Source organism: Rhodococcus yunnanensis NBRC 103083, assembly GCF_001895005.1.
Lineage (GTDB): Bacteria > Actinomycetota > Actinomycetes > Mycobacteriales > Mycobacteriaceae > Rhodococcoides > Rhodococcoides yunnanense.
Window position 1 is genome coordinate 287,030 of record NZ_BCXH01000003.1, and the last position, 57,248, is coordinate 344,277.

A 57,248-nucleotide genomic window follows, 5' to 3' on the forward strand; every position below is an offset into this window, starting at 1 on the left:
CAACCGTCTTGCGGCTACCCGCCCGCCACAGCAACCACAACACGATTGCCACAAGAATGAACGGCGACAGAGACACCAGGATGATGCCGATTGCCGCAGCTTCACCCGCCGACAGATTGAACATCACGAACAAGGCGATGAATACGGCACCTGCGATCGTCCATGCGCGGCGATGGGGTAGTTCTTTCTGCTGGATCGGCCTCGGGGTGCCTTCCCAATTCCACCCGTTCCAGTACCTCTCGAATCCCGTGGGCTGCCCGTCTTGGAACCAGCCGGGTCGCGTTTTGTTACTCGAAGCCATGGCCGCATCGTTGTGTGAATGTCGCGGGATGTCCAGCGAATCCGTGTGGTGCGGCTGGCATTCATTCACATGAATGATGTTGGGCATCAACTTCTTCGACCCGACGAGCAACGCTTCCGAAACCCTCGGGGGTATGTCCGCGTTCAGCGCCCCAGTCGGCAGGTGACTCCGATGACTGCTTCGGACAAGACGACAACGGGTGTAGCGCTCCTCGCCTCATTTCGAGTCGATGGTCATTTTCGGCCAGGGTGGCTGCCGGAGTACGGCGGCCGAACCGAGGGTCGCCGCGATCAGCCCGGTGAGCACGCCGATCAACGCGACCCGGCCGCCGTCTATGGCAGGCGTCCAGGTGGTGGAGCCCTCGGTGACGGTGAATATGCCGACAGGAACTGCTCCACCCCATCGGGTGCGGCGAGATACGGGTAAGACGGTCGTGTGGTCGTCGACCCGGAGGAGTTCGCCGTATTCGACCTGTGGGCCCCGGAAGACCTCGGCCGATTTCTCTGTGCCGCGCGCCATGAGAAGCCCCCTTCGTCAGTGGACGAAGAATACGCCCACCGGCACAGATTGGCTGTTACCCGTTCGATAATCGTCAAAATCATTCGAATCTATAGCTCGGCAGTGTAGAAAGAGCGCTGGGGTTACGGCGTGCTCGGAGCCGTCGTAGACGTTGGTTCGATACGGAGGCTGTGCCAGTGATCGAGATATTCCGTGGTTGAGGACGACGAGGTCCAGGTGGTCCCGAAGAGCCTGGTGATCGGTGCCAGCGGCTTTCTCGGGTCTCACGTGGTGCGAAAGCTGGTCGAAGACGGGATCTCCACCCGCGTGATGGTGCGAAGTACCAGTTCGACCAAGGGCATCGACGATCTCGACGTGGAGAAGGTCCTCGGCGACATCTTCGACGACGACGCTCTTCGCACGGCGATGGCGGGGTGCGACGTCGTCTACTACTGCGTGGTCGACGCACGAGTGTTCCTGCGCGATCCGGAGCCCCTGTTTCGCACCAACGTCGAGGGATTGCGCCACGTGCTGAACGTGGCGCTCGACGCAGGGCTGCGAAAATTCGTGTTCACCAGTACCGCAGGCACATTGGCGATCAGTGACGACACGCTGATCACCGAGGACGACGAGCGAAACTGGGACACCGGCGGCCCGTACATCGAGGCCAGAGTGGCCGCCGAGGACTTGGTTCTGGAGTACGCCCGCGAGCGGGGGCTGCCCGCTGTGGCGATGTGCGTGTCGACCACGTACGGACCTCGCGACTGGCAGCCGACGCCGCATGGCAGAACCATCGCGCAGGCGGCGGCGGGGAAGCTCGCGTTCTATCCTGCCTACGACGCCGAGATAGTGGGTATCGAAGACACTGCGCGGGCAATGCTTCTCGCCGCGGAACGGGGCAGACCAGGTGAGCGCTACATCATCTCGGACAGGTGCCTGAGCAGTTTGTATCCCCTGACCATCGCCGCCGAGGTAGGTGGGAAACGTCCTCCGCGCGCACTTCCGATGCCGTTCGTGTTGTCCGCAACTCGTGCTACCGATGCGCTCGTGCGTCTGGTTCGCGGCGACATGAAGCTCGGCTACGACGCGATGCGCATAGCGCAGGCGATGTCTGCGCTCGATCACAGCAAGGCAGAACGAGAATTGGGCTGGAAGCCCACACCGGTCGAGGAATCCATTCGGTCGGCCGCCCAGTTCTATGCGAGCGAGGGCATCATCTGACGACGGCCGAGCCTCGGTGCCACCCCGTGCAGGCCTGCGAACCCTGCACGGGATGGGCCGGAACCTCAACGACGGGCCGTGGTGAACGCCTTCTCCGCCTGATCGATGAGGTCGATCTGCGACAGAATCTCCTTGGGACTCGATTCGCCGACGACTTTCTGCAGCAACGGGGTTCGGTCCAAGATCTGGTCTCGCACGTACCGCAGCGGTTTCGGAGCATGGTGGAACATCTGTCCCAGCATGTATGCCTGCTGCGATTGACGCGCGGTGTGTGGTTTGCGCGGAGTCTCGAACGCGTCGAGTGCCGCCCGTACCGCGACGTAGTCGGAGAGATCGACACCCGCCAGACGTCTACCGACGAAATAGCCGTCTTCCGTTGCCATCCCAGCGCCATATGCTGCGTAGGGTGATGTCGGATGGGCTGCGTCGCCGACCAGTGTGGCCCGGCCCTTGGACCATTGTTTCAACGGCTTGCGGTCTCTGATGGGCCATCGTTGCACATTGTCGGGGTCTGTCGCCGCGATGAGTTGGGGGAGAGGAAAGGCGAACTCTCGTCCCAGTTCTGTTGCGCTGGCATGCAAGTTGCCGGTGTACTCCTCGGTCGCGGGGTGGGCTTGTAGGACCCACCACTGAAAACCGCTGCGGCCCTTGTGTCGAATCGAGGTCCAGGCTCCCTGCACCGTGCGACTGTGCGAGATGATGCACAACCCGGGCTCCACGCCGAGATCGTCGGCGTAGGTGAATCCACCGAAGATCTGTAGATTGTGCTCACGCTTGGGGGAATCACCCCAGAGTGTCCGGCGGACGAGCGAGTCGATGCCGTCTGCACCGATGACGACGTCCGCGTTTTCGATGGTGCCGTCGGACATGTGCAACCGAACGACGGATTCATCCTGGTCGATGCTGTCGACGCCTCGATCGACCTGCAGAACGCCGGGCGGCATGGCCGCCAATAGGCGCTCGTACAACTCGGGCCTGAGCAGTCCGATGAATCCACCCCCGTAGTCACGCACGATCTCCGGCGGCATGTCGATCTCGACCCGCCGCCGACCCTGGGCGTTACGGAACTCCGATCGGCACGGCGCGCCGAGGTCGTCGACATCGACGCCGAGCAGTCCCAGTGCCTTGATGGGCGGTGGCCAGAGATTGAGGATGTTTCCGGCAGGTCGTGCCTGCTTGTATCTCTCCAGCAGGACGACGTCGTGGCCTGCTTGATGGACAGAGAGTGCGGTCGCCATTCCTGCCGGTCCGGCACCGATGACGGCGACCCGACCTCTGGGGGCTGTGCTCATGGGTACGTCTTTCTCGTGATGGAATCGAACGGTCACTGCACGTCGTGTGTCGACATCTCCGGTTCACCGACGATCGAATCGGGAACGGGCGCCAGAGATTCGTGGGTGTAGGGGGTGGTCCATGTGCGCGGCGAGAGCATCGCGGTCGCGCCAGATCTCGACGCTCATGACTCGCTCCGGATCGATGACGATCAGCATGAGTTCTCCCGAGAGTTCGAAAGAGTCGGCTTGGTCTCTGGTCCAACCAGGTAGCAAACCGTAGTGCGGACTACGGTTAGGTCATGATGTGCTTCACGTCACCTTTCTGTCAACCCCTCGAATTGCCGCGCGGATCTCACACGGGAGAATCGACCACGTGAACCCCGACGACGCATACCGAGAGGACGATCTCGTTGTCCGCCTGCCGCGCCAGCAACGCAGCCGTGACGCGTGGTTGCGGATACTCGAAGCAGGCGTCGCCATCGTCGAGGAGGGTGGTTACGAGGCGTTCACGATCGCGGCCGTCTGTGAGCGCGCCGATGTTGCGCCGCGGGCGTTGTACGAGCGGGTCAACACTAAGGACGGGTTGTTTCTCGCCGTCTACGAACACAAGATGGTCGCCATCGTCGCGGATCAGAACAGGGTGTTCGCCGAAGGCCGTTGGGAGGGGCTGCCTCCCGCGGAGCTCGTCGAGGGTGCCGTCGACGGTTTGGCTCGAGTTTTTCGCACGCACGCTGCGTTTCTCCGATCGGTGGTGCTCATCTCGGGCGTCCATGCCGAGGTCAACCGTCGGGGTAGCGTCCATGCGCGGTCGGTCGGAGACGAGTTCACCGCGGTCGTGATGCGGGCGGGGCAGGCGATAGATCATGCAGATCCCGCCGCAGCGGCGCGTATGTCGTTCACGACGGCCTTCTCCGCGCTTGTGCTACGTACCAGCTACGGGCCGAGTTTCTCGGGCCCACCCGTCGACGACGAGGCGTTCGTCCGCGAACTGTCGGAGATGATCTGTCGCTATCTACTGCGCGCTGGGGACGGTTCTCGCTCGGGAGCCTGAGCGGGCGAGTGGGCGGGGAGTTGTTCTGCCTGGCCCACGATCAGGTTGATGAACCACCTGTGTCCGGCGTCGAGTTGGCGGGTGGGGTGCCACCATGCCAGCTCCGCGAACGGGGGAAGTTCGCCTGGAAGCGATACGAGCCGCAGCGTGTCGCTGTTGGTGCGCGCCATGAGCCGCTCGTGTGTGAGCACCAACAGGTCCGTTCCCGTGACCAGCTCCGTCAGAGTTCTGAAGCTTTCGACGCGCACGGCACAGTGGCGATCGACTCCCAACGTCGCGAGTGCCGCGTCGGCCGGCGAGGTCATCGAGACCTCTTGGAACGGCATGATCCAGCGGCATTGTTGGACCTGCGCAAAGGTCATGGAATTGCCGATGGTGGTGTTGCCCGACCACGTCGCGCACAGCCAACGGTCCGTGTAGAGCTCCACTTGCGGAATGTCGGGAAGCGAGAACAGACCCCGCGGCGCGATCAACACGTCGATCTCGCTCAACGACTGCATCGGATCGTCGAGCAGCGCGGCGCTCATGGTTCGGAAGTCGAGCACCGCGTGGGGCGCCGATCTGGCTACCTCCGCGACGATCAGCGGTGCGAGGACCGACAGCACTGCGTCGGAGCAGCGCACGACGAAGCGGCGTTCGGTGGTGCGGGGGTCGAAATGGGATTGTGCAGCAAGCACCTTCTGTAAATCGTGGAGTATCTCGCCGAGTTGGTCGTACAGCCCTTGTGCAAGAGGCGTCAGCTCGTACTTGACGCCCACCCGTTTGAGCAACGGATCGTCGAAGTGACGACGGAGTCGGCCGAGTGCGGCGCTGGCACCCGGTTGACTGAGGCCGACGCGTTCGCCCGCGCGGGTGACGTTCCGCTCCTCGAGGAGCGCATGGAGAACCACGACGAGGTTGAGATCGAGGCTCGGTAATTCCATGCGGCCACTGTATGTGACAGCCGTCATAGCCCGGTTGAATGCCTCGGTATGCGAAAGGTTCGTTTCCGCTATCACCTCGGTCGGCACATGCTGAAAACCATGGAATCCACGCCGATCACCCGCATCGACCACGCCGGAGAGTGGGCGCTCACCCAGTTGAGCGCGGCCACCGGCTCACCATTTCCCGCGCTGCTGCGACACGACCGGATTCTCGATCTCTCGGCGTTCGAGCAGGTGGGCTCTCCGCGCTCGGTCCGTGAGCTGCTGGATCGGTGGGACGAGGTACTTCCGGTGTTGGGGCGCCTCGCGCACTCGACCGAGAACTGGTTACCTCTGCGGGATTTCACGCCGGCGAGCCCGATCGAGCCGCGTCAGATATTCCAGGCCGGAGCCAACTACCGCAGTCACGTCATCGATATCGCCGCCGCCCACCACGACGGTTCGGACGGACGGACGATCGAACAGGTTCGTGCCGACGCGGCCGCCGAAATGGACAGCCGCCTCGACCATCCGCCCTACGTGTTCCAGGGTTTGCCGAGTGCAGTGACGGGAGCATACGACGACGTCGTACTGCCCGTCGATGGAACCGAACCCGACTGGGAACTCGAACTCGCAGCGGTGATCGGTCGGCGCGCGCGCCGAGTGAGCGCCGACGACGCACTCGGTTACGTCGCGGGGTGGACCATCGTCAACGACGTCACCCTGCGCGAGAAGATCTTTCGGAAGGACATCCCCGCTCTCGGCGCCGATTGGCTGGCGGCGAAGAACTCGCCTTCCTTCCTCCCGACCGGACCGGTCATCGTGCCTGCGCACGCCATTTCGGATCCGGGCGATCTGCGCATCAGACTCGAACTCAACGGTGAAGTCATGCAGGACGAATCCACGAAGGACATGATCTTCGACGCGGCCCGCATCATCGCGCATTGCTCGTCGATCGCGACGTTGCTCCCGGGTGACCTCGTTCTCACCGGCAGCCCGGCGGGTAACGGTAAGGCGCGGGGCAGGCTGCTGCGGGCGGGCGATGTCATGGACTCGACCGTGACGGGCCTCGGGTCACAGCGCAACGTCTGCGTCGACGAGGAGAACGTCGGCGAGGAGAACCGGTGACTCAGGCGATCGATGTGCACGCACACGTCGCGGTGCCTGCTGTCGACGCCTTGGTCGAGGGGCATCCAGGACTGCTTCGGCAACGAGGCATCGACGCTGCCACGATGGGGCGTGAGTCCCTGGCCGTGAACTTGGCGCAGATGGGCGCCATCGGGCCACGGTTGGTCGATCTTGACCTCAGGGTGCAGGCCATGGACACAGCACGGGTCGACGTCCAGGCAGTGAGCGCGGTCCCCCTTCCACACGCGTGGGCGGATCGCGACCTCGCGTCGAGCATCGTCGAGGTCAGCAACGAGGGTGTAGCGGCCTTCTGTTCGCAGGCCCCGGCTCGGTTGGTGCCGATCGGTACCGTCTCCCTGCAGCATCCAGATCTCGCTGTGCAGCAATTACGCACGGCAGTAGTCGATCTCGGCATGCGAGGCGTACAGATCTCGACCTCCGCCGGGGCCGGTCGCGAACTCGATCACCCCGATCTGGCGGAATTCTGGGCGTTGTCCGAAGAACTGGGCACCGCAGTGCTGATCCACCCGTGGGGATGCACGCTTGGTGAGCGCCTGGACGCCTACTACCTGTTCAACAGTGTCGGCAACCCGGCCGAAACTGCCCTGGCGCTCTCGCGAATCGTGTTCTCGGGTCTGCTGGAACGGCACAGGGACCTTCGCATATGGTCTGCCCACGGCGGCGGCTACCTGGCCAGTTACATGGTCCGCGCCGATCATGCTTGGGCGCACCGAGACGATGCACACACGACCGAACTGCGTCCGTCGGAACTGTTGAGCCGCACTTACGTCGACTCGTTGGTCTACACCCCGGAGCAATTGAGGCACTTGGTGTCGACGATGGGTACCGGCCAAGTGACGCTCGGTTCCGACTATCCCTTCGACATGGGTGTCGACGACCCGGTGGATCGGCTGGAGGCTGCCGGATTCGACCAGGAGACCTTCGCTGCGATCCGCGGTGGAAACGCCGCTCGACTGCTCGGCTTGCCGATCGACTCGGCTACTTCATCCGGAAAGGGAAAACCATGACAGATCGTTTGATAACACACCTGCGTCACGTCGACCTCGCGGTGCCGGATTTCGACAAGCAGCGTGCGTTCTATACCGAAATGTGGGGACTGACGCCGGTTGCCGAAGACAAGGGAATCGTCTTCCTCGCCGCCGAGGGGTCACCGGAGCAGTACATCGTCAGACTGCGCAAGGACACCGACAAGCGGCTCGATCTGATTGCCTACGGGGCGGGCTCGCGGGCCGACGTCGATGCCTTGGCGCAGCGACTCGGCACGGCAGGGGTGCAGTTGGCCACCGAACCGGACACACTTGCGACGGCGGGCGGCGGATACGGCTTCCGATTCTTCGATGTGGACGGCCGAACCATCGAGATCTCCGCGGACGTGACCGACCGTAAGCATCGGAAGATCGAAGAGCGCGAATCGATTCCGGTACGGCTGTCGCACGTGGTCATCAACTCGCCCGACCCGTCGCGGACGCAGGCCTTCTACGAGGAGCACTTGGATTTCGCGCTGTCGGACACGTTGGTCCATCCCCACGTCGGAGATGTCATGAAGTTCATGCGCTGCAACCCGCAGCACCACAGCATGGCGATCGCGAAGGGGCCGCACGTCTCCCTGCATCACATCTCGTTCGAGATGCGTGGCGTCGACGAGTACATGCGCGGGACCGGTCGCTTGCTGCGGGCCGGGACACCGTTGGTGTGGGGACCGGGACGGCACGCCGCCGGAGACAACACCTTTGCCTACTTCCTCGACCCACACGGCAACACGATCGAATACACGACCGAACTCGAGATGCTCGACGAGGACACCTGGCATCCGAGCATCTACGACGTGTCCCTGCCGGAGAATCAGGATCAATGGGGGACCGCGAATCCATTCGAGGAGCTCGTGTCCAAGCAGAGTTTCAACGACGTCGATCCGGGTCTGTTTCTCGCGCCTCCGATCTGACGTCGACCCACCACATACAAACCAGGATTGTCAGGAGGCGTAGTGCGCACCATCGACATCACTGCCGATCACGGACCGGATCCCGAGACCGCGATCGCCACATCTGCGAAGAAATACAGCAATTGGGGGAGATGGGGCCCCGACGACGGTGTGGGTACCGTCAACTTCATCGACTCCGATGCGCGCACCCGCGCCGCGTCATTGATCCGCCGCGGCGACAGCTTCAGCCTCTCGTTGCCGTTCGACGAGAACGGTCCGCAGGTCGGATGGCGACGGCGTGTCAATCCCGTACACACGATGATGTCCACGGGTATGGACACGGCGGAACAGATGGGGTTGCCACACGGGCTGTCGGTTGCCGACGACTGCGTGTTCATGCCGCTGCAGTGCAGCACGCAGTGGGATGGGCTCGGGCACGTCTTCGACCACGGAATCGGCTGGAACGGCCGGGTAGCATCCGACATCGTCACCAGCGAAGGCGATTTCGCGACGGGCATCGAACGGCTGGCAGCCCCGGTCGTCGGTAGAGGTGTGCTCCTCGACGTCGGCCGCGCGGTGGGTACCGACGGCGAACTTCCCGACGGGTGGTCCATCACGGTGGATGATCTGGAGGAGACGATTCGGCAGCAGGGCAGCACCTCTACCGTCGGTCGCGGTGACATCGTCCTGATTCGGACCGGTCAGCTCGCTCGGGTGCGCGTCGGGGTCGATGCGGGTCGGGGTTGGGGGAGCTACGCGGGCGGGCCTGCTCCCGGCCTGTCCTTCGGTACGGCAGGATGGTTGCACAGCACGGAGATCGCGGCTGTCGCAACCGACACATGGGGGGTGGAAGTTCGCCCGAACGAGTGGCCCGACGCGATGCAGCCGCTGCATCAAGTGGCACTTCCCCATATCGGACTGCTGTTCGGTGAGATGTGGGATCTCGACACGCTGGCCGACGATTGTGCTGCCGACGGGGTCTACGAGTTCCTGCTCGCCGCGCAACCTTTGCCCTTCACCAGGGCGGTCGGTTCACCGGTCAACCCAGTGGCGGTGAAATGACATGCGATTGACCACTGTTCGGCTTCACGGCTTGTCGCGAGTGGGTGTCTTGGAGGGTGACAGGGTGCGAGTCCTGGACCCGGGGACGAGAGTGCTCGACATCGTCAGGGGTGGAGACGAGGCATTGGCGGAGATCGCGCGGCGGGTTCGGACCGCCGACGTGGTGGAGATTGCCGACATCGAACTGGCACCGTTGCTCGAACCTCCCTCTGTGCGTGACTTTCTCACCTACGAGCAGCACTTGGCCGAGTTGGCCGGTTCGGTACCGGACGAGTGGTACGAGAAACCACTGTTCTATTTTTCCAATCCAGGGTCGATCGTCTCGGCATACGGTGACGTCCCGATACCGCCCCTGGTCACGCAGTACGACTACGAGCTCGAGATTGCCGCTGTGGTCGGCAGGCCCGGTAGCGATCTGACGCCGTCGCAGGCGAGTGAGCACATCTTCGGGTACACGATCATGAACGATTGGTCGGCCCGTGATCTTCAGGTCCACGAGTTCAAGTTCCCGATGGGCCCGTCGAAGTCCAAGGACGGCGCCATCACGCTCGGCCCCTGGCTCGTGACGGCCGACGAACTGGCCGAGTGCATCGTGGACGGTCGGCTGGCGTTGACCACGTCCGTCGCGCTCAACGGCACGGTGGTGGGCGGCGACAACTCGAAGAACATGGCGTGGTCGTTCGGCGACCTCGTCGCGTTCGCCTCGCGCGGTGCGCAGGTCAGATCCGGTGACGTGATCGGTTCGGGTACCTGCGGAACCGGTTGCCTGGCCGAGATCAAGCGGACCCGCGGCGTCGACGCCCCCGACTGGCTCTCGTCGGGCGACGTCGTTCGGCTCGAGGTCGAGCAGCTCGGATACACGCAGAACACTCTTGTCGATGGTGCTGCAGCGGTGGACATTCCGCCGGGTCGCCGTCGAATCGGCTCGGCAGCGAAGATCTGAGTACTGGGCCGGCACGACGGGCGAGAAGCTCGCTCATGCCCACCGGGGAGTTCGCTTGTCGGCGAACGCAGTGCGGCCTTCGGCATGGTCGGGATGCCCTGCTGCCAGGCCTTGATGCCGGGCCTCCGTGGCGAGGGAATCCTGGAAGGTCGTTTCGTGTACAGCGCGGAACTGGCGTTTGGTCAGCGCCAGCGAATAGGCGGGCGCCGACGCCAGTTCCTGCGCGAGGACGTGCGCCCTCGCGCTGAGCCGGTCGGCCGGGACCACCTCGTCGATCAACCCGAGCGTGTATGCCTCCTCGGCAGAGAATTTCCGGCCCGTGGCCGCGAGCCGGAAGGCGCGTGTGTATCCGAGTTCGCGTACGAGGTACCACGAAACACCGGTGTCGGGGACGAGGCCGACCTTCCCGAACGCACACGAGAACGACGCGGAATCGGCGGCAAGCCGCTGATCGCACACGAGGGCCAGTCCGAGCCCGGCGCCCACGGCAGGGCCGTTGACGGCTGCGACGACGGGCTTGGGCATGTCCGAGATGATCTGAGCTATCGGGTTGTACGAACCGGCGACCGTCTCGTCGGCGTGCACGAGTTCCTCGGTGGCCGCGAGATCTTGCCCGACACAGAACGCTCGGCCACTTCCGGTGACGACCACTGCGCGCACGCTGGCATCGCGGGCAACCTCACGAAGGGCGTCGATGAGTTCCCAGCGAGTGCCGCGATCGAGCGCATTCAGCTTGTCCGGCCGGTTCAACGTGATGGTCGCGACGGCATCGTCGCGTTCGAGAAGAATGTTCATCGGTTCTCCTGCGGGTCGTCGGCGGAAGCGCGGCGGTCGACGACACCGGGTCGGTGGAGGGCACTGTGTTCTGCACCGGGCACCGAATAGCCCCGATCGGCATAGGGGAATCCGTCGAGCTCGGTTGTGGCGGAGTGCATCTGATAGTACGAACGGATCTCGTGGATGAGCCCGTCGACGCACGTGAACCACTCGGCACCGCGGGTGGCCACCCGATCCGAGCTGCCTGCAGGCGTCCACCACATCGTCCATTCGATGACGGCGTCGGTGTCGGTGGCGCAGATGGTGTCGACCACCCATCGAGCGTCGATGTCGCGTGTGACTTTCCGCCAATACCGCGCCAGATGCTCGGCGCCGTCGACTGCGCGTGATCCGGTGTTCGGAGCGAGGAACCAGTGCACGACCTCGGGGTGCAGCGTGCGAAGCATCAGATCGACGTCGCCGGCGCTGCACCCGTCGTAGTACGCAGTGATGAGCGCGGTCCATGCCTGCGTTCGATCTGCTGCCGTTCGCGGATCGGCGAAGAGCGTGGTCGTCCTCGCTGGCCTGCCATCTGTCCCGTCGGTGTCCTCGGTCACACCGCAAGTGTGTTCGTGCGACCGTCGCAGCGGAAACGACGATCGAGGATACGTAGCGATCCGGTCGAGTGATACCTCGTCTGCCTGCCCGTTTGCTGGCATTGTGTGAGAAAAGCAAATGAGGTGAGCTCATGGGACGGGTGCACACCGGAGAATCGGTGCTCGCGCGTGGAGTGCGCATCATCGAGGCCTTCGGCCTGGACGACTCGGCGCTTTCGGTGTCGGAGATCGCTCGACGAGCCGGGTTGCACGTCGCCACCGCGTCTCGATTGATCGAAGAATTGGTAACGTGCGGATGGCTGGAGCGCGACGGGCGCCGCATTCGTGTCGGAGTTCGGTTGTGGGAAGTGGCCTCTCGCGCATCACCGACGGTAGGGCTACGTGAGGCTGCGATGCCGTTCATGGAGGATCTGCACGCGGTAGTCGGACACCACGCGCAGTTGGGTGTTCTCGAGGGTGACGAGGTGCTGTTCGTCGAACGGCTGTCGGCGCCTGGCGCAGCGGTGAACTACACGCGGATCGCGGGCAGATTACCCCTGCATGCCTCGTCGTCGGGTCTGGTTCTACTGGCTCACGCGTCGACTCGGCAGCAGGAGCGGGTGCTGGGTGCGCCGATGACGGCCTATACCGACAAGACCGTGCGAAACGAACGGGAACTGCGGTCCATGCTCGCGTCGGTACGACGTCAGGGGTACGCACTGTGCGCCGGACATATCCATCCCGAAACGGCTGGGATTGCTGTGCCTGTCCGCGACGCGGACGACGTCGTGGTCGCCGCTGTGAGCCTCGTCGTGCCCAATGACGACCACGCCAGAACGTTGGTTCCCGTAGTGCAGGCGGCGGGGAAGGGGATTTCACGAGTGATGACAACCACTGTGAAGGTGCAAAGTGATAGCCATCACTGAAATATCTCTCATCTATTGAGAATGCTCTTGGTTGGTATGGGTCCCTCTTGCGATCGTTGAAGCGACGATCAATCGAGGAGTCCGCAGATGTCCGACAGCTCAGATCTTCTTTTTCCGGAGGCGGGCCGCGACCAGTCGGCACTTCGGCTCGTCTCCAAGGAGCACGTGTCCGATGGTGTTGTTGCACTGACTCTGGTCCACCCGAGTGGCAGGCGATTGCCCGATTGGGCTCCGGGCGCCCATATCGATCTGGTGTTGCCCGCCGGAGTCACGCGTCAGTACTCGCTGTGCGGAGACCGATGGGACCCCTTCACCTATCGCGTCGCGGTACTCCGCGAACCGAACGGCCGAGGTGGCTCCGCATACGTTCACGACATGCTGATGGCAGGGGACACCGTGGGTATCGGGGGTCCGCGCAATAACTTTCAGATGGTTCCGGCGCCGAAATACCTGTTCGTCGCAGGCGGAATCGGGATCACTCCGTTGCTACCGATGATTGCGCAAGCGGAGTCGATGGGAATCGAGTGGACGCTGCTCTACGGCGGCCGCACCCGCAGTTCGATGGCGTTCCTCGACGAACTGGAGCCGTACGGTGATCGGGTAGTCGTGGCGCCGCAGGACGAGGTCGGGCTGCTGAATCTGTCCTCCTGGTTCTCGGATGCGGCGACGACCGACAGCAAGGCGTACGTATGCGGACCGGGTTCATTGCTGGACGCAACCGAATCCTGTTGCTCGGGATGGCCGGTCGGGTACTTGCGCACCGAGCGCTTCGTTCCGCGGGTACAGGCAGCGCCCGCCCGCACCGAACCGTTCGAAGTCGAACTCGCACGCAGTGCAACGGTGTTCACGGTCACGTCGGAAGGCAGCGTGCTCGACGCGGTCCGCGGTGCGGGCGTGAACGTACTGTCCTCGTGCCGCGAAGGGACATGCGGAACGTGTGCGACGACGGTGTTGGCGGGTGAGGTGGATCATCGAGACTCCATCCTCGACGACGACGAACGTGCCGCGGGCGACGCCATGTTCATCTGTGTCTCCCGGGCGTGCTCCGACCGCCTCGTTCTCGACCTCTGATTCACCTCACCCTCTCGACCCACTGCTGCAAGGAGTCTCGTGATGACGACAGTCGTCCCCAACGCCGACGTACCGACCAGTCATGTCGACCCGTTCGGGCCCGATACGTTGGGGAACCCGTTGCCGTTCCAGCGAGAGCTGCGCGACGCGGGCCCGGTCGTATACCTCGACCGGTACGACGTGTTTGCTTTCGGCCGGTACCAGGAGGTGCACGCTGCGCTCACCGACTGGCAGACCTTCCAGTCTGCAGCGGGCGTGGGTCTGAGCAACTTCCGGTACGAGAAGCCGTGGCGGCCACCGAGCCTGCTGCTCGAAGCTGACCCGCCGCACCACGATGCGCCCAGGGCAGTGCTCAGCAAGGTCCTCGGCCCGCGGGCACTCACGAAGCTACGCGCAGCGTGGATGGACGATGCCCGGGCCCTGGTCGACGACGTGCTCGCGTCGGGCCACGAGTTCGATGCGGTCACCGCGCTGGCGGAGGCATTTCCGCTCCGTGTGTTCCCGGACGCCGTCGGCATTCCCGACAACGGACGCGAGAATCTGCTCCCGTACGGCGATCACCTGTTCAATGCCTTCGGGCCGTCCAACAGTCTCGTGGCGAAAGGTGCGCCCCGTGTTGCAGAACTCTCCGGATGGGTCAACGCGCACTGTGCGCGAGACGTACTGTCGGACTCGGGCTTCGGAGCTCAGATCTGGGCGGCCGCCGATCGCGGCGACATCACCTACGAACAGGCACCGCTCGTCGTTCGTTCGATGCTCTCCGCGGGAGTGGACACCACGGTCAACGGGCTCGCGTCGGTGCTGTATGCCCTGGCGTCACACCGGGCGCAATGGAATCGTCTCCGCGCTGACCCGGTCGCGCTGTGTCGTAGCGCATTCGATGAGGCGGTGCGCTGGGAATCGCCTGTCCAGACCTTCTTCCGTACGGCCACCCGCGACATCGAAGTAGGCGGCACGCTCATTCCCGACGGAAGCAAGATCGTCCTGTTCCTGGGGTCGGCGAACAGAGACCCGCGAAGGTGGGAGAACCCGGACGAGTTCGATCTGCGTCGTGATCCGTCCGGGCACGTGGGATACGGCATGGGGATCCATCAGTGCGTCGGACAGCACGTGGCGCGTCTGGAGTCGGAGGCGCTGCTCTCCGCGTTGGTCGCCCGCGTCGAGTCGATCGATGTCGCCGGACCGGTGACACGCCACCCGAACAACACGCTCAGGTCGTGGGAGTCGATACCGGTCCGGGTGACGCCGAAGTGATCAGCGCGCCGGCCCTCGTTTTCCCCAGGCGCGCGATCTCGTTACTCACAGCCATGTAATTCGCCCGCGAGGCACTTGACCTGCGGTAATTGGAATTGTCGGCGATTTCATCCACAGACCATCCACAGGGTGAAGGCCTTGGTCCTCGAGTTATCCACAGATCTATCCACACCCTGTTAGTGCATATGTTCGAATCGGCTGCACGGCCTCGGGCGCACCATCTCACCCGCAAAAATCATCCTTGGCCCGCCTCCGAGTCATCACCCCCGGTCATAGGCTTTCGTCAGCGCTCACGCCTTCCGCGTCGGTGTGTCATGGGAGCAGCGAGCGAGGTCGAACAGATGGTGGTCGTGGTGCCGAAACGACTCGTCGTGATGGCAGTTGCGCTGGTGCTCGTGCTTGCCTCGTGCGCACGAGACACCGGTGACGATGCGGTCGTGTTCCATGGTGCCGACGGTTCGCCGTCGCTCTATTCGGAACCGGTGAAACTGTCCAGCGATAACGGCGTGCTCGAGGTTCGCCTCTCCGCACATCAGGGCACTGTCGCGCTGGACACCGCGTCGGCACCGGTGAAGAACTTCCTGCTCTACGGGTACGAGGTCATCCGGGGTATCGCGTCGGACGGGTCGACGAGCGGCCAGGACATCTATCCGGCTCCGACGTTGCGTGTGAATCCGGGTGAGCAGCTGATCGTCCACTACGACAACGACCTGCAGGGCCTGACGATCGAGGACTTCTACGATCCCGCGTTCACGCCCGCCGGCGGCGAAGTCCCCATCACGCCGCCCAGCTTGGAAGAGGCGCCACTGAATCTGCACACCCATGGCCTGCACGTGAGTCCCGACGGCAATGCCGACAACGTTCTGCTGGACATTCCGGCAGGCATGGGCAACGTGTACGACTATGCGGTGCCGTCGGACATGCCGAACGGCATGTACTGGTATCACAGCCACCTGCACACACTGACCGCGCAACAGACGTACTTCGGTTTGGCCGGATTGCTCGAAATCGGCCGCCCCGACGGCGATCTGCCCATCGTCACCGAGAACGACATTCCGGTCAGGGACATGGCGTTGCAGTACAACTTCGTCTTCGACCGTGGAGGCAGCGGGGCGCAACTCAACGATCCGAACTGGCCGCAGTACGTCAGCACTCTGCAGGCTCCGACGGAAGCCGGGCTGGCCGACGGTACGTACCGCCCGAGCTTGGCGCCGGTCAACTTCGCCGACACCACGGACGGCTCGCAGTACATGACCAACTGGTACACAGGTCCGCTGTCGCCGGACAATCATCGAGGCCAGAATCAATTCATTCCCGGCAACCTGCAGAGTTTCACCAGCGACACCGTCGACGTGCCGGCCGACCCGTCGTTGCCCGAGAACCTGCGCGACGTCCAGTTCACCGTCAACGGTGGATTCCAGCCCGAGCTGACGGTGAGTCCTGGCCAGACCGAGATCTGGGTCCTGGCGAACGTCAGCGATTTCGCCTACATGCCGTTACGACTGACCGAGACTGCAACGGGCACGCATCCGCAGTTCGCGATAGTCGGCCAGGACGGAAATCCGTTCGGTCAGGTCCAACGGCCGGTCGACGGTGACGGTGAGCGGCTGGTGATTCCGCCGGGCTCGCGGTACGCGATCGCGGTCACGATGCCGAGCGAGGGTGATCTGGTACTCGACATGCCGCCGCTCGAGAACGCGAAAGAGGTTGTGAACGACGGAATTCTGTACACCAACAACGGTACCGACGATCCGCCGGCGACGCTGGGCACGGTGGCCGTCGACCCGTCCGTGATCAGCTATGCGGACGGCTTCTTCACGTTCCCCACACAAAAGCTCCTGCAGGTCACGCCGGCGGACGGCACCGGTGTCACGGTCCCGTTCGCCCCTGGCCAGAAGCTCGATGCCTACACCTCGTTCGTCGACACCGCGTCGATGCCGGTGGACGTGACACGTGAACTCGTCGTATCGGGCGGATTCTCGAACGACAAGGCCAGCAACAGTGATCCGAAAGCATTCACCTACGAATTCGCTGCCAACACCTTTCCGAACATCCCGTTGATACAGCCGCGTCTGAATTCGGTGGAAGAATGGAAGATCACCAACCTCAACAACGACGAGCATCCGATGCACATACACGTCAACGACTTTCAGGTCATGGAGATCGTCGACCCGGTCGCCGGAACGGTCACCGGTGTACAACCGTGGGGTCAGGACAACGTCAACGTACCGGCCCCGGTCACCGACGACCAGGAGAATCCGTTGGTACCGGCGTCGGTCACCCTGCGGACGAAGTTCACCGAATACACCGGTACGTTCGTGATCCACTGCCACCGACTCAACCACGAGGACAACGGTTTGATGGCATTGGTCAGTGTCATTCCGGAAGTGTCGACCTACGCGGTGGGTGTACCGGGATCACCCGGCCACGACGCACGAGTGGAGGTTTTCGACGCCGCCGGTGACCGCCTGGTGCAGACGGTCACACCGTTCCCCGGTTTCGAGGGCTCACCCTCGGTGGCGATGGGGGATGTGAACGGAGACATGGTCCTCGACCTCGTTGTCGGCACCGGATCGGGAGCGGCGCCGGAAGTGGTGGCGTACAACGCAGTCGGTACGACGCCCTTCACCTCCGAGCTCACCAGGTTTGCTCCGCTTCCGGACGACTTCGACGGCGGAGTCACCGTCGCGACTGCCGATATCGACGGCAATGCACTGCGAGACAACATCATCGTCGGATCCGGCCCTGGCATGCAGACCCAGGTGAGTGTGTACGCGTCGCAACTTCCCACCGACCCGGGTACTACCCCCGAGGTGTTCGGGACGTTCTCGCCCTACCCGGATTCGGACGCCGGGGTGGTGCTCGCCACCGGCATGGTGGATGCGTCGTCCGGACGTGCGAGTATCGTGACGGCGCCGGGGCCGGGGGATTCGCCACTGGTGAAGACATTCCGGTACGACCTGTTCACCCCGAGTGCGGCGAGCTCCGACTCGTCCGAACACGCGGGCCACGGCGACGAGCCGACAACGACGTCGGAGTTCATGGCATTCGACGAGGACTACCGCGACGGTGTTGCGCTCTCGACCGGATGGGTAGCCGGTGTCGAGGGTGGCGCGAAATCGATCGTGGCCGGCATGAGCGGGGGCGACGGCACGGTTCGGACGTTCTCCTCTGGATCGCGGCTCGACGGCGGACCGGAGATGTACCTCGAATCGCCGAATCATCACGGCGGTGCGGTCTCGTTCGCGCAGACGTCGTCGTTCGTGCCGTTCCCCGGTGGGGCCGGGGTGGACGTCGCGACGACCGCGACGACGTCGGGAGCGGATCTGTTGGTGTCCGGCGGCGCAGGCGAGGTTCGCAAGTTCACCCTGGCGCGACCGAATCCGACAGCGGACACACTCGTGCCGACACAGGTCGGTGGTGTACCTCCCTTGCCGGTCGGTGCGGGGCCACTGGCACTCGGTGGCCGATGACCAATTTTTCGAGATCGGGGAATTCCGATCCACGTTTCGAGCGGAGAGTCGAGGTGGTTCCTTCATGAATCTGGGAACGATCAGCGAGGTGTTGCGTCCCAGGACGCTCGATCAGATCGACGGCTGGCGTGACGGGTATGCCTGGCTCGCCGGTGGAACCTGGCTGTTCTCCGAACCGCAGGTGGACCGAGACACGCTCATCGACCTCGATGGATTGTGTTGGCCCGCACTGACGGTGACCGAGGCAGGACTCGAGATCGCGGCAACGTGTCGGATCGCCGAACTGGACGATCTCACCGGGCCGCAGGAGTGGTCGGCCCTGCCGCTGAAGGGCGACTGCGCCAGGTCGCTGCTGGCGTCGTTCAAGATCTGGAACGCAGCCACCGTCGGCGGCAACATCTGCATGTCGCTGCCCGCCGGGGCGATGATCTCATTGACGACTGCTCTCGAGGGGGTCTACACGCTGTGGCCGAGGGAGGGCGAACCTCGTGAGGTCGCGGCAGTGGATTTCGTCACCGGCGACCACGCGAACGTGCTTGCGCCGGGAGAGTTGCTGCGCTCGATCACGATTCCGAACGCCGCGCTGGCCAAGCGCTACGTATTTCGCCAGCAGTCGCTCGTGAAACACGGCCGTTCCGCCGCACTGATCATCGGAACGTGCGGGCAGGATGGATCCGATTTCCGGCTGACGGTGACGGCTGCGACCCCGCGGCCGATCCAGTTCGTCTACGACACCGTCCCCACCCACGCCGAACTGCGCGGCGACATCACCCGAAGGTTGTCCGAGGAGGACTACTTTCATGACGTCAACGGGTCGGCTCGATACAAGCAGCATCTGACGTACTACTTTTCCGAGCAGATTCGCATGGAGTTGTCATGAGCGAGTTCGACGTCGACGGCCGTTTGTTCTCGGCGGATCCCGAACCAGGACAGTGCCTTCGAACGTTTCTGCGTGAGCGTGGATCGTTCGGCGTCAAGAAGGGTTGCGACGCTGGCGACTGTGGTGCGTGCACCGTGTGGCTCGACGGGAAGCCTTTTCATTCGTGCCTGGTCCCGGCGTTCCGTGCCGCCGGCACGCGGGTGACCACCATCGCGGGACTCGCCGACGAGGGTGTTCTGCACCCGGTGCAGCAGGCGTTCTGTGATGCGCAGTCGTTCCAGTGCGGTTTCTGCGCAGCGGGAATGATCATGACGGCGGCCTCGTTGTCGGACGAGCAGAAGCAGGACCTGCCGCGCGCGCTGAAGGGCAATCTCTGCCGATGTACCGGCTATCGATCGATCTCCGATGCGGTGCACGGACTCACCGAAGCGGAACCGGACGTGGCAGGCAGTGCGTGCGGGGCAAGTCTGGCCAATCCGTTCACCGAAGAGATCGTGACCGGCCGAGCCCGATACACCATGGACGTAGCTCCGCCGAACCTGTTGCATCTGAAGGTACTTCGGTCACCGCACGCGCATGCGCGAGTGATCGACATCGATCGCACGGCTGCGATGGCGGTACCCGGAGTCGTCGCGGTCTTCACTCACGAGGACGCACCCGACCGGCTGTACAGCACCGCGCTGCACGAGGATCACCTCGTCGATCCCGACGACACCCGTGTGCTCGACGACGTGGTGCGCTTCGTCGGACAGCGGATCGCCGCGGTCGTCGCGGAGTCCGAGGCCGCGGCCGAAGCGGGCTGCCGGGCGCTGCAGGTGACGTACGAGGTTCTGCCGGCCGTGTTCGACCCCGTCGCCGCGATGGAACCGGGCGCACCCGTACTGCACGACAAAGGATTCGAGGAGCGCGGCAACATCTTCGTCGACATTCACGGTGAAGTCGGCAGTGTCGCAGACGGATTCGATGCCGCAGAGGCGACGCACGAGAAGACCTACACGACGTCGAGAGTGCAGCACGCCCACCTCGAAACGCACGGCTCGATCGCGTGGCGCGGTGACGACGGCCGCTGGCATGTTCGAACCAGTACGCAGGGCCCGTTCGTCGTGCAGGCCAAACTCTGTTACCTGCTCGGACTTCGGGCACGCGACGTGCACGTCTTCACCGAACGTGTCGGGGGCGGGTTCGGCGGCAAACAGGAGATGATCTCCGAGGATCTCGTGTTGCTGGCCACGATGAGACTCGGCCGACCCGTCAAGTGGGAATGGACTCGCGAGGAAGAATTCATCGGTGCGACGACCCGTCATCAGATGACCACCCGCGTCAAGTTGGGTGCGCGCAGGGACGGAACTCTGACCGCGCTCGATGTGTATGTCGTCTCCAACACCGGCGCGTACGCGAACCATGCCAGCGAGACCCTCGCCGCCGCATTGGGTAGTCCACTGGCGGCATACCGGTGCCCGAACAAGAAGGCGCTGGGATATGCGGTGTACACCAACATGATTCCAGGGGGTGGGTTCCGCGGATACGGCGCGTCGCAGACGACGTTCGCGATCGAGTGCGCAATGGACGAACTCGCCCATCTACTGGGTATGGATCCCGTGGCGCTGCGCCGCAAGAACATGGTGCGCCCGGGTGACCTCGTCGAATCGGTGTGGAACGACCCGAGCGATGCGAGTTTCGGAAGCTACGGACTCGATCAGTGCCTCGATCACGTCGAGGCGGCACTCGCCGCGGGCAACGGCGTGCTCAAGCCCGAGGGTGACCAGTGGCTGGAAGGCACGGGTGTCGCGCTCGCGTTGCTCGAGTGCGGCCCGCCGACCGAACACAGGTCCGGTGCGGAACTGAAACTGCTCGCCGACGGCACCTATCACCTCGCAGTGGGGTCGACGGAGATGGGTAACGGAATCACCAACGCGCACAGGCAGATTGCGGCAGGTGTGCTCGGGACGAGGGCGGCCGACGTCGCCATCGTCAACGCCGATACCGACAGGACGCTCTACGACACCGGCACGTTCGCCAGTACCGGAACCGTCGTCGCGGGCAAGGCCGTGCACCTGACGGCACTGGCACTGCGTGATGCCATCCTGGACTACGCCAGCGAATACAGCGAGGTGCCTCGGCAGGACTGCGACCTCGACAACGACGCCGTCGTGTGCCGTGGTCGTCGCGTCAAGCTGGCCGAATTGTATTCGGCCAGAGCCGAATCCGGTCGCAGACTGGAGGCGACTCGGAAGGCGTACCTCTCACCGCGGACGATCGCGTCGAACGTCCATGGGGTTCGTCTGGCCGTCCACCAGGTCACCGGGGAGATACGGATACTGCACAGCGTTCACGGCGCCGACATCGGGCGACTGATCAATCCGCTTCAGTGTCGAGGTCAGATCGACGGGGCAGTCGGAATGGCGCTGGGATGGGCACTGACCGAGAACATGGTGCACGACGCGGACGGGAAGATGGTCAACCCCAACTTCCGCAACTACCGGATCCCCGCGTTCGCCGATACCCCGCGAACCGAGGTGTTCTTCGCCGACACCTACGACTCGATCGGCCCGCTCGGCGCGAAGTCGCAGGGCGAGTGCGCGATCAACCCGGTAGCCCCGTCGGTGTCGAACGCGTTGTTCGATGCGACGGGTGTGCGGTTCACGTCGCTGCCGTTCACCCCGGATCGGATCTTTGCGGCGTTGGATCAGAACTTCTTGCGCAACCGCATGCCGATCGGGCGACCGTCCGGATCGACGAACAGCCGGTAGGCCACCGAGGCGAGACGCTGTTGCCAGACGGGCGGAACATCGATGTCGTGCCGCCGCAGGCGTCCGGGCGGGCGGGTTCGGATCGACGGCGCCCGGTGCCAGGCGTCGAGCCGATCGGCCGAGTCCCGGGCGGCATCGAAGCACGACGACGGGTCGATGAGGTCGGCTTCGTCGCCGATCTCACGGTCGAGGTGCTCGCGCATCAGTTCCAGACGGAGCTCGCGCGCGAAGACGCGAGCGCCGTCGCCGAGTCCGGCCGGATCGGTCGGCTCGCGCGTGTCCTTCTCGTCGTCGACGATCGCGGCGGTCAATTCGGAATCGTGAGTCCAGGAACGCCGATTGAAGTTGTCGGAACCGACCGCAGCCCACACGTCGTCGACGATGCACACCTTCGAGTGGACGTAGACGGGAATGCCGCGATCGTTCTCCAGGTCGAGCACGAGTACTCGGTCGCCGCCGGCATCCTTGATGACGTCGAGCGCCGCCGAGTGTCCGAGTAGAGCCGATGGGATGGTGATGGCGCTGTCGTCGTCGAGGTGTTTGGGCACGACGATGATCAAGCGCAGGTCGGGTGAGCGGCGGAGCGCGGCTGCGAACACGCGCGCGACGTCCACCGACCACAGATACTGGTCCTCGACGTAGATCAACCTGCGCGCGCGGCGCAAAGCCTTGGCGTACGCCCTGGCAGCGCTTCGTTCGCCCTTCGTCGCGAACGGGTACGCGGGCCGACGCCTGGGATACGTTCGCAGGAGCTGGACCGCACATGTGCCCGCCGGCGCGGGCACGGGCCGCGGCTCGGGAAGTTCCGACGGCTCACGCGTCGTACCGCGGAGGATGTCGGGGATCGCATGCCACGGCAATCGAGAGAGCGCAGCAGGGTCCTCCCAGCGCTCGCGGAACACGTCTTCCACGTCGCGTACCGTCGGGCCTTCGAGCTGCACCTGCATGTCGTGCCACGCAGGAATTTCCCCGTACTCGGCGGGAAACGGTCTGCTGACGGGGTCACCGAAGTGGTTGCTGTCGTCCCTGCGGGCACGTGCAAGGTCGATACCACCGACGAAAGCGACGTCGGTGCGGTCCTCGGCGGCATATCGGACGACGACGAACTTCTGGTGGTGGCTTCCGAGCGTCAACACTCGCTGATCGAGGATGACCTCGCCGCCCGCCTCTTCCAGGCGCACGGCGAGCTTGCGATTCTTCGGCCCGGTGAAACCGAGGGTTTCGATGTGCGAGCGCCACACCATTCCTTTGACGGTTCCGCCGCGGACCGCGACCCCGGCGAGAGCGTCCTCGACGGTAACTCCGTCGTCGGTCAACAGTTGCTCCGGATCACCGCGCCAGTCGGTGAACAGCACGAGGTCGCCTGCGCCCGCGCGGGCGAATGCGTCGGCCAGTGCAGCGAAGTAGGTCTTGCCGTGCACGAGGGGAGTGACGCGATTGCCCACGGTCCACGCCGCGATCCGGGTGTCCGGATTGCCACGTTCCTCGGCGCTCAGGAACCAGGGATGCGCCGCGCCGAACTGCTGTGCCTGCTCGTTCAGCGCGGCGCTGCTTCGGCCCAGTCGCTCTGCCACAGCGTCGATCGTTCGGCGTAGCCGCTGCCATTTTCCCCGGCGTAGCCGCTGCGAATTCACGGTTGGCATCCTGTCAGAGGGCGGGGGCGACCGTCACAGGAGGCCCCGATGGTCAGGACGTTGCGACGAACTCCGGCTGGTCGAGGATCCGTAGCCACGAGCCGTCCGGCTGGCGCTGGACTACCTGGGCCCGCGCGCCTGCGTTGTCCTTCGGGGCTGTCGAGGTGAGTGCGATGTCGCCGTACACCAGGGTCGGCAGCCCTTCTTCCAGCTCGAAGTGTGGGCCATGGGCCAGGACCGATGCCCACAGGTCGCGTATCGCGGCACGCCCGACGGTGGTCTTGCCGGGCGGGTAGGCCATGACGGCGTTCTCGTCGTACAGGGCCGCCACACCGTCGGCGTCGCCTGCGTTGGACCGCTCGACGAACAAGCGGGTGATGTCTTCCGGGGTCGTTGCCTTCTCTGTTGTCATGGCTCCAGCGTGCTGCCGGGATCATCAGAAGTCCAACAGATTGTTCTTCTCGGAACTAGAATTTCTGGTTATGGAACTTCGTCAGCTCGAATACTTCGTCGCCGTTGCCGAGGAAGCGAACTTCACCAGGGCAGCCGAACGCGTGAACATCAGTCAATCGGGAATCAGCGCGCAGATTCGAGCGCTCGAACGTGAACTGGGTGCCGAGTTGATCGACCGCCGCAGCCGTGTCGCGGCGCTCACCACCTCGGGCAAGGCCGCAGTGGAACATGCGCGGGCGGCACTCGACGCCGCCCGGTCGCTGCGACGATCCGTCGACGAGGTGAACCTGCTCGTTCGGGGAAGAATCGATGTAGGCATGGTCACCGCATGCACGGTCACACCACTCTTCGACGCATTGGCGAGCTTCCATCTCGAATACGGCGGTGTCGAAGTCTCTCTTGCCGAGGGCAATTCGGACGATCTGATCGAACGGGTGCTTGCAGGCACGCTGGACGTCGCGCTTGTCGGCACTGCGTCGGATCCTCCGGAAGGCCTGGAATCGTTCGTGATCGTGCGGGAGGGGCTCGCGGCGTCGGTACCTCCCGATCATCCACTCGCCGGGCGGTCCGAGGTGACGATGCGCGAGGTGTGCACGTACCCGGTGGTGTGCCTTCCCGCGGGCACCGGAATCAGATCGGTCTTCGACGAAACATGTACGCGCACAGGAACAGAAGCCGATGTGGCATTCGCGGCGAGCGCGCCGGCGGCGGTGGCCGACCTCGTCGTCCGAGGGCTCGGGGTGGCGATACTCAGCCGGTCCATGAGTGTCGACTTCACGGACCGGCTGGTATCGATCCCGATCTCCGACGTCGCAGTCGACGCCGTGCTTGCCCTTGTGTGGTCCTCCCGGCCCAATGTGGCGGTGAGAGAACTCGTCGGCCGAATTCGGGCTGCGTTTCTCTAGGTCAGTGCGGCCAGGTGATCGCGCGAGAACGCGACACGCTCGTCGAGGCGGTCGTGCTCGACCTTGTCCACCCACTCCGGGTCGGACAGCAGTGCTCGCCCGACTGCGACGATGTCGAACTCGCCTCGGGCGAACTGCTCCAGCAGGGGATCGAGGCCGGTGATCGCGGACGCGGCGTCGTCGCCGAACGCGCTGCCGAACTCCTTGTCGAGTCCGACCGAACCGACGGTGATCGTCGGAAGCCCGGTGATGGTCTTGGTCCAACCCGCAAGTCCGCGTTGGCCTTCGACGCCGTCCAGTTCGGGGAACTCGGGGATCCAGTGGCGGCGCGTCGACGGGTGGAACACATCGACACCGGCGTCGACCAGCGGGGTGAGCACCCGCTCGAGTTCCTGCGGGGTGTGCGCGATCCGCGCGTCGTAATTGCCGGACTTCCACTGCGAGTATCGGTAGACGATCGCGAAGTCGTCACCGACCTCGGAACGAATCGCGGCGACGACCTCCGCGGGAAACCTGGTTCGAGCCTCGAGTGATCCGCCGAAACGGTCGTCGCGTACGTTCGTTGTGGCCCAGAAGAATTCGTCGAGAAGATATCCGTGTGCGCCGTGCAGTTCGACGCCGTCGAACCCCACGGACTTGGCGTTGGCGGCCGCATCGACCCAGTGCTGGATCAGGTCGTCGAGGTCGGCGCTGGTGAATGCCTTACCGAGCGGGGTGCCGTCGAGGGCGATGCCCGACGGGCTGACGGTGGTGACATCGGGATTGAGCTGCGGGTCGTCGCCGCGCTCGACTCCGAGGTGCCACAGCTGGGGGATGATCACACTGCCCTCGGTATGAACTGCGTCGACGACGCCTTTCCAGCCCGCGAGGCTGTCCTCGCCGTAGATGTGGGGAACGCGAGGGTTCGGTCCGGCGGCGGGGTCGGGAATGAGCGTGCCCTCGGTGATGATCAAGCTGGTACCACCTGCGGCGCGCCTGCGGTAGTACTCGGCGACGTCGGTTCCGGGAACTCCGCCGGGTGAGAACGCCCGGGTCATCGGGGCCATCGCGAATCTGTTGCGCAACTTCAACGATTTGATCTCGAGCGGGGTGAAGAGCGCTGACGTGTTCGATGCGGTTTCGGTCACCGTTGGACAACGTTGCGGCGGGTCCCGGCTATTCCGAGCATGCTATACCTGGGTGATGAAGGTTACAGGCAAGGTAGCAGTCGTCACCGGTGGAGGCGGCGGCATCGGGGGAGCCCTCGCCGAACGGCTGGTCGCCGCGGGTGCACGCGTGGTGGTGTCGGACCTGGATCCGGTCTCCGCGTCGAAGGTCGTCGAACGGCTCGAACCAGGTACGGCGGTCTCGCTCGGGGGTGACGCGTCGAAAACCGAGGACATCACCGCTCTCGTCGCTTTGGCCGAGGACACCTTCGGGCCGGTGGATCTGTATTTCGCGAATGCGGGGGTCAGCGGCGCTCCGGGTCTGGAGGCGAGCGAGGCGGACTGGGATCTGTCGATCGAGGTGAACCTGCGCGCGCACATCAGGGCGGCGCAAGTGCTGGTGCCTCGGTGGATCGAGCGCGGCGAAGGGTACTTCGTGAGTACCGCGTCTGCGGCCGGGCTGCTCACCCAGATCGGTTCTGCGACATACGCAACCACCAAACATGCAGCGGTCGGCTTCGCCGAGTGGTTGAACGTCACCTACGGCGACCGCGGCATCCGGGTGAGCTGCCTGTGCCCGATGGGCGTCAACACCAAGCTGCTCTACGAGGGCCAGGAGTCGGGAAGTGCGCTCGGCGCCGCGGCGACCAACGCCGTGCTGTCGGCGGGCGAGGTGCTGGAGCCGGCCGATGTGGCCGAGATCGTTCTGGAGGCCATGGACGCCGAGCAGTTCCTGATTCTTCCGCACGCCAACGTTCTCGACATGTATCGCAACAAGGGCGCCGACTACGACCGCTGGCTGCGCGGGATGCGTCGCTATCAGAACACCCTGCTCGGCCACACCAACTGAGGAGACCTCCCGTGTCGTTCTTCGAAACCACCGATCGCGCAAAGAAATACGAGTCCGACCTGCTGGAGTTCATGGATTCGCACATCTATCCGGCGGAGCGGGTGTACGACGAGCAGATGCGGGAGGCAGGTGATCCGCACGCGCAGCCGCAGATCATCGAGGACCTCAAGGTCGAGGCCCGATCCCGCGGACTGTGGAACCTCTTTCACCCGCACCCGGAATGGGGTCCGGGGCTGACCAATCTCGAGTACGCACCGCTGGCCGAGATCATGGGGCGCAGTCTGCTCGCGCCGGAAGCATGCAACTGCAACGCGCCCGACACCGGCAACATGGAAGTGTTCACGCTCTTCGGCACCGACGAGCACAAAGAGAAGTACCTGAAGCCGTTGCTGGACGGCACGATTCGCTCGGCATTTGCCATGACCGAACCGGACGTGGCCAGCTCGGACGCCACCAACATCGAGATGAGCATGGTGCTCGACGGTGACGAGTACGTGCTGAACGGCCGAAAGTGGTTCGCCTCCAACGCACTGCACAAGAACTGTCGTGTCTTGATCGTCATGGGCAAGACCGACCGCGACGCCGCGACACACAGGCAACAGTCGATGCTCGTCGTGCCGATCGACGCACCGGGCGTGACGGTCGTCCGCAACCTGCCGGTCTTCGGATACGTCGACCGCGAAGGTCATGCCGAGATACTGTTCGAGGACGTTCGAGTGCCGACCAAGGACGTGTTGAAGGGTCCTGGTGAAGGTTTCGCGATCAGTCAGGCGCGCCTCGGGCCCGGTCGAATCCATCACGCCATGCGGACCATCGGCGTCGCCGAACGTGCCCTGGAACTGATGTGCCGCCGGGCGTCGTCGCGCGTGACGTTCGGAAAGCCGGTGGCCGCGCGTGCGAACATTCAGGATTGGATCGCCGAATCTCGCATCGACATCGAGATGACGAGGCTGCTGACGTTGAAAGCTGCGCACCTGATGGACACCGTCGGGAACAAGGAGGCGAGGACCGAGATCGCGGCCATCAAGGTCGCTGCTCCGATCATGGCGCTGAAGGTCATCGACCGTGCGATCCAGGTGCACGGCGGCGGTGGGGTGTCCAACGACTTCCCGTTGGCCATGATGTACGCGCACGTTCGCACCCTGCGGCTCGCCGACGGTCCCGACGAGGTGCACAAGATGTCGATCGCGAAGATGGAGCTGCGTAAATATCTGTGACCGTTCCTGACCGGCCGTACTGAGGCCAGGCTGTGCTAACTTCACGCCCATGAAGCGGACATGCACGCGCGTTCTTCTGGCAGCTCTGGTGATCGGGGGTCTCGTCGCCTGCGGAAGCGATACAGAACAGCAAGAGGACTCGTCGGCGGACTCGCGTTCGGTGACAGTCGAGCATGTTGCCGGTTCGACGACCATCGACGGCACACCGGAACGCATCGTCGCCCTCGGGCAGCAGTGGGTCGACGCGTTGGCCGAGTTCGACGTCACCCCGATCGCCTACATCTCGGCAGGCTCGCAGGGCGACGACCGCAAGCTGTTCCCGTGGCAGACCGGCCTCGCGCAGGATTCGGTCATGCTCGACTCGTCGTCGGTCGACACGATGAACGCAACCCCTCCCGTCGAGGAGATCGCCGCGCTGAGCCCGGATCTGATCCTGGTCGCCGGTGTTGCTTCCCCCGAGCCGTTCGCGTCGTTGAGCGAGATCGCCCCGACCGTTTTCCCCGAGGCAGCCACCGTCGACAGTTGGCAGTGGCAGATCGACACGCTCGGTGACATCCTCGGCAGGCAGGACGACGCCGAGGCCATCATCGCCGAGGGAACGGCATACACCGACGGTATCGAAGCCGACTATCCCGGTCTCGACGGCAAGACAGCTGTGCTGTCTCAGTACATCGTGTCGACGCAACAGCTCGTCGCCGTCGTCGATCCCGACGACGGCGCCGCGCAAGTGTTCGACAGCATCGGCATGAGCGTCCCGGCCGATCTCGCAGCATCACCCGACGCCAGCAGCGGCCGCCTGGTGTTCAGCCCGGAGCGCGTCAACGAACTGACGGCAGATCTGGTGGTGATGCTGCCGAACGGCGGCACCGCGGCCGACCTGGAGGCTCTGCCGGGATTCAACACGCTGCCCGCGGTGACGAACGGTGGACTGGCAGTGCAGGATTACGCCACGGTGGTGGGATTCAACCTGCCGTCCAAGGCGTCGGTCGAGTACTCGCTCGAGAGAATCCGTCCGCAGCTCGACGCGATCGGCGGGTGACGGCCCTACCGGAGGAGTCGGGCAGCGACATCCGCGATGCTCATCGGCGTCCGGCCGAGCAGAGTGGCCAGATGGTCCGTCTCGGCCGCGAAGACACCGCGTCGGACAAGAGGAAAGAGCACCGCGAACGGTCCGGTGTCGGTGTCGGCGACTTCCTCGTGTGCGACCGGTGTTCCGGTCAGCGCAGACACCGTCTTTGCCATGTCTTCGTACGTCCACGCCGGTCCTCGCAACTCCCACAACGGAGTACGAGGTCGGTCGACGGCTGCCTTCGCTGCACATTCACCGAGGTCGGATATGGCAGCTGTGGCGATCATCTGCCCGTCACTCGCCGACTTGATCACTCCATCGCGTGCGTCTGCTATCGACTTCGCGACGAACGGCTCGGTGTAGAGCGCATTGCGGAGGATCGTGTGGGGGACACCGCTGTCGGCCAGAGCTTGTTCTGCCGCGGAATGCCCCGGATCGTGCTCGGCTCCCATCCCACTCGTGTAGACGACGAAGGTCACGCCCGCGAACGCGGCGGATTCGACAACGGCACGGTGCTGGGCTGCCCGGATGACGGGATCGAGGACCGAGCTCGACACGAACACGACGGTATCGACGCCCACGAAGGCGTCCGCCAGTGACGCTCGATTCGAATAGTCTCCAACGCGAACGGTCAGCCCCTGAGAGACGAACCGAGCAGCATCGGACGGATTTCTCACCAGAACCCGCACATCTGCGGAGGACGTTCGATCGAGAATGCTGCGCAAAGCTGCTCCGCCGAGATTGCCTGTTGCGCCGGTGATCAGAAAGACGGTCATGTGTCTGCTCCAAAGGAAGAGGGATCATGCGGAATCGAAATGGGACTCGCATAGCGAGATCCCATTCCGGTTCCGCACAGAATCGCCATCCCAGGACGGCGTGGCCGTCTTTGCTGCAGGGCAGTATTTATTTGCTGCAGGGCAGTGATCAGGAGGAGCAGTATGTTGGCATCGGCATCAGACTAGCTCGCGCACTATCGGTGGGCAACACCGATACCGCGTCGATCGAGCGGCCGTCGGCAAATCAGAGGTGGATCAGAGGTGGATCAGAGGTGGATCACCCCTCGCATGTTCTTGCCGTCGCGGAGGTCCTGGTACCCCTCGTTGACCTGCTCGAGGCTGTAAGTGTTGGTGATCAGCTCGTCGAGCTTCAGCTGACCTGCATCCCACAGGCGCAGAAGCCGCACGATGTCGTACTGCGGGTTGGCCGAGCCGAACAGCGTGCCCTTGATCGTCTTCTGGTTCAGGGTCAGATCGGTGCCCGAGACGTGCACGGTCAGCTTCGCGGGGTCGGCGAGGCCGGTGATGACGACGGTTCCGCCCTTGCCGATGGCCGCTGTCGCTGCCTGAACGACCTCCTCGTCGACGGTGCCCACGAGAATCAAGGCCTGGTCGGCGCCCTGTCCCCACGTGAGTTCGGTGAGCTTCTCCTGCGCGGAGGCCGCGTCGGCGAAGGCATGTGTCGCACCGAATTTCAGCGCCTGGTTGCGCTTGAATTCGAGCGGGTCGACGACGAGAACGTGCTTGGCTCCGGCATGGACCGCGCCCTGGACGGCATTGATGCCGAGGCCACCGATGCCGTAGATGATCACCGAGTCACCGGCGCGCACCCCGCCCGCGTACACGGCGGTGCCCCAGCCGGACGGCACCCCGCAACCGACGAGAACCGCTGTCTCCAAAGGCAACCAGTCGTCGACCTTCACTACTGAGTGCTGCGAGATGGTCGCGCGCTCGGCGAACGTTCCCAGCATGCACATCGCGCCGAACTCGGTTCCCTTGCTGTCGCGACGACGGAAGGTGCCGTCGGGCATGCAGCCTTCGAGAATCGTTGCGCCCATGTCGCACAGGTTCTGTCGGCCCGTCGAACAGTAGCGACACGTGCCACAGTTGGGGATGAACGAGCAGACGACGTGATCGCCCGGCTTGACCTTGGTGACTCCGGGTCCGATCTCCTCGATGATGCCCGAGCCTTCGTGTCCGCCGACGATCGGGAACCGCGGTGGCAGATCGCCGTCGAGCAAATGCAGGTCGGAATGACACAGCCCGGCGGCGGTGTACTTGATGAGGACTTCGCCCGGGCCGGGTCCGTCGAGTTCGAGTTCGAGAATCTCGAAGGGCTTGTGGGCCTCGAACAGTACTGCTGCTTTGGTCTTCACAAGGAGCTCCTTAGCGGTAGATGGACTTGACTGACTGGAAGTTGCGTAGGGCATCGGGGCCGAGCTCACGGCCGATGCCGCTGTCCTTGACGCCACCGAACGGTGAGCCGGGGTCGACCATGTAGCGGTTGATGCCGATCGTCCCGGTGCGAATCTGTTTCGCGACGCCGTATCCGCGCTCGTCGTCGGAGGTCCAGACGGTGCCGCCGAGACCGAAGTCGGTGTCGTTGGCGATACGCACAGCCTCGGCTTCGTCGCCGTACGGAATCACCGACAGGACAGGGCCGAAGATCTCTTCCTGTGCGATCGCCTGGTTGTTGTCGACATCGGCGAACACCGTAGGTTGGACGAACCATCCGCGATCGAGATCGGCCGGCCTGCCGCCGCCTGCGACGAGCCTGGCGCCGTCGCCGCTGCCCTTGGCGATATACCCCTCGACGCGATCTCGTTGTCGCTCACTGGCCATGGGGCCGATCTGCGTTGCAGGGTCGAGTGCGTCGCCGACGGTGAGCGAGTTCGCGAACGCCTCGAACACGCCCACCACCTCGTCGTAGCGGCTGCGAGGCGCGAGCACTCGGGTGCCGAGGAAGCACGTCTGCCCGTTGTTCAAGAACGTTGCGCCGAACAGGTCTTCGCCGATCTTCGACAGATCCAGGTCGGCGTCGTCGAGCACGATGGCGGCGGACTTGCCACCGAGTTCCAGCGTCACCGGACGGAGAAGGCGGCCACAGGTTTCGGCGATCGAGCGCCCTGCTGCGGTGGATCCGGTGAACGCGACCTTGTCGATGCCCGGGTGAGATACGAGGTAGGCGCCGATCTCGCGTCCACCGGGAACGATGTTGACCACTCCTGCCGGAATGCCCGCTGCCATCACGGCTTCGACGAACGGGATGGAGTCGAGCACGGTCTCCGGGGAGGGCTTGATGACGATCGTGCATCCGGCGGCCAGAGCAGGCGCATGTTTGAACGCCGCGAGGGTCTGCGGAAAGTTCCACGGGGCGATCGCGCCGACCACACCGATGGGCTCCCGGCGAACCGTCGTCGTGCCGCCGAGCAGGTGCGGATGTGACTCCTCGAAGGTCGCCGTTCGGGCGAGGGATGCGTAGTACCGCACCACGGCGACCGGAAACCCTGCTTCGAGCTGCAGCGCGATCGAGATCGGCATGCCGTTCTGCGCGGAGACGATCTTGGCGATCTCCTCGCCGCGGGCCTCGAGTTCGTCCGCGAGACGGTCGAGGGCGTCCGCGCGCCGGGACGGTTCCCACTGGCTCCACCCGTCGGGATCGGCGAACGCGCGCCGGGCTGCGGTGACCGCCGCGTCGACGTCCGCTTCCTGCGCTTCCGGTACCGAACCGATGATCTGCTCGGTGCTGGCAGAACGTACTTCGATCCTGGCCGACGAACTCGGGGGAGCCCATTCGCCGCCGATGAACAGCGACTCCGCATGTATTGCTGTATCCGTATCCATGCATACATCGTGACCTGGATCACTACGGGAGAGTGTTCAAATTCTGGACGATTTCAGTGGATGTCGAGTTCCTTCATCCGCTTGTACAGCGTCGTGCGGCTCATGTGCAGCGCCTCGGCGGTGCTGCGCTTGTTTCCACCGTTGCGGGCGAGTTCGGCGACGATCGCCTTCTTCGTTGCCGCATCGAGAACGTTCAGGGACGAGGACACGGCCGACCGCGGCCGAATCAGATCCTTGTCGGTGATGTCGCCGACCGAGCGCTTCGCTGCGACCTCGGTGATCTCGGTGCGGAGTTCGTCGATGTTGCCGGGCCATTCGTAGCCGATCAACTTCGACATCGCCGCCGGAGTGAACCGTCGATCACGCCCGCCTGGCAGCTCCGCGAGAAAACCGCGAACCAGGTCGGGAATCTCGTGCTTGCGTGCCCGGAGCGGCAGCAGTTCGATCGTCGACGCGCATGCGGTGACCAGCCGGCGGTGCTCCGGCGTCGTCGCACCAGGGACGGCGGACAGCGCGAACCACGCCTTCGCCGTCGTGAGCTTCGAATACAGAATTCGTGCGACGGCGGGGCCGAGCAGGTGCACGTTCTCGACGACGACGGACGCCCCCGCGTCGGCGAGATGCTCGGTGACGCGAGCGAGCCAGACGGCCGGGTCGGTCGCGACCAGGTCGACGGCGTCGAAGAAGGTGGCCGTACCCGCCAGTTCGGTCAGGGTGCGCGTGCGACCGGTGCCCGGCTCGCCGTTGACGCAGACCGTTGCCTTGGTCCGCGCCCGAGTAGGCGCCACCGCCACGCGCGGCGCGTCCACCTGAGGGTCGATCTCGACGACGATTCCGGCGCCCGAGGCCGGACGATCCCACCGGACCGTCGCCTGCAGCCCGGAACTGAGCGTCATCGACCGTACGACGCCTTGGCGGTGCATCGGATCGTCGGCGAGCGCGCGCAGTGCGGCATGATCGACGGCGTCGAGGAGGTTGCCTGCACTGGTGTTCTCGAGCAGTATCTCGTCCGCGATCGCGATGGCAGGAGCTCCGCGCCTGCGCGCGGACGCGCGTTGAAACGCGCCGAACAGTAGTTGCTCGCTCCAGCGTGTCTCCTCGAGCAGGCGACCCTGAATGTCCGACACCGCGTGCACGAGCATCGGCTCGAGCAGCGGATTGTCCTCGGCGGCAAGGAAAGTGATGTCCAGGACACCTTCGACGCGGCGGGTGATCGGGTGCAGGATCGGATAGCCGTAGCAACTGAAGCACTTCATGGACTCCATGTAGTGCTCCTCGCCGCGAACCGCGACGGGAGTGCGGAGCTCGAAGACGGTCGCGATCGAATTGGTTCCCGAGGTCGTTTCGGTGAACGGCCTGCCGACCACGGCACCCGTCCCGGTCACGAGTTCGCGCGCCTTGTCGTTGCCGAATCGGATGTCGACGAGTTTGGCGTCGCGGTCGGCCAGGATGACGCAGTAGCCGTTTCCGGACAGCACGCTTTCCATGCGGCCGAGAATCGGGTCGGCGGCCGAGAGCAGCCGCGATCGACGATCGACCTCGAACACACTGAAGTCCTCCAGGGTGTCCGTCGGATCCAGACCGCTCAGTCGCGCGCGCTGCCACGACTGGGCGATCTGCGCACGTATCAGTTCCACGCCGATTCTCCGCTCTCACGAGACGAGTCGAACGTTATCGAAGGTAGCCGCACCGGCGTGGCGTTCTCGTGGAATGGCCCCAGCGCACATGGACACCACTTGTCACCGCCGCGAGGGTAGCGTTTTTCGCATGGCATACAGATACCTAGGAAACAGTGGACTCAAGGTCTCGGAGATCACCTACGGCAACTGGCTCACGCACGGCTCGCAGGTCGAGAACGACGTCGCGACGCAGTGTGTCCACGCGGCGCTCGATGCCGGGATCTCGACGTTCGATACCGCCGACGTCTACGCCAACGGCGCAGCCGAAACCGTGTTGGGTGAGGCGCTCAAAGGCGTCAGGCGTGAATCGCTCGAGATCTTCACCAAGGTCTACTTCCCGGTCGGACCGAAGGGCCCCAACGACACCGGCCTGTCCCGCAAACACATCTTCGAGGGCATCGACGCGTCGCTGCGGCGACTCGACACCGACTACGTCGACCTCTACCAGGCGCATCGCTATGACGTCGAGACTCCGCTCGAGGAAACGATCGCGGCGTTCGGCGACGTCGTCCGGCAGGGCAAGGCTTTGTACATCGGCGTCTCCGAGTGGACGGCCGACCAGCTGCGCCGCGGACAGTCGCTGGCACGCGAGAACGGATTCTCCATCGTCTCCAACCAGCCGCAGTACTCGGCGTTGTGGCGCGTCATCGAATCCGAGGTGATCCCGGTGTCCAAGGAACTCGGCATCTCGCAGGTCGTCTGGTCGCCGATCGCGCAGGGCGTGCTCACCGGCAAGTACCTACCGGGTCAGCCTCGGCCTGCGGGCTCACGCGCCACCGACGACAAGGGTGGCGACAAGATGATCGAGCGCTACCTGAACGACGAAACTCTCACGCGCGTGCAAGAACTGAAGCCGATCGCCGACGACCTCGGCATCACCATGGCTCAGCTCGCCGTCGCGTGGGTGCTGGCGAACGACAACATCGCCGCGGCACTGGTCGGTGCGTCCCGTCCCGAGCAGATCGCCGAGAACATCAAGGCCTCCGAGGTGACGCTCGACGACGACGTACTGAAGAAGATCGACGAAGCGCTGGCGGGATCGATCGAATCGGACCCGGCCAAGACGCAGTCGCCCGAGTCGAGGCTGGTCTAGCCCCGCGCCCGTGCCCAGGGTTACCGCACGGGTAACTCTGGGCGCACGGGCGACAAGCGCACTATGGTGGCCTGCATGCCCACATTGCAACAGCGACTGCGCACTTCGGCACCACTTCCGTCGACGCCGGCCCGCGTGGTCGTCGTCGGTGGAGGCTTCGGCGGGTTTCATGCCCTGCGAAAGCTGCAGAAGCTCCTCGAACCGGAACGGGCGGCACTGACGCTCGTCGCGCCCAACGACTACCTGCTCTACAGTCCGCTGCTTCCCGAGGTCGCGACGGGTGTGCTCGATCCGCGCGATATCGCTGTCTCGATTCGGCAGACACTGCGCAAGACCAAGACCGTGCTCGGGCATGTGTCGGCGGTCGACTTCGGTGAGCGGCGCCTGCTGGTCGAAGGGCACGAGGGCACCACCGAGATCGAGTGGGACAAGCTCATCCTGTCGCCGGGATCGGTCACCCGGCAGTTCGACATCCCCGGTGTCGCCGAGAACGCGCACGGGCTCAAGACCCTCAGTGAAGCGACGTTCATCCGCAACCACGTGCTGGCACAACTCGATGCGGCCGATTCGCTGCCCGACACCCCGGCCGGGCGGGCCGAAAGGGTGGAACGGCTCACCGTCGTCGCTGTCGGAGCCGGATACACCGGAACCGAATTCGTTGCGCAGATGCAGAATTGGATCAAGGGTATCGCCACGCGATGGGCGAGCATCGACCCGAACGACGTCCGATGGCTGTTGGTCGACCTGGCCCCCGCCGTGTTGCCGGAGTTGGGTGAGCAGCTGGGTAAAGAGGCTCTGGGTGTGCTGAAGGCGCGGGGCGTCGAGGTGCGGCTCGAAGTGACCGTGGCGTCCGCGACAGCGACGTCGGTGACATTGACCGACGGAACGGTAGTGCCGTCGCGAACTCTGGTGTGGGGTGCGGGCGTGGCACCGAGCCCGTTGATCGCGACGCTCGGTCTGCCGACGGAGAAGGGGCGCCTCGTCGTCGCACCGGACATGTCGGTGCCGGGCGTCCCGAACGTGTGGGCCATCGGCGACGCGGCCGCGGTTCCGGATCTGGCCGCCGACCCGTCGAAACCCACTCCGCCGACAGCCCAGCACGCGCAGCGCCAGGGCGTCCGGGTCGCGCGGAATGTCGCAGCGAGTCTCGGTGTAGGAGAAGCGAAACCGTACGTGCACAAAGACCTCGGTCTGGTGGCAGATCTCGGCGGCTTCGACGGTGTGGCCAAGCCTCTGGGGGTTCCGCTCACCGGGCCGCTCGCCAAGTTCGTCGCTCGCAGCTATCACCTGTACGCGCTCCCGACCACGGCGGCGAGAGTCCGCGTCGCGACCGACTGGCTGTACTCGACGATTCTGCCCACCCGTGTGGTGAACCTCGATCAGGTTCGGTCTGAGGATGCGTTGATCGCGAAGGCGCAGGGCCAATAGAACTACGTGCGTGCTCGGTTACGGGCGAAGGTAACCGAGCACGCACGGGCGCTGCAGCCGCACTACTTCAGGTGGTGCACTTCCTGCAGTCCGTAGACAGGGGTCTCGATGCCCTCGTATCGGGCTTTGATCTGCAGTGCCAGGTACAGCGAATAGTGCCGGGACTGATGAAGATTGCCGCCGTGGAACCACAGGTTCTCCTGCTGCGTCGGCTTCCACATGTTGCGCTGCTCGCCCTCCCACGGCCCCGGATCTTTTGTGGTGTCCGAGCCGAGGCCCCAGACCTTGCCCACCTTGTCGGCGGTCGCCTGATCGATGAGGTCGGCGACCCAGCCGTTCATCGAGCCGTAGCCGGTGGCGTACACGATCACATCGGCCGGTAGTTCGCTTCCGTCCGCCAAGACCACGCCGTTCTTGCTGATCTTTTCTACCTGTCCCGCAACCAGTTTGATCTTCCCATCCGCGACGAGTTCCGATGCGCCGACGTCGATGTAGTACCCCGAACCGCGGCGCAGGTACTTCATGAACAGCCCGGACCCGTCGTCGCCGAAGTCGTGTTGGAAGCCCGCCTTCTCGAGCCGATCGTAGAAGTCCTTGTCCTTCTCCGCTATCTGCTGGTACACGGGAATCTGGAACTCGTGCATGATCCGGTACGGCAGCGACGCGAACGTCAGATCGGCCTTGCCCGTCGTCATACCGGCGTCGACCGCACGCTCGGAATACAGGTCACCCAAAGCGATTTCACACAGTGAATCGGACTTGACGATGTGCGTCGAGCTGCGCTGCAGCATCGTCACGTCCACGCCGGTCTCGTAGAGCGCCTTGCAGATATCGTGTGCGGAGTTGTTGGAGCCGACGACGACGACCTTCTTGCCGGCATACGCGTCGGGACCGGGGTGCTCGCTCGAATGATGCTGTTCGCCTTCGAATTCCTCCATCCCGGGGAAGTTCGGCACGTTCTTCTTGCCGGACATTCCGGTCGCCATGACGAGCTGTTTCGGGTGCAGGATCACTTCTTCACCGTCACGATCGAGGACGACGGTCCATTCCTGGGCCGCCTCGTCGTACGTGGCGGATTTGGCGGTGGTGCGGCTCCAGTACGGGACCTCCATCACCTTGGTGTACATCTCGAGCCAGTCGCCGATCTTGTCCTTCGGCGCGAACACGGGCCAGTTCGCCGGGAACGGTAGGTAGGGGAGATGGTCGTACCAGACCGGGTCGTGCAGGCACAGGCTCTTGTAGCGGCCTCGCCACTGGTCTCCCGGCCGGTTGGCCCGATCGACGACGATGGCAGGCACACCGAGCTGGCGGAACCGTGCCCCGAGTGCGATGCCGCCCTGCCCGCCGCCGACGATCAACGCGTACGGCTGGACGGTGTACCCGAGCTCCTTCTCCTCGACCTCCTTCTTCTCCGCCCAGTTCTTCGTATCGGCGTTGGAGCCGTGGACGGCGCCCTTGATGCGGGTGTGGCCCTGACGCTCCTCGTGACCCTTCAGCTCCTGCATCGTCGTGAGCAGAGTCCAACCCTCATCTCCCTTCAAGCGCAGGTGACCCTTGCCGCGGCTGGTCGCGGTCTCGAATTCGATCCAGGCCGAGGTGACCCCGTCGGCCTCGTCCGGGGTCTCCGTGGTGTGAAAATTGGACGGGTCGGTGTCCTCGAGGCGCTCGGCGAGCATGCCCTTGATGCCGTCGCGGCCCTCGACGGTCTTGAGGTTCCACGTGAAGGTCACCAGGTCGCGCCAGAAGCTGTCGACGGCGAACTTCCCCGCGACGCGGTCCAGGTCACGGGCTTTGAGGGCCGCCTCGAAGTCGCCCAACCAGGCGTCGACCCGTTGCTGGGGGGTCTGCGAGAGAACCGGCGGCTCGATGGTCTGGGTCATGCGTGACTCCCTTGTCGCTGTAGTCGTGTGCTGTGACCCAGCACACTCCTTCTGCGGCGGTCGGTCGAGAGTTGCAGCGGGTTGCACACGGCACCCGTCACGCGCCGCTGCGTACGAACCGATCGATCGAGGACGCGAGTCGATCCGGTTGATCCTCGGGCAGGAAGGTGCGGGAGTCGTCGATGATCTCGAGTCGAGAGACCGGGAAGTCCTCGGCCAGGCGTTCCGCATGCCGAATCGGAAAGAACTTGTCATCCGACGCCCACGCGACCAGAACCGGCTGCTCGACGCGTGGAAACGCGCGAGCCGCGTCGAGCGTGTCCTTCTTGTCGACGGACTTCAAAAACTTCACCGCGTCACGTCGGGTGCCACGGTCGAGGACAGGGGTGAAGTAGTGGTCGAGTACATCGTCGTCGATCCGCCTCCGGCTGAGCCAGCCGTACCCGATGGGCGAGCGGCCGAGAAGCCTGCGCAGAAGGGGAACGCGCATCAAGACCGCGAGGACGTCGAACGTCGCCGGAACGCGCGCCAACCACGACAGATAGTCGAACATGGGCGGCGGAAAGTTCTCGTACGCATCACACGGAGTCAGTACGACGCGGCCGATGCGCTCCGGATGGCGGGTGATCACCAGCTGCGTCAGCATCCCACCGCCGTCGTTGCCGACGAGCGTCACATCGCGGAGATCGAGCGTCTCGATCACCTCGGCGACAATGGCAGCCAGACCCGTCGCCGTGAGATCCGCATCAGGATCCATGGCGACCCGATGACCACCGAACGGCCAGTCCGCGGTGATGCAGCGATAGTTCTCGGCGAGGCCGGGCACCACCTTCCGCCACACCGCCGCATTGGTGAACAGGCCGTGCACAAAAACTATCGGCGCACCGGTACCCCGCTCGTAGATCCGCACGGCACCACCGTTCACCGGTACCGTCCTCGAACTGCCCAACTGCGATTCGATATCCATGCTGCACTTCCCTCCCGAAAGGCTTCCCCTGACCAGGGCTTGGTGCAAGCATTGCGGGCATGCGTGCACACGCGCTTCCAGAATCGTGCTGTCCCGACAGCCCTCCGGGTCATTCCGCAGGCTCCACTCCCGATCCTCTGGGTCATTCCGCGGGCAACCCCGATCCAGTGCTGTGGCTGTGGGAAGGCCAGGCCGTCTACCTCGGGCCCTCGCTGAAACTCGACTTCCACACCGGCTCTGTCCTGTGTTTCGCCGTCGGCGTCGACGCGCCGTTCACTGTGCTGGACGAACGATCCGGGCGTTGGACGGTGCGCAGTGCCACCGTCGGGCCGAGGACGATGCATCGCATCGATTCGCACGGTGAACGAATGTTGTTCGGGTACTTCGATCCCGGAGCTTCGCGGGCGAGGGCGATCGTGGACAGAATGACGGTTCGGCACGGCGGAATCTGTCTGACGCACGACGCCGAAGCCGACGTTCTACGGCTCACAGGTGCAGACGAACCCGATCCCCGCGAGATGCTGTCGTGCGTGAGCGGCCCCGAATCAGGGTGTGTAGACGAACGAATCGTCGACGCGATGGAACGGCTGCGAGCCAAACCGGGTGCGATGATCGCTGCACCCGAGTTGGCCGCTGCCGTCAATCTGTCGACGTCGCGCTTTCTGCACCTGTTCTCCGCCGAGACCGGTACCAGCTTCCGTCGGTACCGGCTGTGGGCTCGAATGCTGCACGTGGGGGCCGCGGTGGCCGACGGCAGCGACCTGACGACGGCGTCCGCGGAGGCGGGTTTCGCATCACCGTCGCACTTCAGTGATTCGTTTCGTGCGATGTTCGGGTTGTCGGCCGCTGCGCTGCTGGCGGGAGGAACCCGAATCGTTGTCGAGAGGTCACGCTAGCCGTCGAAGCCCGAGCGACTGAAATCCGACGACGTAGATCAGCGTCCACAGCACCAGCCAGTCGATGAATCCGAGGGCGTTGCCGCTGAGCCCGGTCGCCACTTCCGGCTCGTGCAGAATGTGCTGCGCCGCGAACCGGTAGTAGAAGACGAATGTGCCCAGTGCCAGCACGAACGTCAGCGCCGCGCGGACGGATGGGCTGAATCGATTACCGAAACCGTTGGCCCAGAAAATCATCCAGAATGCCCAGCAGACACCGATCTGCGCTGGGAACTGATCGATGACGCTGCCGAGCTCGGCGGTCGCACCGGGTCCGATCAGAAGCTTTGCCAGCGGCACCATCAGGAAGTAGAGGGCAGTACCCACAACGACATTCCCGACGGTTGCGGCAATGGCCGTCCTGCCGCCTCCGCCGAACAGCCTCCACGGCCAGTTGTCGAGCGTCTGACCGGTGAGAATGACGGCGACGACGATCGAATAGAACCATCCGAGCACAGTGTCGACCGATATATCCAACAGTGGTCACTGCTACCAGGGCTCTGACCTGTACCGATGGGAGTATCGAGATGTCCGTACAGCTGCGCAAGCTCGATTGTCCGACCTGCTCGACGTTCGTTCCGCTGCACACCGCGCCGGTCGAGGTCAACGAGGCAGGACTCACGAACGCGTGGTCGGCGCTGCTTGAGGTACAGGCGTCGGTGTCCGACTACGCCGATGCGCTCGCCATCTACACCGCGCATCCGACGACCGGTTCCCGCGCCCTGGTGGCCATGGCAGGCGCACAATTGATGCTGTCGGTGTCCGAGCTACCGGAGGTGTGAAGATGTACGTCACGCGGGAGCAGCTGCAGGAGATTTACGGATCTCGGCTCGACCGAGCTTGCTGCTCGACAGCAGCGCTACGCCGACGAGGCAGAGGCGGCGCTCGGTGATCTGCGGATCGCATACGAGGCCGACGACAGCGAAGCCCTACGACGCGCATCCGAGCGCCTGGGGCACGCTGCAGGCTGGCGAGTGCTGTACGGCGAGGAACAGACACGACGGGGTCAGGGCGACACCTCAGGCACCCCTCGCCCGCGTGAGCCATGACAGGACGGTCGGGTGACATACGGCTTGCACATGCCGGTCGCGATATTGTTCGCCACGACAGAAATGCACCTACGTAGGAGGTTCTTCTGGTGGCCAGCACCAAGCGTTGCCCGCACTGCAATCAGGTTGTCCCGGTAGTCAATGACGGGTCGGGGCCTGGCGTCGATGAGCGCGGGAGTCCGTGGATATTCATTGCGCATCAATTCAATGATCCTCGCGACGAGGGGTACACCGTTCGGCTCGATTGCCCCGCTGGGGGTTACAACGAGTACACCGCGCGGACGAGCTGCTAACGGCGAACGCCAGGCACGATAAAGGCCCCGGCTCGGCTGCCATCGATCACCGAGGTCGGGGCCTTTCGTGTGCGCTGGTACTCGTTCTGGTCGGACCGTGAGTCAAATGAATCATGCACCGACCATGCAATACGGGGTAACCGTACGAGTGTACTGTTTGGAGAATCGGGGTACACTTTTGAACAAAATATCGAAAAAATGATTTCTGACAACACTTTTCAGGTCTATCCCAGGCGTTTCCGCAGGTCAGAGGCTTGCGATCGCGGATATTCTGCGATAGAGAGAGAACCGAGGCTGAGAGCTGGGTCAGCCAGGCTCATCGAGTTAGGCACTCCTAAGCCCCCCCTACCCGCTACCCACATCCGCTGTGCTGCATGGACATACGCGACCCACTCGGCCTAGACGTCTGGAGCAGTCTTTGTTGCGAGCTGGAATAAGCTGTGTGACAGTGTGGTTGAGAGGTTCAGATCTCGTCGCACACCACACAACCAAGGGGCGCATCCTAATGTCCGTTCTCGCACCGACGATTCCGGTCAACCTGCCAGCGCTGGTCTCGCTACGTCGATCGGCGGCACGGGCTGCTGTGGTGGTCGATCGTGTTGGACGAAAAGCTTTGTATTCAAATCGATGTGAAGTAGTTGTTTCTCAACTAGCAAGTGCAAGTGCACAGTTCGTAGCAGTGATGGTGGTAGCAGTGGTCATGGGTGCAGTGCAGGCAGCGCTTGCGGTGGGCAGAGTGCTACTCGGTGCGGTGCTGCGACTGTGTGACTACTTGAATCAGACAAAGCATGAACACGTTGCACCACAACCAATCAGCATCGACATGGAACTACATCAACTGCAGACAGTGAGTAGGTTGGTCGATCGGTGGGTCAGGCACGGTGTGGCACAGGGCTTCGAGGTGGCTCGGTCTCTGGTCACACCCGCTGCCTAGGATCTCGGGGCTCCGTAGTAGCGCTCGGCTGTGCCGCACACGGTCGACCATCGTTCGTTCCTGGCCTCTCATTTCGATTCTGCCGGACTACCGGTGCCCTGGTGACTGGAACTACCCACCGACCTCGGAACGGCTGCACGGCTGAAGTAGGTGGACCGTGGAGCGCTCGACGGGGTCGATGGGTAGTCGGTCCGATTCGATGGGACCCGCGCAAGGGAACCGAACCGGACGTGTTGCTCGACAGGTGAACTCGGTGCACCAACACCTGTTCACATCCGGCCCCCGAAAGAGTTTGAACCGAGCCGGATTCGGTCTGTTGAGCTATCGGATCACGCGGACCCGACCCCCGGTCCTGCAATTGAACTCGGGGAAGATGGGGTGTCCTGCAGGTGGATTGTCCGCGTCCAACGGTTCGATCCACCTGCAGGACAGGTCTTCTAGCTACGCACGAGGGAGCGCGTCGTAGTCCCCTTTGCGCATCTTCACGCGCTCGGGTGGCGTGTCGGGCCCGGTGTAGACATTGACCCACACCAGCGAGTCCGGTGAATCAGGCAGACAGCGCCAGAGATTCAGGGGAATTCCTTCGCGCTGTTCCTGATCGATCCCGTCGGCGAACTCGGATTCCGCCGCTGCCATGTTGAACTCTCGAACCCCGACGACGGTGCCGAACCCCGGCATTAGTTGATCCCGAGGTCGACCGCGAACGCCTTCGGCTGCAGGACGGCCACGTCGGCCCTCAGGTGTGCGACGAACGCAACCTGCCCGTTGTCCGCATACTTCTCCCGGAGAAATTCGATCTCGAAATTTTGTCTGATGCCGATCGCCAGCGCGTTCCATTGGCCGGTGTAGACCTCGGAAGCGAGGTTGCTCGTGCCGACGGTGAGGTTGGTCGGTACCTGATTGGTCGGCAAGATTGGCAACAGACCTGCGGGTGGAGTCAGGTAGTTGTGCTGGTCATCCTTCGCCTTCGACAGAGCCGTAACGCTTCTCGGTGCCACGATGTGCGCGTTCGGGGTGTAGTTGTACGCGGCCACGGTACCGGCTGCATCGAGCAGGAAGTCGTACCCTACTGCGGTGCCGTTGGTTCCGTGGTTCGTGACGGTCACCCCGGAGGTGTTGAGGATGCCTCTCGGCTCGGGTGCGGTACCGGTACCTCGGAGTGCTGCGCGGTCCAACTCGGACGCGAACGATGCCGCGAAAGCCTGCGCGATGATGTCGGATACCTCGGTGTCGTAGAACAGCTCCCGCGACAGGATGATAAGGCGTGAAAGCGATTTCGCCGTCAACGTCACCGCATCGAACGAAAGATCGTTGGTCACGACCGGACCGTTCTCGGCGCGCCAGGCAGGGCCAGGGTCACCGGTCACTCTGGGGATTTTGAGCGAATTGGAGGTCATCGGAACCGTGGTTGCGCCCGCTTCGATCACACGGGACTGATTGCGGGCCAGCTCGATCACCCCGGCAGCAACCGGCAACGGCACGAGATGTCCACCAGCCGTGGAAGATCCCTCGGACAGCGCGCGCTCCAGGGTCGCATCCTTCCAGTCACCGGTCACCAGGCCACGGACGTACTTGTCGAACGAGGGTGCGGGAGCGTTGGCGTCGGTGTAGCCGTTGGCACGGTTGTAGTCGGCGAGGGACTGGCCCCGAGTAAGTGTCAGTGCGCCTTTGAGCGGGTTCGCGGCTGCTGCTCGGTCTTCGGTGCCCTGAGGCTGTTCCGTAGTGGTCCGGCCGGATGCGATCGAGTCGATGACTGCGCGGTTGCGGGATTCGAGTTGGTCGAGCCGAGTCTGTGCATCACGAACGTGCGCCTCGATCGAATCGAATTCGTCGGCGTCTTCACCGGTGATCTCTTCGCCTCGGGTAGCGATGTCTTCGAGCTGGCTGCGGGACTCGGAAATCGTCGCCTTCAGCTCCGTGATGTTCATCTGGGCAACAGTCTTTTTCGGTCGTGTGGTCATGGTGTTTGTTTCCTATCGGGGTATGTCGAGCAGTCGTAGCCGCATGGCCATCTGCTCGGGGCTGATTGTGTTGGCAGACCGAACCCCTGCTATGGCTGCGGTCGGGTAGCAAGGAACATCGGTGAGCGAGACTTCCCGAAGCGAGGCTTCGATCCGAACGATCTTGTTCTCTCGGTGGACTTCGCGGTTACGGATCGGCACGAAGCCGACCGAGAATCCATCGACCAGATCGGACCTGACAGCTTCGAGTGCGTCGTTGCCTGCAGTGGTATCGGGAACATGAAAGGCCACTTCGAGCCCGCGCAAGGTCTCGGTGAGTTCGGTTGCAACACCGATAGCGAGCTTGCGCCGATCGTGGCCTACGAACAGCCGGATCTTGTGGGAGCGTTCGGAGATGCTGCGGGCGAAAGCACCGGGCTCGAACGACTCGGTGTAGCTGCCGCCGCGCTCGTGGATCTCGGTCTCGACCCCGTACGGGATGGCCAGTCCGTGGATTGTTCTTCCCTGCGCCGATGTCTCCAGCTCGGTAGCAGCACGGTAAAGTGTCTGTTTCATAAAAGGATTCGATTCATGCGGAGGATACGCCCGGCGCTTGTCGGCCTGACGTGCTTGTCCTTCAACGCATCTCGATCACCGAACGGCAGGCTCCCTGCGGCTGATGGACTAGTGCTCGGCCGCGAGAAACACCCACTGTCCGGGGCACCGGATCTCTCGACCTGACCCCCAGGATACCCCCCAGGGGTACCAAGTCCAGTGAACCTGGCACCCCATCGCGGTCGGACCGAGCTACCTGCAGCGCTTGCAGAGTTCGTTCGGTTCTGCCTGCCTCACGCGGCGTGTGCAGACCCGGCACCGTGTGACCTTGACTCGGGGTGGCCTCGGCGTGGTCGGGACCTCTCGTGCGATCTGCTGACGCCATTGGTCATCACGGAACACGATGCGCCCCCATGTCCGGTAGATCCCAGTCGTCGCCGTCGACCAACCACGGAATCGGAATCCCGACGATGTCGAGATCTCCCGCGTGGACGATCGCGAGATCGTGATCGAGCCTGACGGCGATCGGTGGTCGGTCGGGCAAGCTCGCACGTAGCTTCGGTTCCATCCGGTCGATCACGTACTGGGTGATTCGTGCGATCTTTATCGTGGTGATCGTTTCGGCGTCCATGTCAGGCACCCTCGATCGACTGGCCACACGTCGAGCAGAATCTCGCGGGCGCTGTCTTGGCACACTCGCCGGATGCACAGACCAGTCGACGCTTACCACCACCGAGATTCTTGAACATGACCTGCATTCCCGTCACGATCGGTCGGCCACAGACCGCGCACCCGGTTTTGGATGAGTACTTGGCAGCGAACGGCTTCGGCGCGGTGGTCATGCTGTCTCCTCGATTGGATCGGTGTGGACGTACCTGACGCGCCCGTTGCTGGCGCTGAGATGCCCGTAGGCGACCTGGCGATCGACTTCCCTACGCGAGTACCCGGCACGTTCGAGGCTGGCGTAGGTTTCGCCTGCGACGTGGGTACGAACGCGCAAGAGCAATTCCTCGGTGCGGGTCATCGGATGCGCCGGTCTGTATCGTGAATCATGTTGTTGTGCATGCCATTTACTCCTTAGTGATAACGATTTTCGTGTATACTCCACTGGTCCGATCATCGAATTCTGTGGAGGTAGTTCATATGTCGGCATCCGCGCTGGTTCACCGTCCGAAGTCCGCTCGGCCCCATTTGCTGCCGGTCGAGTGCGTCGACGGAGAGTTCTACGCTGTTTCTGCCAACGGGCGACGCTGGAAACTCGCGCCGCCGGTCGCTTAGAGACCCCCCTCAAGGCCCCGGTTCGAGCACTTTCGCCTGTGTTCGAATTCGGGGCCTTTCGGCTACCAGTGGACCGGATAGGCGTTCCGATCGCTCCGCGTGGACGCCAGGGGGTCGGAATCAGCATCTCAGTCGAGGTTCGCAACCGCTGCCCGGTACCGTTCGCGGCAATCGACGGCCAACTCGCGCACCCGGCGCATCTCGTCGAGCAAGGGTGCGCCGCCGCCGTCGACCGCTAACGAGACCATCAGCGTCGGCACCGCGCCTTCCTCGACCGCTCGGTAATTCGGCCACCGAGGAAACGCGGCGTGTGAAGCGCCTTGCTCGTTGATGACATTCTTGAGCCGTAGTGTGGAATCGAGGCCTAATCCTTCGATAATAGGAATGCAAATCTCGTAAAGATGTCCGGCTTTCAGCTGTTCGAATTTCTCCATTGCGCTTTCTCTGTCGCGCCAGTCGATTAGTACGTTCACGATCGCTCTCCCTTCTCCGTCGTAGTAGCCGGTGATCTCGAATTGGAACTTGACGTCGTATTTCGGATAGTCCTGCATTTTAGAATTCTCCGAATTCTTTGTCGTATTCCGCCTTCGTAATCCCGGACGGCAGCTGCGGACCACCCTCGGCGTCGTCGTCTTCGTGCGCCTCGGTGATGTCCTGTTGGGCAGAGGGGTCCGACCGAACGGGGCGCGCGCCAGCGCCGCCACCAGTGAGGTTCGGAGGCGAAGCCGACCCCTCCTGCCCTTCCTCTTTAGAATGACTTATTGAGTCATCTAAAGTCAGGTCAGGTAAAGCGGGGGAATCCCCTAGGGACGTCTCGAGGGACGCTGAAGGGGGGACATCCGAGGGGACATTCTTCGGGGCGGCGCTCTTCTTCTTGCGGCACCACCAGGTTTCCGGGCACTCTTCATGCTTCCCGCGTTGGTGCCGCTTCTTGATTCTCCAGCCTTCCTTTTGCTCTTCTCTCTCGGCGGAAGTAGTTTGCGCATCCCATTCGATTTGCCATTCATCGGCCGATAGCTCGATCGCCAACCCGTATTCCACTAATAGCGCAATTGCCTTCAATGGTTCGGGGTGGCGCGTTGCTTTACCTAGCGCGTGTAGAGGAATTGCACCGTCGGTTTTCGCGTTCGTTGACCACACTCGCAATTCGAGTAGGCATAGAACCGCTCGTGATCCTTCGTCGCTGAGTAATAGCTTTAGCACGTTGGAACCGTCGAAGAATTCACCTTCGATGATCGTTCCGTAACTCATTTCGATCTACCTTCCCTTCTTCGCCATTGCATGTAGTGGTTCTGGCACATCCCCCGCGAACGTGACTCTTTGTCGCACAACGCGTGCTCGCACAACGGTTTTCCGGCTTCGGAGAGTTGCTCATCGGCGGCGCGCTCGAACGGTTCCGGGTCCCAGTAGTTGGGCCAGCGCTTGCCGGTGCATTGGCCGATCGCTTTCACCAGTTCACCCGGCAACGGAGCTTGTGGCAGTTGACGTTCGGCCCGTCGACATCGGGAACCACATCGGGCAGCGGCGCATCGGAGTAGGGCGTGGCGGGCGCTGGTGGCGGCGTGAACGGCGTTGTGGTCGGCGGCGGTGCAGTCGTGGTGGTGGTCGGCACGACGTACGCGGGCAAGGGCTCCGAGGTGGCGACCAGGACGGTTGTGCACCCGACGACTCCGAGGGAGATTACCCCGGCGACGACCCATGCTGCGGTGGTGTTGGCGGTCATCGTCATTTCACCAACAGCGCCGAGATACGTTCCCGCTGTTCGGGAGTCAGCGGCGGCGCACTGGCGACGATCTCTCGTACGCGGTCCTCGATCTTGGACGTGGCGAGTTCGGCTTCGAGAACCGAGTGGTCGGCGTAGGGCTGATCGCGCCGAGAGACACCGAGCTTGCCGCCGAGTGATTGGGTGCGCTTGGACATGGACATTTTCAGTTCTCCTGCTCGGTCGATGACTGGCGCTCTATCGCAAGGGATTCGACCTCTCGTCGGTCGACCAGCACGAGCCTTCCCATCGGGAGCCTGTACCCGGTGAGCTGGTTACGGTCGATGAGCTTCTGCACGGTCGGCAGTGAGCAATTCAGGGCCACTGCGGCGGTCTCTCGTGATACGAGATTGACGTCGATCGGATTCTTGATCTTGAAACGTGTTGCCATGATGAATCTTTCATGAATGCAGGCGACAGAGGAGCGCTGAAGTGCGACCGTGCCGGATCTGCGGTGAGGGGTGGAGCATTCGCCCGTAGGCGACGTGAAAGCAGGCTGAAGGTCAGCGGCTCAGTGTCACACGTAGGTTGCGTGAATTTCGGCGAACATCTGTTCGGCTTCCTGAGCGAGACGTTCCCGGTATCGGCGGTTCCACTCGGCGACCTTCTCTGGGTGCGCCCTGCGGTACCGGCGACTACGTTCAGCGGAGCCAGACCTGGGGAGATACTTCATTCGCGCGGCCTCGATCCCGGTGTCGTCACGGGAGAGGCGGTCTATCTGTTGGGTCGTGGGTGCGGTCGCTCGTGCTGCCGGTGGAGAGCTGCCGCTGGCGCTCAGGAACGTGTCGGTGGTGGTCATGATGTCCTGCCTCTCGTGGTGGTGTAGATCACATCAACTCGGTACCCCTGCGGGGTATTCCCTGCCTGCGTTCCGAGACTTTACTCGAGATTTTCCGGAATGCCATGTGTCCAGAACACTACGCGTCTGACCAGCGGATAAACAGTCTTGTTCTTCTATGGCACCCGTGGTTCAATTCCGCAGCAACAGGACCGTAGCGGGACCGCGTGTGGAGATGTCGGTGTACCGGATCGATCGCGGATCGAATACGCGGGCACCGCGCCCTGTCGGCAGAATCTCGACTCGGAGAGCAGCTCGGATGAACGCGCGCTGCTGGTCGATGTCGGCGTCGGCGATCGTCGTAGTGGCGTCCCACGGGAGCGCATAGAGAATCGGGTCGACGGCGCTGGACTCGATGATCGTTTTCTGTCGCTCGATCCTCGGCATGATCCCATCACGAAATGCCAGATATTCGGCCCTGGTGCGCTGTCCTGCGCCCTCCTCTTTCGCTGCCTGCAGTAGGTCGGTGTTCAAGCGGTCGAGTTCGATGCGCGCGAGGGCAACCGTCTCGTCGGGTTCCGGGGTAGCGAGCAGTTCGCGGGCGCGCCATTTGTCCACCAGGTACCGCATGATTTCTCGGGTACGTTCGTCGACCTTGTCGGCTCGTCGGGAGACATGGTTGAGCGGGCACCGGTACTGCGGATGTCTCGGTGCGGTGAGCTTCTCGGTGACACCCTGGTTTGCCCACCTCATCGAGCGCCCGCACACGTTGCCGCCTTCGAGTACCTTGCCGCACGTGGCGATACCGGTCAGCAACCGCGTCGGGGCCGGACCGTGTGCGACGTAGCGTTCGGGGTCGGTCAGAATCGCTTTGAGCTGCAGGTGCTCGTCGTGGGTGATGATCGCGGGCCAGTCGCCCGGAGTGTCGGTCGGTTCGCCTCGGTAGACGCGGATGCCTGCAAGCGCGGGACGGAGCAGGGTCTGTTTCACGACGATGTGCTGCCACTCGTCGGCGTGGTTCTTTCTGGTCGGTCTCGCCACACCGGAGTTGTTCCACTCTTTGACTATTCGGGTGATCGACTTTCCGGCAGTCAGTATGTCCGACACTGCTTTTCGAATGAGCGCTGCCTGCGGCTCGTCGAGCGCGTACCGTTTCGATCCATCTGTGTCGAACACTCGTCGGTACCCGAAACCCAAGTCGCCGTGCGGTTTCCCGGATTCCGCCCGTGCTCTGGCGTTGCGGATGACCCGTTTCGATGTCCTGCCTGCTTCCAGGGCGCTTGCTGCTGCCGAGAGTGTCGTCTGGTATTCGTGCTCGGGGTTGTCGGGGTCGATGACAGAGGTTCCGTCGTAGAGTTTGACGCCGCGTTCCCGGCAGAGCTTTAGCAAATCTGCTATCTCGCCGACCTGGCGACTCAGGCGCGACTGTTCCCAGACCATGAGCACGTCGTCGGCGCGGAGTGTGTCCGTGAGTTGGGCGTAGCCGGGTCGAGCCTTGCCGGAGTATCTGGACGCGCCTATGCCGTCGTCACGGATGATCGGGCCATGCTCCCAACCCTCGGAGTCGGCCACCCGTTTAAGCGCGTTGATCTGCTCATCAGGGGATCGACCCTTGCCGTCGCGGTCCTGACTGACTCGGGCGTAGATGACAGCGCGCATGTGACCAGCGTAAACCGTCGTGTCGACCACCCGATTCAGTGACCCCTGTAACGCATGACAGTGTCGACCGTCATCAGCGGGTCGGTCGCCGACAGCGAGACCGAAGGCAGGCCGAAGACGAAGTACAGGGCGAGGGTCGGGACGGCGACGAAGGCGATCTCGCACAATCCGATCAGCGGTTGCTTCATTCCGAGTGCGGTCCACGGCCAGTGCTGCCAGTTGAGGACGACCATCACCCACGTGGCGAATCCGAACAACACGAACAGTGCGCCGGCGAAGTAGCCGAGGCCGCCGTCGCGGGTTCCGGCGAAGTCGGGGAACAGTGATCCGAGTCCGCTGCCGAGGAGCCAGGTGACCGCTACGGCGAAGATACCCGTCGACGCCAGAATGGTCAGTCCTCGCCACGGTTGTCTCCACTTGTCGAAACCGGCGAACTCGCAGTCGAATCCGATGAAGACGATGAACAGAATCGCCCAGAAGAGTGCCGCATTGAACGGCAGCGGATAGAAGTTCCACGGACTCGTCGACGGGTCGGCGAGTAGATACCAGCTTGCGATCGAAATCAGAACGACCACCGCGAGATTCGCTGCGCCGAATGCGAACCATCGGCTGTGCCCGGTTTCGGCGGGTGAAAGATCCTGCACAGGGGCAGTGGTTGCGGTCATGATCAGCTCTCCTTGGCTACGCGAGATGTGGCGCCGTAACTATGAGCTGGATCACAGGGTTTGCATCAGGGTTGCGGAGGGTTGCACGGGTCGGTGCAACCTCGAATCGTGCTGATCGAAACGGTTTCCCGACACCGAAGCGATCCATAGGCTTGCATCGAGCGACCGCGGACAGAAAGGCAATCACCGTGTCACCATCTGTACACGAGCAGGTACCGGTCGGTGTTCGTCTGCTGGGCGCATCGACCGCCGGTGTCCGGGACGTGGCAGCCGCGGCCGAGAAGCTCGACGCATCCGAGACGGGCTTCGTCGTACTCGGCTCGTCGATCGCAGGTCTCGAACCGAGCACGCTCGCGAGTTACCTCGCCCGGCGCACCACGAACATCGGTGTCGTGGTGGAAGCGGCAGCGCAACGCGACCACCCGTACAACATCGCACGACGCGTCGCCTCCCTCGATCACCTGAGCCGTGGACGCGCCGGATGGTGGGTTCTGCACGACGACCCGAAGACCGAACTCGGTCTCGGCCTTGGAAGTTCGTGGGTCGACGCGTCGTCGGAGGATCGCACTCTCGACGCCATCACCGCGGTGCGTGCGTTGTGGCGCACGTGGCCTGTGTCCTCGGTGGTCGGTGACCTCACCTCGAACATCTTCACCCACGCCGACGAGATCAGGCATGCCGATCACGACGGAATCTTCTCCACCGCAGGACCGTTGACCGTCCCGACGACGCCGCAAGGCGAACCGGTCGTCTTCGGCCCCGGTAGTTCCGACATCCCTGTCGACGTGCCGCACGGGGTCGTCTCGGTGGGGATCGACGACATCGACACGATCGACGAGATCGTGGGCGCAGGCGCAGCAGGCGTAGTGGTCCACCTCGACCTCGGCACCGAACTCGACCTCGGCACCGAACTCGATTCCAGCATCGATCGCTGGACGCACGACGTGCTTCCGCGCCTGGTCGAACGAGGTGTCGTCCGGCGACGGCTACCCGGGTCGACGCTGCGGGACTACCTGCGCGCCGGGTTGCCTGCCGAACCGGACCTCTCCACCCGTAGACCCGCATTCGCCTGAAACACCAGCTCACTTGAAACACCAGCTCACCTGAAACAGCAGTTCACTCGAAGACTGGGAGCACACTCATGTCATCCGAGCACGTGATACTCAATGTCAACGTTCTCGATATCGGAATTCACCTCGCTGCGTGGCAGAACTCCGGGCTACCGCCGACGGCGTTCGTCGACCCGGGGTACTTCGCCGACATGGCTCGGTTGGCCGAGCACGGAACGCTCGACGCGTTGTTCCTGGCGGACGGCCCTGCGATACGCGAGGATCCCCGATTCAAGCCGTCTCGGGCGCTGGAGCCGTCGGCGATTCTGGCGTTGGTTGCTGCGGAGACCGAGTACCTCGGGGTCATCGGAACGCTGTCGACGACGTTCAACGACCCGGTGGAGTTGGCGCATCGGCTGCTGACTCTCGATCATCTCAGCGACGGACGCACGGGGTGGAACGTCGTCACCACCTATTCTCCTCAGGCAGGGAACAACTTCGGGTTGGCCGATTATCCGGAGCGGAGCGTTCGCTACCGCAGGGCCGCCGAGTTCGTCGATGTCGTTCTCGCGCTGTGGCAGGCAGCCCGATCCCGCGTGCCGGTGTCGCATCACAGCCAATTCTTCGACGTCGACGGCCTGCTTCCGCTCGGTCCTTCGCCGCAGGGTCATCCGATCATCGTGCAGGCAGGCGGCTCTCCCCAGGGGCGCGCACTCGCCGCACGATCCGCGAACGCGGTGTTCAGCGCCGAGCTGACGTTCGATGCAGGGCGGGAGCATTACCGTCAGGTCAAAGGCGATGCGCGGAAGCAGGGTCGCTCGGTCGACGACGTCGCCATTCTCCCCGGGTTGATCACCGTCCTCGGCAAGACGCGCGAGGAAGCGCGGCGTCGCTTCGAGCATCTGGAAGGCTTTCTCCCCGAGTTCTATTCACTCGATCGACTGTCCACCGTGCTCGGTTACGACCTCCGTGGACACGCCCTCGATGCTCCCGTCCCGAAGGCGGCGCTCGCCGATGTCGACCCGGACTCGTTCACTGCGTCGCTCGGATTCCGCGAGTCGATCGTGCGCGCCATCGAGGAGAACGGCGGCACGCTGGGCGATGCGGTCCGTGAATTCAGCGCAGGGGGACACCGCATCGTCGTCGGGTCGCCGCAGGACGTTGCGGACACCATCGAGACATGGTTTCGGCGCGGCGCGGCCGACGGATTCAACCTGATGCCCGACGTGTTCCCGTCGGGGTTGGAGGACTTCGTCGATCACGTCGTTCCGATCCTGCGTGATCGGGGACTGTTCCGGCGTGAGTACGCCGAATCCACTCTGCGCGAGCGGTTCTCGTCGGTCTCGAGCCTCGATCGCACCGGCTGACCCCGAGGCCCCCTCTCCCCGGTCATGAGATGGCAGGCGGCTGCAACGCTCTGCAACCCTGTTTTCTGTGCGCCAGGTCACATAGACATACGTGCATCGTCTACTGGACCCAAGGAGAACCCGATGCGCGCAGCTGTGTACTACGGCCCGAACAAGGTGGAGATCGCCGACGTCCCCGAGCCGTCCCCCGGTGAGGGCCAGGTCAAGGTGAAGGTCGGGTACAACGGGATCTGCGGAACCGACCTGCACGAGTACTACGCCGGACCCATATTCATCCCCACCGAGCCGCATCCGCTGACGAATCAGCAGCTACCCCTGGTACTGGGGCACGAGTTCTCGGGCACGGTCACCGAGGTCGGCAAAGGAGTGACCGGCACCAAGGTCGGCGACCGCGTGGCAATCGAGCCGCTGTACCGCTGCGGCCACTGCGGACCGTGTCGCGCGGGCAACTACAACATCTGTCAGCAGATCGGTTTCCACGGCCTGATGTCCGACGGCGGGATGGCCGAATACACGGTCGTGCCGACGAACATGATTCACCAGCTCCCGGGCAACGTCTCGCTCGAACTGGGAGCGCTCGTCGAGCCCATGTCCGTCGCGTTTCATGCGGCAACTCTCGGCGATCCGAGACCCGAGGACACCGCAATGGTGTTCGGGGCAGGCCCGATCGGCATCGGTCTGTGGTTCGCGCTGCGCGGCAAGGGACTGCAGGACGTCTACGTCGTCGAGCCGTCGCCGACGCGTCGGGCATCGATCGAAGCGCTCGGCGCGAAAACGCTCGACCCGACGTCGGTCGATGTTCCCGCCTTCATCGCCGACGCCACCGACGGCCGCGGCGCCGACGCCATCTACGACGCGGCAGGGGTGCAGCCTGCAGTCGAAACGGCGCTGGGATGCATCGGCGCTCGCAAGCCACTGATCAGCGTCGCGATCTACGAAAAGCCGTTGATGACACCGCTTCAGAAGATCGTGATGAACGAATCCCGCATCCAGGGATCGCTGTGCTACACCTCGGCGGACTACGACGCCGTCATCGACCTGATGTCGCAGGGCAAGTACGACACGACCGGGTGGGTGGACAAGATCGCACTGGAATCGGTCATCGACGACGGCTTCGAGGCGCTGCACGCGGGCACGAAGATGAAGGTTCTCGTCGACCCCGCAGCGGGAAGGACGAACGAGGCACAGGAATGAGCGTCGCACTCGGCACCGGCGGTGGCCAGGGAATCGGCCGCGCATCGCACCGATGCGGTCCGGTGGTCCGCTGATCTGCCTTTTTGCACCTCTGACGTGATCTGGAGCACAATTGTCAGTGATGACTCAGTCGACAGGACCCGAACCTGCGCTGGCGGCCGGTGAAGACCCACGCCGCTACGCGCAGATTCTCACGGCCGTGTACGACGCCACGATGGCGGGAGGCAAGTCCCCGGCCAGGCCGCGAGAGGTGATCGGCGATTCCTGGCGCCGGCTGCAGACCCTCGGAATCGACCCCGAACAGCGCAGCGTCGCCGCGCAACAGATCGACGTCTCGGACCTGGAGCTGAGCCGTCGGGAATCGGGGTTGTTCGACGTCCTCGACGACCTGGCGCGCGGGCTCGAATCCGTCGTGCAGGACGGCGACAACATTCTCGTTGTCGCCGACCGGCACGGCCGAGTGTTGTGGCGTAGTGGCTCGACGTCGGTGTTGGACCGCGCCGACGGGCTCGGCTTCGTGGAGGGCGCGAGCTGGGCGGAGGACTCGGTCGGTACCAACGCGATCGGCACCGCGTTGGTGTCGCGGCGCGCGGTGCAGATCTTCTCCGCGGAACACTATGTGCGCAGCCATCATCCGTGGACCTGCGCCGGTGCGCCGATCAAGGATCCGCGTACCGGGCACGTCATCGGAGCCGTCGATGTCAGCGGGCCGGCGAGTACCGTGCACCCGACAACGCTGGCCCTGGTGGACGCCATCGCCAGGTTGGCGGAATCGCAACTGCGCGAACATCATCGGCAGAACCTCGATCGTCTTCGCTCTGTGGCGGCGCCGATGCTCGCCCGTCTGCAGGCGCCTGCGCTCGCGGTCGACGCGAACGGATGGGTCGCCGCCGTCGAGTCCATCGCACTGCGCAACCGCGTGCTGCTCCCGGAAGATCTTGCCACCGGCCGCTTCTGGTTGCCTACTCTCGGCGTGTGCGATTTCGAACCCCTCCCTGGAGGGTGGCTCGTCCGACCCGCGGGGGAGGGCGAGAGCGGAACCCCGTCACAGACCGGAAATTCGACGACGGTCAGCATCGATCTGCGTCATCCCCAGCAGACCAGGGTGCGCATTCGAAGCGAGGTCGGGGAATGGACGCACGAGCCGACGCCGCGTCACGCCGAGATTCTCTATCTGCTGGCCGTCAACCGTGAGGGCCGCAGCGCCGCGCAGATGGCAGCGGACCTGTTCGGCGACGACGGCAGGGCCATCACCGTCCGCGCCGAGATGTCGCGATTGCGCAAGCATCTGTCCGGCATCGTGTTGACCCAGCCGTATCGGTTCGACGAGTCCGCCACCGTCGAACTTCTCTTTCCCGAGGACATGAGCAGGCTGCTTCCGCATTCGACGGCGCCGGCCGTCCGGGCGCGACGCGTGCGCTGACCGGGCTGTGCGCGCGGAGTTACGTTGGGACGTAGCTCCGGGTGCGAGTGTGTGTATGGTTCTGGCTATGCAAAACAAAAGTCAGGCATCGTTGCCGCTCCTACTCACGGTGCTGGCGGGCGCGCCCTTTCTCGCCAGCCTCGATCTGTTCGTCGTCAACGTCGCGTTCGACGACATCGGGATGGCATTTCCCGGGCATACGTTGGGGGAGCTGAGCTGGATACTGAACGTGTACGCGATCGTCTTCGCGGCGCTGCTCATTCCGCTCGGGCGCTGGTCGGACCGTGTGGGCCGCAAACGCGGATTCGTACTCGGGCTGGCGCTGTTCACCGCCGCCAGCGTGCTCGCCGCGGCAGCGCCGACGCTCGAGATCCTCATCGGTGGCCGAGTTCTGCAGGC

The 57,248-nt window shown here is 63.8% G+C and carries 56 protein-coding genes and 1 pseudogene (2 of these 57 running past the window's edge); 26 read left to right on the plus strand and 31 right to left on the minus strand.

Going from position 1 to position 57,248, the window contains the following annotated elements; genetic code table 11:
• Together RY1_RS30520 and RY1_RS07720 are read right to left on the minus strand one after the other, a co-directional pair.
• Window positions 1-301 carry the 5' portion of a DUF2510 domain-containing protein gene (locus RY1_RS30520; RefSeq protein ID WP_245819533.1) on the minus strand. 137 nt of this gene lie to the left of the window's left edge, so 301 of the gene's 438 nt are visible here — the first part of the coding sequence; it begins with the start codon at window positions 299-301; its stop codon lies beyond the left edge, outside the window.
• A gap of 216 nt (window positions 302-517) precedes the next feature.
• On the minus strand, window positions 518-820 hold the full coding sequence (locus tag RY1_RS07720; RefSeq protein WP_072802944.1) for a hypothetical protein: 303 nt from the start codon (window positions 818-820) through the stop codon (window positions 518-520).
• A 216-nt stretch (window positions 821-1,036) separates the two neighbouring features.
• On the opposite strand from RY1_RS07720, the gene RY1_RS07725 reads away from it, so the two are divergent.
• Window positions 1,037-2,020 (plus strand): NAD-dependent epimerase/dehydratase family protein, encoded by a 984-nt coding sequence (locus RY1_RS07725; protein WP_072803072.1) that lies wholly within the window; start codon window positions 1,037-1,039, stop codon window positions 2,018-2,020.
• A 65-nt stretch (window positions 2,021-2,085) separates the two neighbouring features.
• On the opposite strand, the gene RY1_RS07730 is transcribed toward RY1_RS07725, so the two are convergent.
• The gene (locus tag RY1_RS07730) at window positions 2,086-3,312 is read right to left on the minus strand and encodes an FAD-dependent oxidoreductase (protein WP_072802945.1); all 1,227 of its coding nucleotides are present in this window, start codon (window positions 3,310-3,312) and stop codon (window positions 2,086-2,088) included.
• Window positions 3,313-3,375: 63 nt separating this feature from the next.
• Window positions 3,376-3,510 carry an antibiotic biosynthesis monooxygenase gene (locus RY1_RS30960; protein WP_139279755.1) on the minus strand — a complete coding sequence of 45 codons (135 nt, stop codon included), beginning with the start codon at window positions 3,508-3,510 and terminating at the stop codon, window positions 3,376-3,378.
• Between the two features lie 157 nt (window positions 3,511-3,667).
• Between RY1_RS30960 and RY1_RS07735 the strand changes: the two genes are divergently transcribed.
• Window positions 3,668-4,345: a TetR/AcrR family transcriptional regulator gene (locus tag RY1_RS07735; RefSeq protein ID WP_072802946.1), complete on the plus strand. Its 678-nt coding sequence runs from the start codon at window positions 3,668-3,670 to the stop codon at window positions 4,343-4,345.
• On the opposite strand, the gene RY1_RS07740 is transcribed toward RY1_RS07735, so the two are convergent.
• Complete coding sequence (locus RY1_RS07740) at window positions 4,303-5,268, minus strand: LysR family transcriptional regulator (RefSeq protein WP_072803073.1); 966 nt, start codon at window positions 5,266-5,268, stop codon at window positions 4,303-4,305. The genes RY1_RS07735 and RY1_RS07740 overlap by 43 nt on opposite strands.
• 99 nt (window positions 5,269-5,367) lie before the next feature.
• On the opposite strand from RY1_RS07740, the gene RY1_RS07745 reads away from it, so the two are divergent.
• From RY1_RS07745 to RY1_RS07765, 5 genes are all read left to right on the plus strand, one after another.
• Window positions 5,368-6,375 carry a fumarylacetoacetate hydrolase family protein gene (locus RY1_RS07745; RefSeq protein WP_072803074.1) on the plus strand — a complete coding sequence of 336 codons (1,008 nt, stop codon included), beginning with the start codon at window positions 5,368-5,370 and terminating at the stop codon, window positions 6,373-6,375.
• Window positions 6,372-7,403: an amidohydrolase family protein gene (locus RY1_RS07750; protein ID WP_072802947.1), complete on the plus strand. Its 1,032-nt coding sequence runs from the start codon at window positions 6,372-6,374 to the stop codon at window positions 7,401-7,403. The genes RY1_RS07745 and RY1_RS07750 overlap by 4 nt, the downstream gene beginning before the upstream one ends.
• Complete coding sequence (locus tag RY1_RS07755; protein ID WP_072802948.1) at window positions 7,400-8,338, plus strand: VOC family protein; 939 nt, start codon at window positions 7,400-7,402, stop codon at window positions 8,336-8,338. Before RY1_RS07750 ends, RY1_RS07755 begins: the two co-directional genes overlap by 4 nt.
• Window positions 8,339-8,380: 42 nt before the next feature.
• Window positions 8,381-9,379, plus strand: a complete 999-nt coding sequence (locus RY1_RS07760; RefSeq protein ID WP_306305350.1) for a cyclase family protein — start codon at window positions 8,381-8,383, stop codon at window positions 9,377-9,379.
• Between the two features lie 64 nt (window positions 9,380-9,443).
• Window positions 9,444-10,322 carry a fumarylacetoacetate hydrolase family protein gene (locus tag RY1_RS07765; protein WP_218019777.1) on the plus strand — a complete coding sequence of 293 codons (879 nt, stop codon included), beginning with the start codon at window positions 9,444-9,446 and terminating at the stop codon, window positions 10,320-10,322.
• A 33-nt stretch (window positions 10,323-10,355) separates the two neighbouring features.
• Here RY1_RS07765 and RY1_RS07770 read toward each other — a convergent pair whose 3' ends face one another.
• The gene (locus RY1_RS07770; protein ID WP_072802950.1) at window positions 10,356-11,117 is read right to left on the minus strand and encodes an enoyl-CoA hydratase/isomerase family protein; all 762 of its coding nucleotides are present in this window, start codon (window positions 11,115-11,117) and stop codon (window positions 10,356-10,358) included.
• On the minus strand, window positions 11,114-11,695 hold the full coding sequence (locus RY1_RS07775; RefSeq protein WP_072802951.1) for a nuclear transport factor 2 family protein: 582 nt from the start codon (window positions 11,693-11,695) through the stop codon (window positions 11,114-11,116). The genes RY1_RS07770 and RY1_RS07775 overlap by 4 nt, the downstream gene beginning before the upstream one ends.
• A 131-nt stretch (window positions 11,696-11,826) precedes the next feature.
• Between RY1_RS07775 and RY1_RS07780 the strand changes: the two genes are divergently transcribed.
• From RY1_RS07780 to RY1_RS07805, 6 genes are all read left to right on the plus strand, one after another.
• Window positions 11,827-12,600: an IclR family transcriptional regulator gene (locus RY1_RS07780; protein WP_072802952.1), complete on the plus strand. Its 774-nt coding sequence runs from the start codon at window positions 11,827-11,829 to the stop codon at window positions 12,598-12,600.
• 87 nt (window positions 12,601-12,687) lie between these two features.
• Window positions 12,688-13,671: a PDR/VanB family oxidoreductase gene (locus tag RY1_RS07785; protein WP_072802953.1), complete on the plus strand. Its 984-nt coding sequence runs from the start codon at window positions 12,688-12,690 to the stop codon at window positions 13,669-13,671.
• Between the two features lie 42 nt (window positions 13,672-13,713).
• Window positions 13,714-14,925 (plus strand): cytochrome P450, encoded by a 1,212-nt coding sequence (locus RY1_RS07790; protein ID WP_072802954.1) that lies wholly within the window; start codon window positions 13,714-13,716, stop codon window positions 14,923-14,925.
• A 341-nt stretch (window positions 14,926-15,266) separates the two neighbouring features.
• The gene (locus RY1_RS07795) at window positions 15,267-18,398 is read left to right on the plus strand and encodes a multicopper oxidase family protein (RefSeq protein WP_072803076.1); all 3,132 of its coding nucleotides are present in this window, start codon (window positions 15,267-15,269) and stop codon (window positions 18,396-18,398) included.
• A 64-nt stretch (window positions 18,399-18,462) separates the two neighbouring features.
• On the plus strand, window positions 18,463-19,278 hold the full coding sequence (locus RY1_RS07800; RefSeq protein WP_072803077.1) for an FAD binding domain-containing protein: 816 nt from the start codon (window positions 18,463-18,465) through the stop codon (window positions 19,276-19,278).
• Window positions 19,275-22,028 (plus strand): molybdopterin-dependent oxidoreductase, encoded by a 2,754-nt coding sequence (locus RY1_RS07805; protein WP_072802955.1) that lies wholly within the window; start codon window positions 19,275-19,277, stop codon window positions 22,026-22,028. The genes RY1_RS07800 and RY1_RS07805 overlap by 4 nt, the downstream gene beginning before the upstream one ends.
• Here RY1_RS07805 and RY1_RS07810 read toward each other — a convergent pair.
• Together RY1_RS07810 and RY1_RS07815 are read right to left on the minus strand one after the other, a co-directional pair.
• Window positions 21,965-23,671 (minus strand): phospholipase D family protein, encoded by a 1,707-nt coding sequence (locus RY1_RS07810; RefSeq protein ID WP_072802956.1) that lies wholly within the window; start codon window positions 23,669-23,671, stop codon window positions 21,965-21,967. The two genes, RY1_RS07805 and RY1_RS07810, sit on opposite strands and share 64 nt — an antisense overlap.
• A 43-nt stretch (window positions 23,672-23,714) precedes the next feature.
• Window positions 23,715-24,074, minus strand: a complete 360-nt coding sequence (locus tag RY1_RS07815) for a YybH family protein (protein ID WP_072802957.1) — start codon at window positions 24,072-24,074, stop codon at window positions 23,715-23,717.
• A gap of 70 nt (window positions 24,075-24,144) precedes the next feature.
• On the opposite strand from RY1_RS07815, the gene RY1_RS07820 reads away from it, so the two are divergent.
• Window positions 24,145-25,020, plus strand: a complete 876-nt coding sequence (locus RY1_RS07820; RefSeq protein WP_072802958.1) for a LysR family transcriptional regulator — start codon at window positions 24,145-24,147, stop codon at window positions 25,018-25,020.
• Here the strand turns inward: RY1_RS07820 and RY1_RS07825 are convergent.
• Window positions 25,017-26,147 (minus strand): NADH:flavin oxidoreductase, encoded by a 1,131-nt coding sequence (locus RY1_RS07825; RefSeq protein ID WP_072802959.1) that lies wholly within the window; start codon window positions 26,145-26,147, stop codon window positions 25,017-25,019. The genes RY1_RS07820 and RY1_RS07825 overlap by 4 nt on opposite strands.
• A 55-nt stretch (window positions 26,148-26,202) precedes the next feature.
• On the opposite strand from RY1_RS07825, the gene RY1_RS07830 reads away from it, so the two are divergent.
• From RY1_RS07830 to RY1_RS07840, 3 genes are all read left to right on the plus strand, one after another.
• A complete protein-coding gene (locus RY1_RS07830; RefSeq protein ID WP_072802960.1) occupies window positions 26,203-27,015 on the plus strand; it encodes an SDR family oxidoreductase in 813 nt (270 codons plus the stop codon).
• 71 nt (window positions 27,016-27,086) lie between these two features.
• A complete protein-coding gene (locus RY1_RS07835) occupies window positions 27,087-28,232 on the plus strand; it encodes an acyl-CoA dehydrogenase family protein (RefSeq protein WP_371829456.1) in 1,146 nt (381 codons plus the stop codon).
• Window positions 28,233-28,281: 49 nt separating this feature from the next.
• Window positions 28,282-29,271, plus strand: a complete 990-nt coding sequence (locus RY1_RS07840) for an ABC transporter substrate-binding protein (protein WP_245819534.1) — start codon at window positions 28,282-28,284, stop codon at window positions 29,269-29,271.
• A gap of 5 nt (window positions 29,272-29,276) precedes the next feature.
• Here the strand turns inward: RY1_RS07840 and RY1_RS07845 are convergent, their stop codons facing one another.
• From RY1_RS07845 to RY1_RS07860, 4 genes are all read right to left on the minus strand, one after another.
• A complete protein-coding gene (locus RY1_RS07845; protein ID WP_072802962.1) occupies window positions 29,277-30,077 on the minus strand; it encodes an NAD(P)H-binding protein in 801 nt (266 codons plus the stop codon).
• 266 nt (window positions 30,078-30,343) lie between these two features.
• A complete protein-coding gene (locus RY1_RS07850; RefSeq protein ID WP_072802963.1) occupies window positions 30,344-31,453 on the minus strand; it encodes an NDMA-dependent alcohol dehydrogenase in 1,110 nt (369 codons plus the stop codon).
• 10 nt (window positions 31,454-31,463) lie between these two features.
• Window positions 31,464-32,921 carry an aldehyde dehydrogenase gene (locus RY1_RS07855; RefSeq protein ID WP_072802964.1) on the minus strand — a complete coding sequence of 486 codons (1,458 nt, stop codon included), beginning with the start codon at window positions 32,919-32,921 and terminating at the stop codon, window positions 31,464-31,466.
• 53 nt (window positions 32,922-32,974) lie between these two features.
• The gene (locus tag RY1_RS07860) at window positions 32,975-34,558 is read right to left on the minus strand and encodes a sigma-54-dependent Fis family transcriptional regulator (protein ID WP_245819535.1); all 1,584 of its coding nucleotides are present in this window, start codon (window positions 34,556-34,558) and stop codon (window positions 32,975-32,977) included.
• A 130-nt stretch (window positions 34,559-34,688) separates the two neighbouring features.
• On the opposite strand from RY1_RS07860, the gene RY1_RS07865 reads away from it, so the two are divergent.
• On the plus strand, window positions 34,689-35,693 hold the full coding sequence (locus RY1_RS07865) for an aldo/keto reductase family protein (RefSeq protein WP_072802965.1): 1,005 nt from the start codon (window positions 34,689-34,691) through the stop codon (window positions 35,691-35,693).
• A 75-nt stretch (window positions 35,694-35,768) separates the two neighbouring features.
• Window positions 35,769-37,121 carry an NAD(P)/FAD-dependent oxidoreductase gene (locus RY1_RS07870; RefSeq protein ID WP_072802966.1) on the plus strand — a complete coding sequence of 451 codons (1,353 nt, stop codon included), beginning with the start codon at window positions 35,769-35,771 and terminating at the stop codon, window positions 37,119-37,121.
• Between the two features lie 62 nt (window positions 37,122-37,183).
• Here RY1_RS07870 and RY1_RS07875 read toward each other — a convergent pair whose 3' ends face one another.
• Both RY1_RS07875 and RY1_RS07880 read right to left on the minus strand, forming a co-directional pair.
• Window positions 37,184-39,001 carry a flavin-containing monooxygenase gene (locus tag RY1_RS07875; protein WP_072802967.1) on the minus strand — a complete coding sequence of 606 codons (1,818 nt, stop codon included), beginning with the start codon at window positions 38,999-39,001 and terminating at the stop codon, window positions 37,184-37,186.
• A gap of 97 nt (window positions 39,002-39,098) precedes the next feature.
• A complete protein-coding gene (locus RY1_RS07880; RefSeq protein WP_072802968.1) occupies window positions 39,099-39,968 on the minus strand; it encodes an alpha/beta fold hydrolase in 870 nt (289 codons plus the stop codon).
• 59 nt (window positions 39,969-40,027) lie between these two features.
• On the opposite strand from RY1_RS07880, the gene RY1_RS07885 reads away from it, so the two are divergent.
• Complete coding sequence (locus tag RY1_RS07885; RefSeq protein WP_084727245.1) at window positions 40,028-40,864, plus strand: AraC family transcriptional regulator; 837 nt, start codon at window positions 40,028-40,030, stop codon at window positions 40,862-40,864.
• On the opposite strand, the gene RY1_RS07890 is transcribed toward RY1_RS07885, so the two are convergent.
• Window positions 40,856-41,380 carry a hypothetical protein gene (locus tag RY1_RS07890; protein ID WP_245819536.1) on the minus strand — a complete coding sequence of 175 codons (525 nt, stop codon included), beginning with the start codon at window positions 41,378-41,380 and terminating at the stop codon, window positions 40,856-40,858. The genes RY1_RS07885 and RY1_RS07890 overlap by 9 nt on opposite strands.
• A 50-nt stretch (window positions 41,381-41,430) precedes the next feature.
• Here RY1_RS07890 and RY1_RS07895 point away from each other — a divergent pair, with 50 nt between their 5' ends.
• Window positions 41,431-41,685: a hypothetical protein gene (locus RY1_RS07895; RefSeq protein ID WP_072802969.1), complete on the plus strand. Its 255-nt coding sequence runs from the start codon at window positions 41,431-41,433 to the stop codon at window positions 41,683-41,685.
• Between the two features lie 1,935 nt (window positions 41,686-43,620).
• On the opposite strand, the gene RY1_RS07905 is transcribed toward RY1_RS07895, so the two are convergent.
• The 14 genes and pseudogenes from RY1_RS07905 to RY1_RS07970 form a co-directional block, all read right to left on the minus strand.
• Complete coding sequence (locus RY1_RS07905; RefSeq protein ID WP_072802971.1) at window positions 43,621-43,857, minus strand: hypothetical protein; 237 nt, start codon at window positions 43,855-43,857, stop codon at window positions 43,621-43,623.
• A complete protein-coding gene (locus tag RY1_RS07910; protein WP_072802972.1) occupies window positions 43,857-45,107 on the minus strand; it encodes a phage major capsid protein in 1,251 nt (416 codons plus the stop codon). The genes RY1_RS07905 and RY1_RS07910 overlap by 1 nt, the downstream gene beginning before the upstream one ends.
• Before the next feature lie 45 nt (window positions 45,108-45,152).
• Window positions 45,153-45,695, minus strand: a complete 543-nt coding sequence (locus RY1_RS07915; RefSeq protein ID WP_072802973.1) for an HK97 family phage prohead protease — start codon at window positions 45,693-45,695, stop codon at window positions 45,153-45,155.
• Between the two features lie 370 nt (window positions 45,696-46,065).
• Window positions 46,066-46,305, minus strand: a complete 240-nt coding sequence (locus RY1_RS07920; protein WP_072802974.1) for a hypothetical protein — start codon at window positions 46,303-46,305, stop codon at window positions 46,066-46,068.
• 1 nt (window position 46,306) lies between these two features.
• Window positions 46,307-46,516 carry a hypothetical protein gene (locus RY1_RS07925; protein ID WP_072802975.1) on the minus strand — a complete coding sequence of 70 codons (210 nt, stop codon included), beginning with the start codon at window positions 46,514-46,516 and terminating at the stop codon, window positions 46,307-46,309.
• Entirely contained in the window at window positions 46,513-46,674 is a 162-nt protein-coding gene (locus RY1_RS29920) for a hypothetical protein (RefSeq protein WP_156376382.1), read from the minus strand. Before RY1_RS29920 ends, RY1_RS07925 begins: the two co-directional genes overlap by 4 nt.
• Before the next feature lie 406 nt (window positions 46,675-47,080).
• Window positions 47,081-47,503, minus strand: a complete 423-nt coding sequence (locus tag RY1_RS07935; protein WP_072802977.1) for a hypothetical protein — start codon at window positions 47,501-47,503, stop codon at window positions 47,081-47,083.
• Between the two features lies 1 nt (window position 47,504).
• Window positions 47,505-48,203 carry a hypothetical protein gene (locus tag RY1_RS07940; protein ID WP_072802978.1) on the minus strand — a complete coding sequence of 233 codons (699 nt, stop codon included), beginning with the start codon at window positions 48,201-48,203 and terminating at the stop codon, window positions 47,505-47,507.
• A 196-nt stretch (window positions 48,204-48,399) separates the two neighbouring features.
• Entirely contained in the window at window positions 48,400-48,675 is a 276-nt protein-coding gene (locus RY1_RS07945; protein WP_139279757.1) for a hypothetical protein, read from the minus strand.
• A gap of 2 nt (window positions 48,676-48,677) precedes the next feature.
• A complete protein-coding gene (locus RY1_RS07950; RefSeq protein WP_072802980.1) occupies window positions 48,678-48,878 on the minus strand; it encodes a hypothetical protein in 201 nt (66 codons plus the stop codon).
• A 2-nt stretch (window positions 48,879-48,880) separates the two neighbouring features.
• A complete protein-coding gene (locus RY1_RS07955; protein WP_072802981.1) occupies window positions 48,881-49,105 on the minus strand; it encodes an excisionase family DNA-binding protein in 225 nt (74 codons plus the stop codon).
• 126 nt (window positions 49,106-49,231) lie between these two features.
• Window positions 49,232-49,513: a hypothetical protein gene (locus RY1_RS07960; RefSeq protein ID WP_072802982.1), complete on the minus strand. Its 282-nt coding sequence runs from the start codon at window positions 49,511-49,513 to the stop codon at window positions 49,232-49,234.
• A 171-nt stretch (window positions 49,514-49,684) separates the two neighbouring features.
• Window positions 49,685-51,151, minus strand: a complete 1,467-nt coding sequence (locus tag RY1_RS07965) for a recombinase family protein (RefSeq protein ID WP_139279758.1) — start codon at window positions 51,149-51,151, stop codon at window positions 49,685-49,687.
• Between the two features lie 53 nt (window positions 51,152-51,204).
• A pseudogene (locus RY1_RS07970) lies at window positions 51,205-51,816 on the minus strand (hypothetical protein); the annotation flags it as partial.
• Between the two features lie 188 nt (window positions 51,817-52,004).
• On the opposite strand from RY1_RS07970, the gene RY1_RS07975 reads away from it, so the two are divergent.
• The 5 genes from RY1_RS07975 to RY1_RS07995 all read left to right on the plus strand — a co-directional run.
• Window positions 52,005-52,889 carry an LLM class flavin-dependent oxidoreductase gene (locus RY1_RS07975; RefSeq protein WP_072803081.1) on the plus strand — a complete coding sequence of 295 codons (885 nt, stop codon included), beginning with the start codon at window positions 52,005-52,007 and terminating at the stop codon, window positions 52,887-52,889.
• 68 nt (window positions 52,890-52,957) lie between these two features.
• On the plus strand, window positions 52,958-54,232 hold the full coding sequence (locus RY1_RS07980; RefSeq protein ID WP_072802984.1) for an NtaA/DmoA family FMN-dependent monooxygenase: 1,275 nt from the start codon (window positions 52,958-52,960) through the stop codon (window positions 54,230-54,232).
• A gap of 123 nt (window positions 54,233-54,355) precedes the next feature.
• Window positions 54,356-55,426 (plus strand): 2,3-butanediol dehydrogenase, encoded by a 1,071-nt coding sequence (locus tag RY1_RS07985; RefSeq protein WP_072802985.1) that lies wholly within the window; start codon window positions 54,356-54,358, stop codon window positions 55,424-55,426.
• A 121-nt stretch (window positions 55,427-55,547) separates the two neighbouring features.
• Window positions 55,548-56,849: a GAF domain-containing protein gene (locus tag RY1_RS07990; protein WP_072802986.1), complete on the plus strand. Its 1,302-nt coding sequence runs from the start codon at window positions 55,548-55,550 to the stop codon at window positions 56,847-56,849.
• A gap of 67 nt (window positions 56,850-56,916) precedes the next feature.
• Window positions 56,917-57,248: the beginning of an MFS transporter gene (locus RY1_RS07995; protein WP_072803082.1), read on the plus strand. The gene runs 1,075 nt beyond the window's last position; only the first 332 of its 1,407 coding nucleotides appear in the window; the start codon lies at window positions 56,917-56,919; the stop codon falls past the right edge of the window.

Coding starts and splice junctions, on each gene's coding strand:
- RY1_RS07720 (WP_072802944.1), bottom strand. CDS start 820: ATGGCGCGCGGCACAGAGAAATCGGCCGAGGTCTTCCGGGGCCCACAG.
- RY1_RS07730 (WP_072802945.1), bottom strand. CDS start 3,312: ATGAGCACAGCCCCCAGAGGTCGGGTCGCCGTCATCGGTGCCGGACCG.
- RY1_RS30960 (WP_139279755.1), bottom strand. CDS start 3,510: ATGCTGATCGTCATCGATCCGGAGCGAGTCATGAGCGTCGAGATCTGG.
- RY1_RS07740 (WP_072803073.1), bottom strand. CDS start 5,268: ATGGAATTACCGAGCCTCGATCTCAACCTCGTCGTGGTTCTCCATGCG.
- RY1_RS07745 (WP_072803074.1), top strand. CDS start 5,368: ATGGAATCCACGCCGATCACCCGCATCGACCACGCCGGAGAGTGGGCG.
- RY1_RS07755 (WP_072802948.1), top strand. CDS start 7,400: ATGACAGATCGTTTGATAACACACCTGCGTCACGTCGACCTCGCGGTG.
- RY1_RS07770 (WP_072802950.1), bottom strand. CDS start 11,117: ATGAACATTCTTCTCGAACGCGACGATGCCGTCGCGACCATCACGTTG.
- RY1_RS07780 (WP_072802952.1), top strand. CDS start 11,827: ATGGGACGGGTGCACACCGGAGAATCGGTGCTCGCGCGTGGAGTGCGC.
- RY1_RS07785 (WP_072802953.1), top strand. CDS start 12,688: ATGTCCGACAGCTCAGATCTTCTTTTTCCGGAGGCGGGCCGCGACCAG.
- RY1_RS07790 (WP_072802954.1), top strand. CDS start 13,714: ATGACGACAGTCGTCCCCAACGCCGACGTACCGACCAGTCATGTCGAC.
- RY1_RS07795 (WP_072803076.1), top strand. CDS start 15,267: ATGGTGGTCGTGGTGCCGAAACGACTCGTCGTGATGGCAGTTGCGCTG.
- RY1_RS07800 (WP_072803077.1), top strand. CDS start 18,463: ATGAATCTGGGAACGATCAGCGAGGTGTTGCGTCCCAGGACGCTCGAT.
- RY1_RS07805 (WP_072802955.1), top strand. CDS start 19,275: ATGAGCGAGTTCGACGTCGACGGCCGTTTGTTCTCGGCGGATCCCGAA.
- RY1_RS07810 (WP_072802956.1), bottom strand. CDS start 23,671: ATGCCAACCGTGAATTCGCAGCGGCTACGCCGGGGAAAATGGCAGCGG.
- RY1_RS07815 (WP_072802957.1), bottom strand. CDS start 24,074: ATGACAACAGAGAAGGCAACGACCCCGGAAGACATCACCCGCTTGTTC.
- RY1_RS07820 (WP_072802958.1), top strand. CDS start 24,145: ATGGAACTTCGTCAGCTCGAATACTTCGTCGCCGTTGCCGAGGAAGCG.
- RY1_RS07830 (WP_072802960.1), top strand. CDS start 26,203: ATGAAGGTTACAGGCAAGGTAGCAGTCGTCACCGGTGGAGGCGGCGGC.
- RY1_RS07835 (WP_371829456.1), top strand. CDS start 27,087: ATGGATTCGCACATCTATCCGGCGGAGCGGGTGTACGACGAGCAGATG.
- RY1_RS07840 (WP_245819534.1), top strand. CDS start 28,282: ATGAAGCGGACATGCACGCGCGTTCTTCTGGCAGCTCTGGTGATCGGG.
- RY1_RS07845 (WP_072802962.1), bottom strand. CDS start 30,077: ATGACCGTCTTTCTGATCACCGGCGCAACAGGCAATCTCGGCGGAGCA.
- RY1_RS07855 (WP_072802964.1), bottom strand. CDS start 32,921: ATGGATACGGATACAGCAATACATGCGGAGTCGCTGTTCATCGGCGGC.
- RY1_RS07865 (WP_072802965.1), top strand. CDS start 34,689: ATGGCATACAGATACCTAGGAAACAGTGGACTCAAGGTCTCGGAGATC.
- RY1_RS07870 (WP_072802966.1), top strand. CDS start 35,769: ATGCCCACATTGCAACAGCGACTGCGCACTTCGGCACCACTTCCGTCG.
- RY1_RS07875 (WP_072802967.1), bottom strand. CDS start 39,001: ATGACCCAGACCATCGAGCCGCCGGTTCTCTCGCAGACCCCCCAGCAA.
- RY1_RS07880 (WP_072802968.1), bottom strand. CDS start 39,968: ATGGATATCGAATCGCAGTTGGGCAGTTCGAGGACGGTACCGGTGAAC.
- RY1_RS07885 (WP_084727245.1), top strand. CDS start 40,028: ATGCGTGCACACGCGCTTCCAGAATCGTGCTGTCCCGACAGCCCTCCG.
- RY1_RS07895 (WP_072802969.1), top strand. CDS start 41,431: ATGTCCGTACAGCTGCGCAAGCTCGATTGTCCGACCTGCTCGACGTTC.
- RY1_RS07905 (WP_072802971.1), bottom strand. CDS start 43,857: ATGCCGGGGTTCGGCACCGTCGTCGGGGTTCGAGAGTTCAACATGGCA.
- RY1_RS07910 (WP_072802972.1), bottom strand. CDS start 45,107: ATGAACATCACGGAGCTGAAGGCGACGATTTCCGAGTCCCGCAGCCAG.
- RY1_RS07915 (WP_072802973.1), bottom strand. CDS start 45,695: ATGAAACAGACACTTTACCGTGCTGCTACCGAGCTGGAGACATCGGCG.
- RY1_RS07920 (WP_072802974.1), bottom strand. CDS start 46,305: ATGGACGCCGAAACGATCACCACGATAAAGATCGCACGAATCACCCAG.
- RY1_RS07925 (WP_072802975.1), bottom strand. CDS start 46,516: ATGACCACCGCGCCGAAGCCGTTCGCTGCCAAGTACTCATCCAAAACC.
- RY1_RS07935 (WP_072802977.1), bottom strand. CDS start 47,503: ATGCAGGACTATCCGAAATACGACGTCAAGTTCCAATTCGAGATCACC.
- RY1_RS07940 (WP_072802978.1), bottom strand. CDS start 48,203: ATGAGTTACGGAACGATCATCGAAGGTGAATTCTTCGACGGTTCCAAC.
- RY1_RS07945 (WP_139279757.1), bottom strand. CDS start 48,675: ATGACCGCCAACACCACCGCAGCATGGGTCGTCGCCGGGGTAATCTCC.
- RY1_RS07950 (WP_072802980.1), bottom strand. CDS start 48,878: ATGTCCATGTCCAAGCGCACCCAATCACTCGGCGGCAAGCTCGGTGTC.
- RY1_RS07955 (WP_072802981.1), bottom strand. CDS start 49,105: ATGGCAACACGTTTCAAGATCAAGAATCCGATCGACGTCAATCTCGTA.
- RY1_RS07960 (WP_072802982.1), bottom strand. CDS start 49,513: ATGACCACCACCGACACGTTCCTGAGCGCCAGCGGCAGCTCTCCACCG.
- RY1_RS07965 (WP_139279758.1), bottom strand. CDS start 51,151: ATGCGCGCTGTCATCTACGCCCGAGTCAGTCAGGACCGCGACGGCAAG.
- RY1_RS07980 (WP_072802984.1), top strand. CDS start 52,958: ATGTCATCCGAGCACGTGATACTCAATGTCAACGTTCTCGATATCGGA.
- RY1_RS07985 (WP_072802985.1), top strand. CDS start 54,356: ATGCGCGCAGCTGTGTACTACGGCCCGAACAAGGTGGAGATCGCCGAC.
- RY1_RS07990 (WP_072802986.1), top strand. CDS start 55,548: ATGACTCAGTCGACAGGACCCGAACCTGCGCTGGCGGCCGGTGAAGAC.